At 61.2% G+C, this 50,736-nt stretch carries 42 protein-coding genes, 1 pseudogene and 1 riboswitch; of the genes and pseudogenes, 27 read left to right on the top strand and 16 right to left on the bottom strand.

Features of this window, described 5'->3' with window-relative positions; genetic code table 11:
* A pseudogene (locus PHAMO_RS20465) lies at positions 1-205 on the top strand (IS91 family transposase); the annotation flags it as partial.
* Positions 206-676: 471 nt separating this feature from the next.
* Here PHAMO_RS20465 and PHAMO_RS19715 read toward each other — a convergent pair.
* Positions 677-1,060 (bottom strand): hypothetical protein, encoded by a 384-nt coding sequence (locus PHAMO_RS19715; protein WP_002729579.1) that lies wholly within the window; start codon positions 1,058-1,060, stop codon positions 677-679.
* Positions 1,061-1,141: 81 nt separating this feature from the next.
* Positions 1,142-3,286, bottom strand: a complete 2,145-nt coding sequence (locus PHAMO_RS18545) for a L,D-transpeptidase family protein (protein ID WP_002729574.1) — start codon at positions 3,284-3,286, stop codon at positions 1,142-1,144.
* Positions 3,287-3,545: 259 nt separating this feature from the next.
* On the opposite strand from PHAMO_RS18545, the gene PHAMO_RS11550 reads away from it, so the two are divergent.
* Positions 3,546-4,334, top strand: coding sequence for a lysozyme family protein (locus PHAMO_RS11550; RefSeq protein WP_002729570.1), 789 nt, complete (start codon positions 3,546-3,548; stop codon positions 4,332-4,334).
* A 6-nt stretch (positions 4,335-4,340) separates the two neighbouring features.
* On the opposite strand, the gene PHAMO_RS11545 is transcribed toward PHAMO_RS11550, so the two are convergent.
* Complete coding sequence (locus PHAMO_RS11545; protein ID WP_155801730.1) at positions 4,341-4,829, bottom strand: hypothetical protein; 489 nt, start codon at positions 4,827-4,829, stop codon at positions 4,341-4,343.
* A gap of 624 nt (positions 4,830-5,453) precedes the next feature.
* On the opposite strand from PHAMO_RS11545, the gene PHAMO_RS18540 reads away from it, so the two are divergent.
* Positions 5,454-5,909, top strand: coding sequence for a hypothetical protein (locus PHAMO_RS18540; protein ID WP_002729565.1), 456 nt, complete (start codon positions 5,454-5,456; stop codon positions 5,907-5,909).
* A gap of 39 nt (positions 5,910-5,948) precedes the next feature.
* Here the strand turns inward: PHAMO_RS18540 and PHAMO_RS11535 are convergent, their stop codons facing one another.
* The 6 genes from PHAMO_RS11535 to PHAMO_RS11510 form a co-directional block, all read right to left on the bottom strand.
* Positions 5,949-7,094 carry an MFS transporter gene (locus PHAMO_RS11535; RefSeq protein WP_002729564.1) on the bottom strand — a complete coding sequence of 382 codons (1,146 nt, stop codon included), beginning with the start codon at positions 7,092-7,094 and terminating at the stop codon, positions 5,949-5,951.
* Between the two features lie 211 nt (positions 7,095-7,305).
* Positions 7,306-8,217 carry a 1,4-dihydroxy-2-naphthoate octaprenyltransferase gene (menA, locus tag PHAMO_RS11530; RefSeq protein ID WP_002729562.1) on the bottom strand — a complete coding sequence of 304 codons (912 nt, stop codon included), beginning with the start codon at positions 8,215-8,217 and terminating at the stop codon, positions 7,306-7,308.
* A 17-nt stretch (positions 8,218-8,234) separates the two neighbouring features.
* A complete protein-coding gene (locus PHAMO_RS19455) occupies positions 8,235-9,782 on the bottom strand; it encodes a DHA2 family efflux MFS transporter permease subunit (protein WP_002729561.1) in 1,548 nt (515 codons plus the stop codon).
* A gap of 31 nt (positions 9,783-9,813) precedes the next feature.
* Entirely contained in the window at positions 9,814-11,016 is a 1,203-nt protein-coding gene (locus PHAMO_RS19450; protein WP_002729559.1) for an HlyD family secretion protein, read from the bottom strand.
* 21 nt (positions 11,017-11,037) lie between these two features.
* Positions 11,038-12,471, bottom strand: coding sequence for an efflux transporter outer membrane subunit (locus tag PHAMO_RS11515; protein ID WP_002729557.1), 1,434 nt, complete (start codon positions 12,469-12,471; stop codon positions 11,038-11,040).
* Positions 12,472-12,538: 67 nt separating this feature from the next.
* Entirely contained in the window at positions 12,539-13,012 is a 474-nt protein-coding gene (locus tag PHAMO_RS11510; protein ID WP_002729556.1) for a MarR family winged helix-turn-helix transcriptional regulator, read from the bottom strand.
* A 224-nt stretch (positions 13,013-13,236) separates the two neighbouring features.
* Here PHAMO_RS11510 and PHAMO_RS11505 point away from each other — a divergent pair, with 224 nt between their 5' ends.
* From PHAMO_RS11505 to PHAMO_RS11460, 10 genes are all read left to right on the top strand, one after another.
* On the top strand, positions 13,237-13,773 hold the full coding sequence (locus tag PHAMO_RS11505) for a sugar O-acetyltransferase (protein WP_456085338.1): 537 nt from the start codon (positions 13,237-13,239) through the stop codon (positions 13,771-13,773).
* A gap of 610 nt (positions 13,774-14,383) precedes the next feature.
* A complete protein-coding gene (locus PHAMO_RS11500) occupies positions 14,384-16,459 on the top strand; it encodes an ATP-binding protein (RefSeq protein WP_040566893.1) in 2,076 nt (691 codons plus the stop codon).
* Positions 16,460-16,662: 203 nt separating this feature from the next.
* A riboswitch (cobalamin riboswitch) is annotated at positions 16,663-16,844 on the top strand.
* Between the two features lie 279 nt (positions 16,845-17,123).
* Positions 17,124-19,085 (top strand): TonB-dependent receptor plug domain-containing protein, encoded by a 1,962-nt coding sequence (locus tag PHAMO_RS11495; RefSeq protein ID WP_002729544.1) that lies wholly within the window; start codon positions 17,124-17,126, stop codon positions 19,083-19,085.
* Positions 19,082-19,906: an energy transducer TonB gene (locus PHAMO_RS18535; RefSeq protein WP_002729543.1), complete on the top strand. Its 825-nt coding sequence runs from the start codon at positions 19,082-19,084 to the stop codon at positions 19,904-19,906. Before PHAMO_RS11495 ends, PHAMO_RS18535 begins: the two co-directional genes overlap by 4 nt.
* 11 nt (positions 19,907-19,917) lie before the next feature.
* Positions 19,918-20,766 carry an ABC transporter substrate-binding protein gene (locus PHAMO_RS11485; RefSeq protein ID WP_040566888.1) on the top strand — a complete coding sequence of 283 codons (849 nt, stop codon included), beginning with the start codon at positions 19,918-19,920 and terminating at the stop codon, positions 20,764-20,766.
* The gene (locus tag PHAMO_RS11480) at positions 20,763-21,788 is read left to right on the top strand and encodes a FecCD family ABC transporter permease (RefSeq protein ID WP_002729539.1); all 1,026 of its coding nucleotides are present in this window, start codon (positions 20,763-20,765) and stop codon (positions 21,786-21,788) included. Before PHAMO_RS11485 ends, PHAMO_RS11480 begins: the two co-directional genes overlap by 4 nt.
* A complete protein-coding gene (locus tag PHAMO_RS11475; RefSeq protein ID WP_002729538.1) occupies positions 21,785-22,600 on the top strand; it encodes an ABC transporter ATP-binding protein in 816 nt (271 codons plus the stop codon). The genes PHAMO_RS11480 and PHAMO_RS11475 overlap by 4 nt, the downstream gene beginning before the upstream one ends.
* Positions 22,587-26,369: a cobaltochelatase subunit CobN gene (cobN, locus tag PHAMO_RS11470; RefSeq protein ID WP_002729537.1), complete on the top strand. Its 3,783-nt coding sequence runs from the start codon at positions 22,587-22,589 to the stop codon at positions 26,367-26,369. Before PHAMO_RS11475 ends, cobN begins: the two co-directional genes overlap by 14 nt.
* On the top strand, positions 26,366-28,255 hold the full coding sequence (locus tag PHAMO_RS11465; RefSeq protein ID WP_002729536.1) for a VWA domain-containing protein: 1,890 nt from the start codon (positions 26,366-26,368) through the stop codon (positions 28,253-28,255). Before cobN ends, PHAMO_RS11465 begins: the two co-directional genes overlap by 4 nt.
* Positions 28,252-29,310 (top strand): ATP-binding protein, encoded by a 1,059-nt coding sequence (locus PHAMO_RS11460; protein WP_002729535.1) that lies wholly within the window; start codon positions 28,252-28,254, stop codon positions 29,308-29,310. Before PHAMO_RS11465 ends, PHAMO_RS11460 begins: the two co-directional genes overlap by 4 nt.
* On the opposite strand, the gene ybaL is transcribed toward PHAMO_RS11460, so the two are convergent.
* The 5 genes from ybaL to PHAMO_RS11435 all read right to left on the bottom strand — a co-directional run bounded on the left by ybaL (position 29,264) and on the right by PHAMO_RS11435 (position 37,050).
* The gene (gene ybaL, locus PHAMO_RS11455) at positions 29,264-30,997 is read right to left on the bottom strand and encodes a YbaL family putative K(+) efflux transporter (protein ID WP_002729534.1); all 1,734 of its coding nucleotides are present in this window, start codon (positions 30,995-30,997) and stop codon (positions 29,264-29,266) included. The two genes, PHAMO_RS11460 and ybaL, sit on opposite strands and share 47 nt — an antisense overlap.
* Before the next feature lie 69 nt (positions 30,998-31,066).
* Entirely contained in the window at positions 31,067-33,586 is a 2,520-nt protein-coding gene (gene secD / locus PHAMO_RS11450) for a protein translocase subunit SecD (RefSeq protein WP_002729533.1), read from the bottom strand.
* Positions 33,587-33,709: 123 nt separating this feature from the next.
* Positions 33,710-34,153, bottom strand: coding sequence for a hypothetical protein (locus PHAMO_RS11445; RefSeq protein WP_002729532.1), 444 nt, complete (start codon positions 34,151-34,153; stop codon positions 33,710-33,712).
* Between the two features lie 145 nt (positions 34,154-34,298).
* Positions 34,299-36,017 (bottom strand): methyl-accepting chemotaxis protein, encoded by a 1,719-nt coding sequence (locus tag PHAMO_RS11440; protein ID WP_081504509.1) that lies wholly within the window; start codon positions 36,015-36,017, stop codon positions 34,299-34,301.
* Between the two features lie 397 nt (positions 36,018-36,414).
* The gene (locus PHAMO_RS11435; RefSeq protein ID WP_002729530.1) at positions 36,415-37,050 is read right to left on the bottom strand and encodes a S24 family peptidase; all 636 of its coding nucleotides are present in this window, start codon (positions 37,048-37,050) and stop codon (positions 36,415-36,417) included.
* A gap of 120 nt (positions 37,051-37,170) precedes the next feature.
* Between PHAMO_RS11435 and PHAMO_RS11430 the strand changes: the two genes are divergently transcribed.
* The 6 genes from PHAMO_RS11430 to PHAMO_RS11405 are packed head-to-tail and all read left to right on the top strand — an operon-like array spanning position 37,171 to position 40,828.
* Positions 37,171-37,536: a hypothetical protein gene (locus PHAMO_RS11430; RefSeq protein ID WP_002729528.1), complete on the top strand. Its 366-nt coding sequence runs from the start codon at positions 37,171-37,173 to the stop codon at positions 37,534-37,536.
* A gap of 26 nt (positions 37,537-37,562) precedes the next feature.
* Positions 37,563-38,042, top strand: a complete 480-nt coding sequence (locus PHAMO_RS11425; RefSeq protein ID WP_002729527.1) for a hypothetical protein — start codon at positions 37,563-37,565, stop codon at positions 38,040-38,042.
* Between the two features lie 36 nt (positions 38,043-38,078).
* Complete coding sequence (locus tag PHAMO_RS11420) at positions 38,079-38,285, top strand: hypothetical protein (protein WP_002729526.1); 207 nt, start codon at positions 38,079-38,081, stop codon at positions 38,283-38,285.
* 2 nt (positions 38,286-38,287) lie between these two features.
* Complete coding sequence (locus tag PHAMO_RS11415) at positions 38,288-39,832, top strand: portal protein (protein WP_040566884.1); 1,545 nt, start codon at positions 38,288-38,290, stop codon at positions 39,830-39,832.
* Positions 39,819-40,085, top strand: coding sequence for a Bbp19 family protein (locus PHAMO_RS11410; protein WP_002729522.1), 267 nt, complete (start codon positions 39,819-39,821; stop codon positions 40,083-40,085). Before PHAMO_RS11415 ends, PHAMO_RS11410 begins: the two co-directional genes overlap by 14 nt.
* A gap of 29 nt (positions 40,086-40,114) precedes the next feature.
* Positions 40,115-40,828, top strand: coding sequence for a capsid assembly protein (locus PHAMO_RS11405; RefSeq protein ID WP_002729521.1), 714 nt, complete (start codon positions 40,115-40,117; stop codon positions 40,826-40,828).
* Between the two features lie 48 nt (positions 40,829-40,876).
* On the opposite strand, the gene PHAMO_RS11400 is transcribed toward PHAMO_RS11405, so the two are convergent.
* The gene (locus tag PHAMO_RS11400) at positions 40,877-41,635 is read right to left on the bottom strand and encodes an oxygen-binding di-iron domain-containing protein (RefSeq protein WP_002729520.1); all 759 of its coding nucleotides are present in this window, start codon (positions 41,633-41,635) and stop codon (positions 40,877-40,879) included.
* A 17-nt stretch (positions 41,636-41,652) separates the two neighbouring features.
* Positions 41,653-42,387, bottom strand: coding sequence for a methyl-accepting chemotaxis domain-containing protein (locus PHAMO_RS11395; RefSeq protein ID WP_002729519.1), 735 nt, complete (start codon positions 42,385-42,387; stop codon positions 41,653-41,655).
* A gap of 375 nt (positions 42,388-42,762) precedes the next feature.
* Between PHAMO_RS11395 and PHAMO_RS11390 the strand changes: the two genes are divergently transcribed.
* The 8 genes from PHAMO_RS11390 (at position 42,763) to terL (ending at position 50,728) form a co-directional block, all read left to right on the top strand.
* On the top strand, positions 42,763-43,581 hold the full coding sequence (locus tag PHAMO_RS11390; RefSeq protein WP_002729518.1) for a phage capsid protein: 819 nt from the start codon (positions 42,763-42,765) through the stop codon (positions 43,579-43,581).
* 11 nt (positions 43,582-43,592) lie between these two features.
* Positions 43,593-43,862 carry a hypothetical protein gene (locus tag PHAMO_RS11385; RefSeq protein ID WP_002729517.1) on the top strand — a complete coding sequence of 90 codons (270 nt, stop codon included), beginning with the start codon at positions 43,593-43,595 and terminating at the stop codon, positions 43,860-43,862.
* Between the two features lie 74 nt (positions 43,863-43,936).
* Positions 43,937-44,506, top strand: coding sequence for a hypothetical protein (locus PHAMO_RS11380; protein WP_002729516.1), 570 nt, complete (start codon positions 43,937-43,939; stop codon positions 44,504-44,506).
* The gene (locus PHAMO_RS11375; RefSeq protein ID WP_002729515.1) at positions 44,503-46,404 is read left to right on the top strand and encodes a hypothetical protein; all 1,902 of its coding nucleotides are present in this window, start codon (positions 44,503-44,505) and stop codon (positions 46,402-46,404) included. The genes PHAMO_RS11380 and PHAMO_RS11375 overlap by 4 nt, the downstream gene beginning before the upstream one ends.
* Before the next feature lie 49 nt (positions 46,405-46,453).
* Positions 46,454-48,658 carry a phage head spike fiber domain-containing protein gene (locus PHAMO_RS11370; protein ID WP_002729514.1) on the top strand — a complete coding sequence of 735 codons (2,205 nt, stop codon included), beginning with the start codon at positions 46,454-46,456 and terminating at the stop codon, positions 48,656-48,658.
* A gap of 5 nt (positions 48,659-48,663) precedes the next feature.
* Positions 48,664-48,903, top strand: a complete 240-nt coding sequence (locus PHAMO_RS11365) for a hypothetical protein (RefSeq protein ID WP_040566881.1) — start codon at positions 48,664-48,666, stop codon at positions 48,901-48,903.
* Positions 48,904-48,929: 26 nt separating this feature from the next.
* Positions 48,930-49,244: a hypothetical protein gene (locus PHAMO_RS11360; RefSeq protein WP_002729507.1), complete on the top strand. Its 315-nt coding sequence runs from the start codon at positions 48,930-48,932 to the stop codon at positions 49,242-49,244.
* Positions 49,241-50,728: a phage terminase large subunit gene (gene terL, locus PHAMO_RS11355; protein ID WP_040566879.1), complete on the top strand. Its 1,488-nt coding sequence runs from the start codon at positions 49,241-49,243 to the stop codon at positions 50,726-50,728. Before PHAMO_RS11360 ends, terL begins: the two co-directional genes overlap by 4 nt.
* The last annotated feature ends 8 nt before the right edge of the window (positions 50,729-50,736 follow it).

The following is a 50,736-nucleotide window of genomic DNA, read 5'->3' as shown; positions in this document are numbered from 1 at the left end:
CCGCAAGGCCAGCCTCGAACGCATCCGCACGCTTCTGGCCGTCGCCCCGCCGACCGTCGCCGATATTGCGGAAGCCCCCGTCGATGCCGTTCCGCCATGCCCCTGCTGCGGCGGGCGCATGGTGATCGTCGAGGTTTTCGAACGGGGGCACCAGCCCCGCGCGCCCCCTGTCGGCGCACTGCCGAACCGGGAGAACCCGCCATGATCCGGCATGGCTTGACCGTCCCAGGCACTCGAACCGCCGCGCTTCGGGTGACGATCCCGCATGGGCCATTCTCTGGAATCCCCGCCGAAAGAAGGGGTTTCGGCTCCTCTTTCCACCAGAATCGTGGCATGACAGACGGACGTTGCGGCCTCTTCGCGCCAACCCGACCTCTTCCGGTGGCCCGTCGCGACACCCCCAGGATCAGCCGCAAAACGAAATCCCCATAGGCCTGTGCTCGAACCTCGCGGGTTCGTTCCTCGGGGACTTTCGTACGCCTCACGGCGCCCGAAACTCTTCACGGAAGGGGAAGGGCGGATATCTGATGTGAAACAGGGAAACCGGACGTTGCCGCAGAAACGTGTTTCGGCAAAGTCTGCCCCATGGCGCTTGTTGGTGGTAGGGCGGGTGGGTGCGGGTGCCCTACGGTGTTCCCCCCCCAATCAGCAGCCAGACAATCCGCGACGATTGCACCTAACAAGGCGCACCGCAATGAGAACCCGTTGCCAATGCCATGGAATTGAGATTTGCAGACACCCCTATCTCATGCAGAGCCGGATAATGCAAAAAAACCAGATAGACCACAGCGGGAAGTAGCGCCAGTCCTAGAAACACAAATCGCCGCGATCTGGAACGCCACATGATACCAGAAGACACTAACAAGAGCGCGCCAGGAACTGCGAATGTTAAAAAATAGGTCAATTTTGTTTCATAATACCAACCGCAAGGTTCGCACGGAAAACGAAAATCCTTCAGACTCCCCAAATAGGGGTCAACCGACATGCTGAGCAATGCCAGCCCCACTGCCGCATGGATCGCGACCCCGGCATATCGAGCTATTCCTTTCAGCCATCTCATTTTGTTCTCAGTCGTTTGTGGTGCGGTCAGCAGCAGAGATTAAGTGACCGCACCACACCCGTTCAATTCGAATCTGGGCGTCTATTCTCGATGATAATCGACGCGGACCTTTACGTCCTTTCCCATGCCCTTGAAGTAGTTTGCAAAATCCTCCATCTGATCGGTGAGGTCGATACAGCCAGCAGAACCTGGCGTTTTGCCGCCGTGTACAGAGAAACCGCCACGCCCCTTGGTATCAGCCCCCTCTCCTGGCTCAAGCCAAATACGAGTCTTGCCCCAGGAATCCTCCAGGCCCGGCCAACTGCTGCCTCCAAAGCGCCCCTTCAAGCGCTCCCACTCGGACAGCTTGTCGATGTTCTGCAACTGGTCCTGCCTCAAAACCCACTCACCTTCGGGCAGAGGACCTTTGTTCTTTTCTCCCTGATGTTCCGCTCCCTGATATCCCGGACGACCTGAAACCGCCGGCCAACTCTTGACCACCTTGCCGTCTTCAATGGCCTTGAATTCCTTTCCATCGAATTCAATGGTCACCGACGGATGAAGGTCGGGGGCTGGTTTCAGTCCGCCCGGAGCACCCGGCGGCGGGATCGGGCTGGGCTTCGCCACAGGGGGGATTGGCTGTGTGATGATCGGCCCGCCCTTTCCAGGCTCGGGTTTCCCTTGAACAGGCGGGGTGGTTTCCGGCGGAACCGGAGCCGGCTTGCTCTTTGTAGGCTGCGTGGCAGGCAGCGTCGGAGGAATTGGTTGCGGCTGAGGCGCCGGTTCGGGTTTCGGCAGCTCTGGGGCTGGAATCGGCGCCGGCGTGGGTGTCGGGACCGGTTTTGGCGCGGTCTCCGGCTTTTTCTCCGCCTCCGTCGCCAACCCCGCCTTCTGCATCTGGGTGGCGAATTTGGCCGCCAACCCAGGATTTTTTTCGCCCATGATCTCGTGCACGGCGGCGAGATAGGGCATGGCCTCGGCACGGTTGCGGCCGATCTCGCCCTGGAAGTGGGTGATGGCGTCGGCGTAATCGCCCCGACCCAGCAGTACCTCTGCCATGTTGCCCGCCGCCCAGCGGTTGGCGCCTTGGGCGGAACCGAACGGGGTCTTGGGCGCGGCGGCGATCTTCTCCTCTTCGGTGGGTTCGCGGAAACCCTCGCCCAAAGGGGCAAGGCGATAGGGCAGTACCTCGCCGGTGGCCTTGTGCAGTTCACGGCGCAGGGTCTCGGCCTTGGCGCCGTCGATCTTTTGGAACCGCGCCAGCAGGTCCGCCACGTCGCCGCGTCCCTGGTCGCCATAATCGTCGATGGCCCGCTTCAGCGTGCGCGCGGTCTGGCTGGGATCGGAATCACGCACCAGCATCTCGGCATAGCCCTGGTTGGCGTCGATACCTTCCTGGTTGATGGTGTGGCCTCGCAACAGGCGATCCCAGTCACGGGGACGCGGCAAGATGCCAGTGATGCCGCCCTGCTCTGGCAAGTCGTTGCCGATGGGCGGCAAGCGCGGCGGCGTGGATTGCGGACGCTCTTCGATGACGGGTGGCTGTGGATGCGGATCGGGCGTCTTACCGCCGTTCATGATCCGGATCAGCGCCTCCAGTTGCTGTTGCGGCGTCAGTTCGCCGCCGGGCAGGTTGGAACCATTGGATGGTGGCTGGGGTTTCGGCATGGGAAAGGTGCCCGGCGGGTCGAACGACCCAGGATCACGGCCTCCAGGGCGGCGGGGGGATTGGGGGTCGTCGCCGGGGAGAAGGACCCCTGGCGAGTCGCCCTTGGGGCCGCCCCAGAAACCCTGGGTCTGCGCGCTCGGATTGCTCGCGTTTTGTCCTTGCGCCTCGCCGCCGCCCAGCAGGCTGCCGATCTTGCCGATGGTGGGGCCACCCGGCTTGAGGAAGCCATCCACCTCCAGCCCCTTGTCCTTCTGGAAGGTGCGGATGGCCTGATCCAGGTTGGCATTGTGCCAGCCGCTGGGGCCGTCGCTGGTCAGCGGCTTGTAATAGCCGGCATCACCCAGGAAGGTTTCCACCTTGGCGACGTCGGGGCGGAAATTGTCGGCACCGCTGCGGCCGACGCTGCCGTGCAGGGTGAACGGGCTGGGGCCGAACATATCCTCGACCAGGGCACCGTCTTTCCACGCCTTCTGGAAGGCGGGCACGGCCGGGTCGTCCTCGGCCGAGGCGCCGGCCCCCAGCGACGAAGCGGGCCGTTTCGGCCGCATGGTAAAGAACGATTGAATGTCCTCGAACATCGGGTTTGCACCTTTCGGTGCAGGCACGAAAAAGCCCGGAGCCGTTGGCGCCGGGCGGATTGCGGCCAAGAAAAAGCCCGGAAGGCGGAAACCGTCCGGGCGTAGCTGTGGTATTAATACCGCTCAGCGTAGCAAAACCTCTGCATGCCAGTCAATCACGTTTTGTTCTTGCGTAGGCGTTGCGCCTCAGCCCCGGTAGCCCGGAGGAGCGGGGAAGGTCCGCTAATAGGAATGGGTGCCGATCAACGGGGTGGCTGGCATGAGGCGCAGAACGGTCGCCTTGGAACAGGGCAAGGACTCTCCCGGCGATCAGGCGGATGTGATGTGGCGCGTCATATCCAGTTATCCTCCGAATCTGTGGATAGACCTCTGGGCGGGTTTGAAACGAACCGTCGAAAAGTCGGTCGCTTGCTTGATCAGTTTTTGCGTGCCAAGGCTTTCAGTGCATAAGGGCAGCATTTTCTTGCCCCGATCAGAGCCCGCAGCATGTCCGACCACCCCCGTTAGCACCGCCGAGAGCCGCTCGGCGGCCCGCCCGGCCCAGGTTGGCGCTGGCTGTTCGTGCAGTGGGGCGTCGAGGGGGGATTACCGGTCCGCCGTCGCCGGCATTTTGCAGAAGACCCTGGACGATGCCCGTGGGCGGGTACCGGGGCTCGGTCGTTCTAGGACACCCGGCGACCTAACGCCCGATCAGCAGGCTGCCCTCTACCGTGACTACCTGAACCAAGCCCTGGCGCGGGCGGGTGGCTATCAGGCCCTGAATGGCATCGGGAACGACTATGCCGCCGCCGTTCTCGCCGACACCTTGTTCCGCTTCGGCCCCGGTGGTGGTGCCAGAATCATTCAGGCAGCGATCAACGCGGTTGTGCCGGACTCGGTGAACATTGACGGTGTCATGAGGCCGCAGACCCTTGCGATCTTTTCCCGGCTGGCATCCGATCCGGCGATGCTACGGCAACTGCTTGATGCCGTTGCAAATATAAGGGATCGCCGACTGGACGGCAAGGAAGCGGACAGAACAGATCACTTCCGCTTTCTGAGAGAGTAGGCCCCGCTACCAGCGTGGGGTTTCCCAGGTCAGGACGACCCATCTGCCATCCATCGGGCGGATCAGATAGGTGGTGGGTGGGCCGTCCGGGGTCTCGCAGACCTTTTGGCAAAACAGACTCTGGATCCCCAGGCTCACGTCACCCGCCTTGGTGGGCTCTTCATTAAGAAAGGGCTGTTTCTTGGGATTGATGCGTTTGGCAACCGCGACCCTGTAGCGCTCCCACACCCCGATACCTGGGCGGCCGCGAAAGAGGCCCGGTGGCCGATCAAGTCCCTTGCCGATACGGCACAGTTCATCGCTGCCGCGAACGAAGCACGCTATCACCGTCTCCACCGCACAGAGCGGGGTCACCGGATTGCCGATGCACTTGCTTTCCGTCGTGGCGTCATCCTGGGTGAGCGCGTGCCAGACCCCCGGCGGGTCAATGGGCGGCAGAGCGGACGGCTCGGCGACCACGGCTTGTCCTCCCCCGGCCACAGAGACCGGAAGCACCAGCACTCCCCAAAGCATCCATTGCTTGAACATGGCAGAATATTATGCACACGCCCGAGCGGGGTCAATGCCGCCCCGCACCCACTCCGCCCGATTAAGCCTTATTAAACCGGAACCCTGCCGCCATTGGTGCAGGGAGGTTGTCTGCCTAGGTAATTGTTTTTAAATATAAAAATGGCGCGTCAGGAAAGACTCGAACGTCTAGCCATGAGATTGGTAGTTTGACGCCCTGAGATGTTTCTCGTTGTCCGCTATCGAGTAACGAAAAAATCATAATTTTCGGCGGCCATGGCCGCAGAACGGTCGCCTTGGAACAGGGCAAGGACTCTCCCGGCGATCAGGCGGATGTGATGTGGCGCGTCATATCCAGTTATCCTCCGAATCTGTGGATAGACCTGTGGGCGGGTTGAGGGTAACGCCGGGGATTCCTGGCGGACTGGGCCTGTTGTGGTCGCTGCTGATTTTTGAGGCAAGTCGGACGGCCCGCTGACATCTTCGGCGGCATCGCCCCTGAACGCGGTAAAGGGTTGCACGTCCTCCGGGGCTAAGTTGATACTGCGTCCCACACCCGGCGAGTCGGCAGCCGCGCTGGGGGCAAGGGGGGGGCTGCCAAAGGAATCGATCATGCACATAGCCGAACTTTTACATCCGCTTGCCGCGCGTGTGACGCTGGGCCTGTTCGTCCTGATCTGGGGCTCCGCAGTTACGGCCGGGTTGTTTGCCGACCGTGAACTTCTTGCCTTCATCAAGGAAGTGGTGGTCTGGTCGTTATTCCCGCTTGTCCCAATCGCGATGATCACCGCCATTACCGGCCTGCAATTGACCCGTGTCCGGCCCAGCCAGATTTCCGAACGCAAACGTCGGCGTCTGCGGTTGATCGCCGCGATTTCTATTGTGGTCTTGCTGCCTGCGACCCTCTGGCTCGACGCTCAGGCACAACAAGATAGCGTTGACGGGACTCTTTTCTTCATCGTGCAGGGGATCGAACTGGCCGCCGGACTCGTTACCCTGGTGCTGATGGGGATCAGCGTTCGTGACGGGATCTTGGCGAAGCGGGAAGCAGCGTCTGCTGGTCGTTAGTCCGTTTGTTCATCGGTGCCGGATTTTGCCATTTGCAGGTTATCGCTCCAGGTGAGGAGCCAAGGCGAAAACAAACGGGAAAATCGCCAGCGCCACCATTGCGGTGGCGGTAACGGCCCAACCGGCACCGACGGCATCGCCAAGGATGCCATAAAGAACGGGGGAGATCGCCCCGGACCCGATGGTTCCAGTATAGAACAGGGCAAATGCCCGTTCTTCGCTTTGGTGGGGAAGCCTCAATTCGGGAACAGATCCATACAATACGGATGAGGTTCCGTTCAGCACCAGACCAAGAATCGGCAACAGACAGAGAGACGGGAAGAGAGGCGATGCCAGGACCGCAAGGATTAAGGCAGCCGTCCCTCCCTCGGTTGCCAGTACCGTTCGCAGCGTTCCAAAACGGCCGCCCAGCCATCCACAGACGAATTTTCCGGCGGCTCCTCCCATGAAAACAAGAGCAAGACCGAGACCGACTGTAGGTAAAGAGGCCCCTTTTTCCCGAAGAAGGAACGGTAAGAAGGTCAGCAGCCCCATGCGGACTCCAGAATCGAGCACGCCGATGGTCAGAAGCAGACCGAACCCGCCCCGTCCCTTGCCGATGGTTGGTGTCTTTTCCGCCGCCGCCGGTGGTGGGGCAAGCGGCGGCATTGCGATGGCGATCCCTGCCGCCACCACGACGGCCAGTACGGCAATAAGCCCCAGTGAAAGCTGCCAGGACATCACCATCAGGAGTCCTGACGCTAATGCCGGAATCGCTGCTTTCCCAATGTCGCCGCTGAAATTGTAAACACCGAGTGGCCCGCGTGCGCTCCCGCCATAAGCGCGGGACACCGCCGCCGAAGCGATCGGGTGCTGGGTGCTTGATCCGATACCGGCAAGCGTCAGACCGGCGCACAGTCCTAGAACCCCACCAGAGCTTCCGGCGACGACAAAACCCAGCCCGGTGACGATGGTGCCACAGACGAGAATGAACCGCCCACCCCAGCGTTCGGCCAGCCGCCCGGATGGAACCTGCAACGCAGCCATGGCCCCCGAATAAAGCCCCCTTAATAACGCCAGTGCGCCATAGCTGAGGCCAAACTCAGCCTGCCAGAGTGGCAGAAGGACATAGATAAGATCAGCGCAGCCATCGTGCAGCGCATGCGCTGCACTGGCGGTCGTAAGGGTCCGCTTTGAACGCACCATCTCTATGTCATTCTTAAGGTCTTATCCGATCTCTGGTTATCATGCGGATCATTGTATTCACAATAGTCCGAGCGATAAGAGGCCGTGCGATATCGATGTCTCGGGATGTGCGGAATGTGAAGGAACCCGGTTCCATCGCCGTCTTCCCATCGGTATGGGAAGGCTTGGCTATCGGCAATGGCAACCGGGGAGGCCTTTACGGTCTCTGCCTTCATAAGCCCAGATTGATCCCAACGGCGAACAGAACGGCGACAATCAACTGCAACCGTGCGGTTTTGCCCAGAATGGGGTTAAAGGCGCTCCCTCGGGGCAAGGTGACGAAGCGGTGGATCAGGTCGATTGCGAGTGGCAGTCCCGCCAACGTCACCCAGCCGCCATTGGGTCCCATCGGTCCGGCGAGCAAGCCGAAGGACACCAGGAGGAACAGGCTGTAAAGAACCCGGCTGGCGGGTATGCCGGCCTGGATTGCCAGGGTGTTGCGGCCCGCGATGCGGTCGGCCTCGATATCGCGGTAATTATTGACCATTAGCACGGCGGCGGCGAACAGGCCAATCGCCACCCCAGTCTCCAGGGCCAAGAGCGATAGTGTGCCGGTCTGGAGGTAATAGCTGCCGCCGACGGCGCCTATCCCAAAAAAGGCGACGACGAACAACTCGCCATAGGGGCCGTAGGAGATCGGGCGCGGTCCACCCGAATAGCACCAGCCGCCGATCAGAGAGGCGATGCCCAGGATTAGGATTGGAAGTCCCCCGCAGGCGATCAGATACAGCCCAACCACGGCGGCGAGGGCAAGGCAGATCTGCGCGGCGGCGATCACTCGCCGCGCCGGAATCCAGCCCCGAGCGGTAACCCGAGCTGGCCCCTGACGTGTCGGCAGGTCGCCACCGCGCAGGGCGTCAACGGCGTCGTTGTGCAAATTGGCACCAGCCTGAATCAGCAGGGCACCAATCAGCGCCCCAAAGCCGGGACCAGGGTCGAACCGGCCGGTCTCAGACCAGGCCAGCGCGGTTCCGGCGATCACCGGGGCGACGGAGATGGTTAAGGTGTGGGGTCGTGCCGCCAGCATCCACAGCCGCCAACCGGACGGTGGCTGTGCGCTCATCGGGATATGGCCGATTTGCATTTATCTCTCCTCTCTCTTTAGTGATTGCCGCCGTCCTTGGCGGGAGGTGCTCCCTGGCGAACCGGACGCGATAGCCAGATCAGGCCCATCAGAGCCAGGAACAGCACGCCGGACACCCAGAACAGGTCGTTGACGGACAGGATCAGGGATTGGCGGGTGACCTCCGCATCAATCGCCCGATAGATTTGTTGGGAATTCAGTCCAAGGCTGCGCACGCTTTCTTCGAATCGGGCGGTCGGTTCGGAATAAGCGGTGATGTTTTCGTTCAGATAGGAATGGTGCCGGATCGCGCCGTTTTCCCACAGAGTGGTCCAGACCGACGCCGCGAACGATCCGGCCATGATCCGCATGAAATTGTAGAGGCCCGAGGCGGCGGGAATCCGCTGCTGCTCCAGGCCAGACAGGATCACCGTGGTCAAGGCGATGAAGAAGGTCGCCATGGCGAACCCTTGCAGCAAATGGGTGGCAACGATGTCCCACATCGCGACGTCGGGGCTGAAGGTCGAGCGCCAGAAACTGCACACCGCGAAAATGAAGAAGGCAAAGGTGGCGAACAGTCGGGGATCGACCTTGTGGATGGTGCGTCCGATCAGAGGCGACAGGATGATCGAGAAAAATCCGATCGGCGCGGTGACCAGACCGGCCCAGGTCGCGGTATAGCCCATGACGCTTTGCAGCCACATCGGGATCACCACCAGATTTCCAAAGAAAACCGCATAGCCCAGGGTAATGGCGATGGTTCCGGTGGTGAAGTTGCGGCCCTTGAATAAGGTGAGATCGACGATCGGGTGCTTTTCGGTCAGCTCCCAGATGATGAAGAAGGTGAAGGCGACGATTGCGATGATCGCCAAAGCCACAATGGTCGAGGAGTTGAACCAGTCGAGTTCCTTGCCTTTGTCGAGCATGATCTGTGTCGCGCCGACCCAAAGCACCAGAAGAGACAGGCCGATAGTATCGATGGGCAGTTTTCTTGGTTCGGTTTCACGGCCCTTCAGGGTAACGAAGGTTAGCCACGCCGCGAGCAGGCCGATGGGAACATTGATGTAGAAAATCCACGGCCAGGACACGTTGTCGGTCAGCCAGCCGCCGAGAACCGGGCCCATAACCGGCGCAACTGTCGTTGTCATCGACCACAGGGCAATCGCCATCCCGGCCTTGGCCTTGGGATAGCATTGCAGCAGCAGGGCTTGGGACAGCGGAACCATCGGTCCCGCGACCAGTCCCTGGAGGCAGCGGAAGAGCAGAAGAGTTTCAAGGTTGGTGGCAAGGCCACAGAGCAGCGACAGGAGGACGAACAGAACAACCGCCGACAGAAACAGCCGTAATTGTCCGATCCGCCCGACCAGCCAGCCGGTCAACGGCACGGCGATGGCGTTGGAGACACCGAACGAGGTGATGATCCAGGTTCCCTGGCTGACGCTGACGCCAAGATCCCCGGCAATGGTGGTCAGCGCCACATTGGCGATGGTGGTATCGAGCACGTTCATAAAGGTGGCTAGCGACAAGGCCACGGTGGCGAGCACCAGCCGGTTTCCGGTTAGGGGGGGAAATGAGGGTGGGGGCATATTTCGTCTCCCGTGCGGCGGGTGTCGCCGATCAGCGACCGCCGGTGCCGGTGGGGGTCGGTTCTGCCCGCGCATTCCGGGCGATCAGGGTCTCGATCAGCGCATCGGCGTCGTGGTCGAGATCGGCGAACACGCCGGTCTGCGCCACGACCTCCTTTTGCAGCCCGGAGGAGATTTGCGGCCCGGTTTGGTCCTTGACCGAGACATGGACTTCCATCGACAGCCCGATCAGCAGCGGATGTAGCGTGAGGTCAAGGGGATCAATGGCGATTCGCACCGGCACCCGCTGGACCACCTTGATCCAATTGCCGGTCGCGTTCTGGGCGGGCAACAACGAGAAGGCCGATCCGGTCCCCGCCGCCAGTCCAACCACCGTGCCGCGATACTGAACCTTGTCGCCGTAGATATCGGCGGTCAGCAATGCAGGCTGGCCGATCCGCATATCCCCCAACTGGCCCTCTTTAAAATTGGCGTCAACCCAGACATCGTTCAAAGGGACAATCGCCATCAGCGGCGTGCCGGGAGTGGTGCGCTGCCCGACCTGAACGGCGCGGCGTGCGACTTGGCCGGATATCGGCGCGGGGACCGAGGTGCGCCGCCACGCCAGATAGGATTCGCGCACCTGGGCGGCAGCCCGCGCGACCCGAGGATGGTTGGTCAGGCTGGTCATATCGATCAGAACCCGGTTGGTTTCCTGCTGCTTGCGGGCACTGGCCAACTGAGCCGATGCTTGCAGCACCGCATCGCGGGCATGCTTCAGTTCTTCGGACGAAACCGCGCCGGTATCGGCCAGTCTCTGGCGGCGGGCCAGATCTTCCTGCAACCGAGCCAAGGTGGTTTCCTGTACCGAGACCGTCGCGGCCAAGGCTCCGTCCTGGCTGAACAGAGCGCGCACTTGGCGCACCGTTTCAGCCAGATTCGCTTCGGCCTGATCGAGAGCCAACCGGGTGTCGGCCGGGTCGATGGTGACCAGAGTCTGTCCGACTTCGACGAAATCGGTATCGTCGGCGTGGACCGATGTAACCGTGCCGGCGATCTGGGGCGAGACTTGGATGATGTTGCCGGCGACGTAAGCATCGTCGGTGGACATGTCGAAACGGCCGCTGGTCCACCAATAGAGGCCATAGGCGACACCAAGGCCGGTGAAGCCCAAGGCTGCGGCAGACATCAACAACTTGCGGCGGAGCCGGTTGCGAAGATCGTTCGGCGTGGGAGGGGGTGGGGTGTCGGTCATTGCTGGGCGTCCTGGGGAGGGTTACGACGGAGGCAGAGCCTGGGGGGCAAAGCCTCCCCCCAGGGCGTGGGCCAATCCGATCGAGATGCTGTATTGACGATTGCGCGATCCGGCTTCTTGGCGGCGCTCGCTGATCAGGTCGCCTTCGGCCGACAGCACGGTCAGGTAGTTGGTCAGTCCTTCGCGGTAACGGAGGACGGCCAGTCGATACGCTTCTTCCAGGTGGACCACCGCGAGTCGCTCTTGGGCCAGCCGGGCCTGATTGGCTCGCCAGGACGTGAGTTGACTCACGACGTCGCGCAGAGCGTCGAGAATGGCCCCGTTGTAGAGTTCGACGGTGATGTCGAGATTGGCGTTCGCCTCGGCCAGATTGCTCCGCAGCCGTCCGGCGTCGAAGACCGGCAAGGAGATCGCGGGGCCTGCCCCGGCCATGAAGCTGCTGGCCGCGAGGAACTGGGACAGTCCGATCGACTTGAAGCCGAGGAACGCCGACAGGTCGATATTGGGGTAGAACTGGGCCTTGGCGGCATCGATGCTCCGGGTTGCCGCTTCGATCCGCCAGCGCCGGGCGACGATATCGGGGCGGCGGCCGATCAGATCGGCGGGCAGGGTCGAGGGCAGTCCGATCGGTGTCGTTACGGTCAGATTGGGGCGCTCGATGGTCATGCCTCGGTCGGGACCGCTGCCGACCAAAACCGCCAGATCGTACCGCAACAGGGCGATGCGTTCTTCGTTCGCGCTGATCTCCGCCAGTGTCGCGGCGATGGCGGCATCGGCCTGACGGGTTTCGACCTCGGTGACCAGTCCGGCCCGAACCAATTTGGCGGTCAGGGACTGGATCTCCTGCTTTTGTCGCAACAGATCCCGGCTGATGTCGAGTTGGTCGAATTCTCCGGCCAGTCGGACGTAGGTCCGGGCGATCGAGGCGGCGAGGTCGAGCCGCGCCGCCTGGGCATCGATCTCGCTGGCGCGAAGATTTCCCAAGGCGGACCGGTATTCCGCCTCGCGACCGCCCCATAGATCGAGGCTGTAGGAGCCTTCTAGCGCGATTTTGTTCTCGGTTCGCACCCGGCCTGCCAGGGAGTCGGGGTACTGGCCATTTTCATTGAAACGCTGATCAATGATCGATGCGCCTGCGTCGAGGTGGGGGTAAAGCGCGGAATCCGCCAGCCCGGCCAGGGCTTCGGCCCGGCGGATGCGGGCCTCGGCGACCTTGATCGATGGGTTGCCGGACAATGCCTCGCGAATCAGCCGGTTCAGTTGTTCGTCGCGATAACCGTTCCACCAATCTTCGGCTGGCCAGGGGGCGGCCTCGGTGCTGGGACCGGCGGTCCCGGCAATGGCCAGGGTGTTGGCGTCGGTCATCGCCGATTGGCGGTCGATCTCGTCCCAACTGGCGCAGCCGGTCACGATCAGCGCGATGAGCGACGTCGTGGCCACGGATGCCTTCTTCATCGGTTCGGTCCCTTAAAAGGTTGCCATAACTGTCACTGCCTAGGCAGGTATATGGTTAAAAGGGGGATCACTCGGTGTTGCTGTTTGCCTGGATACGGTCGAGATAGCCCATCAAAGCGTATGCTTCCTCGGGGGTGAAGCCCTTGAGGAAGCAGTTCAAAGTCTCGATGGCGATAGGGGCGAGTTGCCGATACAACGTCTTGCCAAGGTCGGTCAGATAAAGCTCGACCACTCGCCGGTCCTCGATGCTGCGACGGCGATAGATCAGACCTCTTTTTTCCAATCGATCCAGCATCCGGGTCATCGATCCGCTGTCATAGCCGATTGCACGGCATAATTCCGCCGCACTGGCATCGACGCCGCTGGCGATACGGACCAGTACAACCCATTGTGGCCCGCTAATGCCAAGGGCGCTCGCCTGACGATCAACCGAAGCTCTCAACTCGGTCGCGATATCGATCAGTTGGCGGGCGATATTGCGGGCCGGGGTATAATTCTCCTCAGTATAGAGGGGGGAGGAGGGGACGTTTGCCGGTGCCATGAATCTCTCTTATAGCTGCCTAAGCAGAGATTGCCTAAGCAGGTAATTTTTGTCAAGATGCCGGCTCAAGCGGCGGACGGGGCACCTTCGCACCCCTTGTCTTCCATGCCATGAGGCGGGGGTTGTCGGGCCTAACCAAGCTGGCATGAGTTTCATTTAATGCAGCTTGGTACTATATTGCATATGCGTTGAATTTTGTTCGAGGTCGAGTGATGCGGACAGAAATGGAGAAGATGTTGGCTGGCGATCTGTACAGCGCCAGCGATCCTGAAATTCAGAGAGAAGTCAGCGCTACCCATTCGTGGCTTGTGCGTTACAACGCAGCTCTTGGTCTTCCCCCCTCTGAGCGGCTTGATTTGCTGAGAGAACGTCTCGGTTCTGTCGGCGACGATGTTGTTATCAGACCGCCATTCCATTGCGATTATGGGTTTAACATCTCTATCGGAAAGGGTGTCTTCCTGAACTTTAACTGCGTCATTTTGGATGTTGTGAAAGTGACGATCGGTGATCTGACGCAGATTGGTCCAGGGGTCCAGATTTTGACAGCCGATCACCCTCGCGATGCCGCGACGCGGGCTTCCGGTCTAGAATTTGGCCGTCCGATCCATATTGGACGCAACGTCTGGATTGGAGGCGGGGCGCTCTTGTTGCCGGGTGTTTCCATCGGTGACGATGCATTGATCGGTGCGGGCAGCGTGGTCACGCGCGACGTTGCCGCCGGGGCTACGGTCTTTGGCAATCCGGCCCGTGTCCGGGGCTGAGTGGTGGCTGCATGATTTTCTGCCTTCGATGCGCATCTGTGCAGGAGAAAATAGATGCGATATGGACTTTCCATTTCCACCCTGTGTCTTGGGCTGGCTTGGGGCCTGTCTGCTGCGAAAGCGGAAACACTGCCACCGGATATCGAGGCGCTAACTGATCGTTGGGCCGTCGTTTACGGTGAATGCCGTTCTTTGCCTATGCCTGATAGGTCAAACGAGGCTGAAATAGAGCGGTCCTGCAATGAACGGAATGATATCCAAAATAATTTACGCAAAAAGGGGTGGTGCTACGGTCCGGAAAATGTAGCGAATGTCTATAAATCGTGGATAAGATGTAAGAAATAAATTATAAATTCTATTTAGTAATATTATTCATATCAGAACAATTCCGTTGTGCATCGTAGCTATTTTTTCTCCGATGTGAGCGGAAATGACGTTTTTTTCAGATACGCCCTCGTGGGCGACATCTCCTATTGTCTGCGAGTGTGGCGGAGTGGAGCCGCCACGATCAATCTCACCACAGGGGGTTTTGAAAAGCATACAATCTGGCAGGGCATGACGTGCGGACGTTCATAGCTGTATTGATGTGTTTCGCCAGGATTTTGACCCGATGACGAATCGTCTTTTGGTGAAGCAAGTCGCCTTCCAGATGGGCCGCGCTTGGCCTCTGGCGCTCTGGGGCGGGGCCGTTATCGTTGTTGGGGTTTGGTTCTCGGTCAGCACTATCCGAGACCGTAACGATGAACTGCGCGAGGCCGAAATCCGTTCCCAGATTTTAGCCGAATTAGCAGCGGTCCAAACCGCGCGGATATTTGAAGGCGCCGAAATGGCGATCAGAAATGCCGTCGCTGTCCTGGGCGAGGCGGGCGAATGGGAGCGTCACGCCCGCGATCCCGTTACTTGGCGTATTATCAACGATATCGGTAAGACGCTCGCATTACGGCCTCGTCTCATTGCGATTGATGCGGATGGTAATGTCCTTATAAATGGGGATAACATTAAATCAAATAAATTTTCAGTTTCAGATCGAGAGTATTTTCAATATCACATGGATAATAATTCTGTTGAGCCATATGCTGGTAATCCTATTGTTGGTCGTTTCAGCAACATATTTGGTTTGACGCTTTCTCTTCGGATGAATAATCCGAATGGTTCTTTTGGAGGGGTTATCGTCGCCCACCTCTCTCTTAATAATATTATTGGATATTTCGAGGCTCTGGCCGAACAACAAGGCGTTATTTTTTCGGTATTCCGCGAGGATGGAACCCTACTGCTCCGGCACCCAGAATCTTCGGTTGGAATTGGGATGCGGTTCCCCTCTTCTATTCTTTCTCCCGGCGAAGATATTCGAGAGGGAACAGTTTTGCGGGTGTCTCCGATTGATGGCGTCGAGCGTATTACAAGCTTCAAGCGGCTCGATCATTTTGGCGTGGTGCTGGTCGCGGCGGTGCCGGTCGAATCCGCGTTGGCCTCCTGGCGCCAACGTACTCTCCAAATGGCGGTTCTAATCGCCTTGGGCGGCGTTGTTCTCACCATTCTTTATGCTGTTCTGCTTCGGCGCAGCAGAGAACGCCAGCGTTCCGCGGCTATTATTAGTGAAAGCCGTAGTCTTCTGCTTGAAGTCCAGGCCGTCGCCCACCTTGGCTATTATGTTTACGATATGGTGGCCGACCGCTGGGATAGTTCGGAAATTCTGGACATGATTTTCGGTATCGATTCCGGGTATCGACGTGATGCCTTGGGTTGGCTCGATCTTGTTGCCCCTGATCAGAAGGCCGAAATGACGCTCTATCTCGAAGAGATTGTGGTGGGCCTGCATGATTTCGACAAAGAATATCGCATCTGTCGCAATGCAGACGGTGTTGAGCGTTGGGTGGCGGGGCTGGGAAAGGTCGAACGTGACGAGAAAGGGCGGGCAATCCGAATGATAGGAACTGTCCGCGATGTCACAGAAAAAATCAGATCTCAGGATGAACTGTCCAAGAAAGCAGAAGAACTAGCGCGTTCCAACGCTGACCTCGAACAATTCGCTTATGTCGCCTCGCACGATCTGCGCGAACCCCTGCGCATGGTCGCTTCCTACATGCGCCTGCTTGAACTGCGCTATGGTGGTGGTCTTAATGCGGAAGCTCACGAGTTCATTGCGTTCGCCCGAGAGGGGGCGTTCCGGATGGACAAGCTGGTACTCGATTTGCTCGCTTATTCTCGTATCGGCCGTATTCCCGATGAGCCGGGACAGGTCCAACTGACCGATGTCATCGACTATGTGCGGCATCAACTCGCCAACAGAATCAGTGAGACTGGTGCCGAACTCCTTGTTGATTCCGCCTTGCCGACCGTCAGTGGGCACGTCGAGGAACTGATCCGGCTGTTCCAGAATTTGATCGATAACGCGATCAAGTACCGTTCCCCGGATCGGTCGCCGGTTATTCGGGTCTCTGCCTGTTCCACGGAAGGGGGCTCGATCATTCGTGTTGCGGATAACGGTATTGGCATCGACCCTGAATATTTCGAACGCATCTTCGTGATTTTCCAACGTCTGCACCGTCACCCCGGTTACGAGGGCACCGGGATCGGTCTTGCCATTTGTAAAAAAATTGCAGAGCAGCATGGCGGGCGAATTTGGGTCGAATCCGTTCCCGGCGAGGGAACAACCTTTAACGTCGCTTTGAAATCCGTGAAATAGACGGAGGTTTGGGGTAATGGTGTCGGGTTTTTTTATTTATTATTTAATAATATTAATGAATTATTTTTATATTTGATGAAATTAATAGTCCAAACTCAGGAAGTTTAATTCGTTTTTGATTTTGTAGAATATTAAGGCTTTAGTCGTCCATGCGATGGCCCCATCGGGTGGGGTGTCGATTGACAGCCATGGCGGTGCGGGGTAAATCAATCGTCAGCAGCGGTCCCCGGAGACGGGGCGCAAAAGGGAACACGGTGAAAATCCGTGGCTGTTCCCGCAACTGTAAGGGGGGAGGTCCATCCCACGACGCCACTGGGTAACCGGGAAGGCGGGATAGGGCCAGCGATCCCCGAGTCAGGAGACCTGCCGTTGCCAGTATCACCCATCCGTCGGGCGGGATACCCGGTCGGAGCGACTCTGTCGCCTTGTGGTGGTGCGCTGTTGCGTCGCTGCGGGGGTGTTATGATTTTTGGTCCGAACAGACTCTGACAAATGAACCGGCGGGAGTAATCCCTGTCCGGGCTGACTTCGTGCGCATTGCACAAAATGAGTGTCTGTTTCGACCTGATTACAAATCCATCCGCACGACGCGCGAATCTGGCGTTTCACCCCACGGGGCGAGGCGTCGTTGCCAACGCATGGGTCGTAAGGTTGTGAACGCATAATGAGGATAAAACAGAACGGGCGGAGCGGAAGTCTGCTGGCATTGGGAACATTGTTGGCCGCTTTTCCCGCTTGGGCCGAGGAAACGGCCGACGAGATGGTGGTTACCGCTACCCGCGTCGCGACGCCGGTCGATCAGATCGGTGGTTCGGTGACGGTGATTACCCGCGACGAACTGGATGCCCGTCAGACGCCCAAGGTCGAGGAGGTTCTGAAAAGCGTCCCCGGCTTGTCGGTGACCCGTTCGGGCGGCATGGGAACGACGTCCCAGGTCAGGATCCGGGGGACCGATGCCAACCATACGCTGGTGCTGATCGATGGTCAGCGGGTCAATTACCAAGACACGATGTACAATTTCGACTTCGACTGGATGGTCACGGACGACATCGAGCGAATCGAGGTTCTGCGCGGTCCCGCCGCAGGTCAGTGGGGATCGGACGCGGTCGGTGGTGTCATTAATATTGTCACCCGCAAGGGCAAAGGCCCGATGACGGTGACGGCACAGGGGGAACTGGGCAGCTATTCCACCAACCGCGAGAACGTCGCGGTGCGCGGTGGCGGCGATGCGTTCGACTATTCCTTCGGCTGGTCGCGCTATCGGACCGCTGGCTGGTCGATCGCGTCGAAGAACCGGGGGATGGGAAGCGAGCACGACGGTGCTCAGAATAATACCGTCAACGGTAAGGTCGGATTCTCTCCCACCGATAATTCCGAGATCGAGTTTCGCGGCTCGCACACTGATCTCTGGGCCGATTTGGATGGGACCAAGAGCGGCGGTGGCACACTCGATACCAACCGTTCGAAGGCCAAACACACTGACACCGGCGCGGTCAAAGGTTCGCTGGCTCTGTTGGACGGGATCTGGACCCAGACCGTCAATGCCAGCGCCATCCGCAATGATCAGTGGAACATGGGCGGGACGACCAAGGGCTGCACCGTGGGCGCGCCGCTGTGCGCGGCCTATCTTGGCACCACCGTCAACGCCTCGTGGCAGAACGACCTGCGGTTCGATAAGGATCATGTGACGACGGTCGGCTATGAAGATACCCGCGACTATTACTGGCAGCGGCAGTATCAGCAAAAAAGCAAGATCACCAGTGCGTCGATGCAGACGGTTGCGCCGTTCTTTCAGCATCAGGCCCATCTGTTCGATCAACTCGACCTGGGGGGCGGCTGGCGCGGCAACGATCATACCGTGTTCGGCTGGAATCCGACCTGGTTCACCACTCTGGCGTGGCATCTGCCGACCGATACGACACTGAAAGGTTCGTATGGGACGACGTTCAAAGCGCCGATGCTCTTTCAGATCAACTACCCGTCGGGGCTGGCCAATCCCGGTCTGAAGGCGGAGCAGGGGCGCGGCTGGGATGTCGGGGTCGAGCAGAAAGTGCTGAACGGCGCGGGCAAGGCCGGGGTGACCTGGTTCCGTAACGACATCGATAATCTGATTAATTATGTCGCGATCGGGAATACCGGCCAGTACCAAAACGTCGCCAAGGCGACGACCTATGGCGTCGAGACCTTCTTTGCCTGGACGGTCTTCGACGATGACGATGGATCGCTGGAGGTGTCGCCCAGTTATACCTACACCCAGGCCTATGATCGGGCGACTTGGGCCGAACTGCCGCGTCGTCTGCGTCACAAGTTCGCCAACGATCTGTCCTGGCGTTTTCTTGAGAAGAAAGCCCGCCTGACGTTCAGCACGATTTTCGCGTCCGACTTCCAGGAAAACCGTTCGACCCTGGCGACGGTTCCGAACCGGATGGGGGAGTATGCGCAGTTCGATCTTTCGGGCAGCTATGACCTGACCGAGAGAATTCAGGTCTATGGCCGGGTCGAGAACCTGGGCGATGCGTATCACGAATCCTCGTATGGCTATGCCGAAACCGGCGGGCGCGCTTTCTTCTCTGGAATCAAGGTTGCGTTCGAGCCGATTACGATGGCTCGCGAGGCGATGAAATGAAGCCGGTTCTCGCCGTCAGTTCCCGCCAGGGTGCCGTCGGCGGTGGGCTTTCGTTGATTCTCCATGCCGGACTTCTGGCGGCTGGGTTGTGGGGCATGCGGCAGGTCGCCGTGCCGTCTTCGGAATTGGCGGTCGAGGTTGCGCTGGTGAGCGTGGCCGATACTGGAACGGCGACGCCGACCTTGACCTCTGCCCCCACGCCTGCACCAGCGTCAGTTCCGGTACCCGCGCTTACGCAGCCGAGTCCGCCCAAGGCTGTTCATCCCATCCGGCCGCCCGCTCCCCAGCGGGCGGTTCCGTCCCCGGTTCCGGTGAAGATGAAGAGTGCGCCACGCGTGCCAGATGCCTCGCCGCCGTCCGAGGAGGGACCGTCTGAGCCAGTATCCGAGCCGATGGCGACGGAGACCGGAGAGGTGGGCGGAGAACCGCACTCCGTTCCCGTCGGGACTACGGTTGGAGCCGCAACCGCAACCGGAGCCGCAACCGGAGCCCGAGGTGGTGCCGCTGCCGGTGGACGGGAAGACGCCGACCTTCGGGCCGAGCCGTTGGATACGCCGCCGCCGTCCTATCCGTTGGCGGCGCGGCGGCGCGGCCTTGAAGGACGGGTTCTGTTACGGATCGGGATCGATGAACGCGGTCAGGTCGCAGCGATCGATCTGGCGGCGTCCAGCGGGTCCGAGACCCTTGACGATGCGGCAGTGGCGGCGGTGCGGCAGTGGCGGTTCCGTCCCGAACGGCGCGACAGAAAATCGGTGGCGGCGACGATCCTGGTTCCGATCCGGTTTCAACTGGGCGGCGTTGTCGTGGCTCGTTCCGAATGAAAGAGGGCCGTATGTTCCGCCTTGCCATCCTGTCCGTGCTGATTCTGACCTGGGGCGTTCCGGCCTGGGCCGGGGCAAAGGTGCGGGTGATGTCGATCGACAATTGCGCCAACCAACTGATTCTGGTTTTGGCCGATCGCGACCAGATCGTTTCGTTGGCCAAGGGAGGCGACGTTTCCACCTTACCCGCGATCAAGGCTCTGGCCGAAGGTTTGCCCCGCAACGATCGTACCGCCGAAGAGATTATTCGGGCTCGTCCCGACCTGCTGTTCTATGGCACCTGGACCGGATCGACCGCGATGACCGTCAAGCGGCTGGGGATTCGCGCAATCCGGCTGGAACCGCCCCGTGATGTCGCGCAGGCGCAGCGTCAGATCATCGAGGTTGCAACGCTTCTTGGACAAGAAGAGCGTGGTCGCGCCCTGGCTGCCCGTGTCGCGCGCGGGCAAGACGAGGCCGTCGCCCGCCAATCCGGGACGCGGTTGCAAGGTCTGGTCTATCGCAGCGGCGGCTATGCCTATGGGGCCGATACCTTGGTCGATTCGATCATGGACAGCGCCGGAATCGACAATGTTGCGGCCCGGCTGGGGCAAAAGCTGGCCGGGACCATCGACATGGAAACCGTGCTGATGGCCGCGCCCCAGGTCCTGCTCGACGATCAACTTCGTGATCGTGCCGACCCGCGCATCGCTACTGATTTTCTTGCTCACCCGGCGCTGCGGCGCGGTCTGCCCGATGTTGCCCGCATTCAGTTCCCGATGGCGTTCTGGCTGTGCGGCGGTGCCGCGACACCGATTGCGATCGACGCGTTGTCGGCCTTGGCCGATGCCCATCGCGCCACCTTGGAAGGAAAACAATGAGGTCGTTTTTGCCCCCCGGCCCGTCGGGGCTTGCCGCCTTTACCGCCCGTGACGGTCGCCTGCTCCTCTTGCTCGGGCTGCTGGTCGTCCTCCTTTCCCTGTTGTCGATGGTGATCGGTCCGGCCGACGTGCCGTTATCGGCTCTGTTTTCCTCCGGTGATGCGCCCGCCACGATCATCATGCAGGAATTGCGTCTGCCGCGTGTTCTGTTGGCGATCTGCGTTGGCGGTACGCTGGGCCTGTCGGGGGCGGCGCTGCAAGGTCTGCTGCGCAATCCGCTGGCCGAGCCTGGACTGGTCGGAGCGTCCTCCGCCGCGGCCCTGGGGGCGGTTCTCGTCCTATATTTCGGGCTTTATACCGCTTTCCCGCTGGCTCTGCCGGTTGCGGCGATTCTGGGGGCGCTGCTTGCCGTTGCTCTGGTCTATCTGCTGGCGGGGAAAGATCCTGGTATTCTAACCCTGATTCTGGCCGGAACGGCGGTCAGTTCGTTGGCAGGGTCGGTGATCTCGCTGGCGATCAACCTGTCGCCCAACCCACATTCAGCCTCGGAAATCGTCTTTTGGCTGATGGGATCGCTGAAGGACCGCAGTCTCGATCACTTTACCTTGTCATTGCCGTTCATGGCGGTGGGAACGGTGTTGTTGTTGTCCTCGGGTCGGGCACTTGACGCCCTGGCGCTGGGCGAGGATACCGCCCGCACCCTGGGCTTTTCGCTGGGGCGGGTACGATTTTTTCTGGTCGCGGGAACGGGTCTCGCTGTCGGAGCCGGGGTGGCGGTGACTGGCGCAATCGGCTTCATCGGTCTCGTGGTGCCGCATCTGCTGCGCCCGTTCGTCGGTCATCAGCCGCGCCGGTTGCTGCCCGCCAGTCTGCTGGGGGGGATGGCGTTACTGCTGGCCGCCGATATTGGGGTGCGGCTGATTCCAACCCAGCTTGAACTGAAGCTGGGGGTGCTGACCGCGCTGGTTGGCGCTCCCTTCTTTCTCGCGCTGGTGCTGAAGACTCGCAAGGTGATGTCATGATCCTCGAAGCCGCCGGTTTGTCGTTCGTTCGTGGCGTGGCCAAGGTTCTGCACGATGTCGATTTTCGTCTCGATCCGGGCGAGGTCGTTGGGTTGATCGGTCCGAACGGCGCGGGAAAAACCACTCTGCTGCGCTGTCTGATCGGTCTGGCCCCGCCGTCGCAAGGCGACATCCGCCTGAATGGACGGCCGTTGGCGGATTGGCCGTCGCGTGCCCGCGCTGGGGCGATGGCCTATCTGGCGCAGTCTCCCGATTGCCACTGGCCGATGAGCGTCGAGCGGGTGGTGGCGTTGGGGCGTCTGCCCCATCTCGACCCCTGGCAGGCGATTGCTCCCGGCGATATCGGGGCGATTGAGCGAGCGATCGACGCAACCGATATCGGCCATTTGCGTCACCGTCCGGTGACCGCCCTGTCGGGAGGAGAGCGGGCACGGGTGTTGCTGGCCCGCTCGCTCGCGGTCGAGGCACCGTTTCTGTTCGCCGACGAGCCGGTGGCCGGACTCGATCCCGGCCACCAAATGCAGGTGATGGAGTTGTTGCGCGGTTCGGCGAACAGCGAACGGGCGACGGTGGTGGTGCTGCACGATCTGACCCTGGCGGCACGGTATTGCACCCGGCTGGTGCTGCTGGCCGAGGGGCGGGTGGTGGCCGATGGCCCGCCGGGTGTGGTGCTGACCGCCTCTAATTTGGCTCGCATTTATGGCATTGCCGCCCGAATCGAGACCCACGACGGAGCTTTGATGGTGGTGCCGGAAGGGTTGGTCGCGGCTCGTCGCCCTTTGGCTTCGGAGACGATTCATGTCCCGGCCTGAAACCATGATCGTCGTCATCGATTCGACCGGCTCCTCCCTTGGTAATCTGGGGCTGGCGGCACGCGCCGTTGGTCCGAGGTTGGGAGTCACGGTGGCGGCGCGGTCGCGTGACGATCTGTTCGACCGTGCCGCGATTGGCCGTGCCGCCGCGTTGGTGGCGTCCGCCCGTGCCCTGATTGTCCTGCCGCATGGCGGCACCGAATCGATCCCTGGCTTTGAAGATCTGATCTCAGCGGCGGCCGGGCGATTGATCCATGTCCAGCCTGCGCCCGCCTCGCCCGAAGGGATGGCGATCGCAAAAGATCATTCCAGCGATTTCGGCTCGCCCGCCTATCGACGCCGCACGGCCTATCTGGCCCAGGGCGGGCCGGAGAATCTGGCCAACCTGCTGCGCTTCGTGATGGGAGACGAAGACGCGCCGTCGCCGTCGCCGGTGCCGATCGACGGGGTTTATCACCCTGCTTATTCCGGCCCCTCCGACCCGGATACCTATCTTGCCTGGGCGCGCGGGCGCTTTGCCGACGGAGAGACCCGCCCGGTGATCGGGCTGTGGTTCTATCGCCCGCATTGGTTGTCGGGCGATCTGGCGACTTATGACGCCTTGATCGCCGAAATCGAAGGGCAGGGGGGGATTGCGCTGGCTCTGTTCCACGTCCGGGCTGGAGGAGCGACCCAGGGCGGTCTGTCGGTGCCCGATTTGGTGGCGCGCTGGTTTGCCGGGCGGATCGAGGCATTGTTATCGCCGCTCAGTTTTTCTCTGGCGCAATTGGGCGCGGACACCGCACGGGTGCTGGCGGATCTCGATGTTCCCGTTCTGCAACTGATCCTGACCGCCAATCCACGCGCCGAATGGGAGGAAAGCCTTCAGGCAGTAACTCCGCTTGATGTCTCGGCCAATGTCGCCCAGCCGGAATTCGACGGCTGCCTGATCGGAAGCGTCGTCGCCACCCGCGAGCACGCCGAGGCGGATATGACGACCGGAACCCGGCTGATCCGCCGCCACCCCGTGGCGGAACGCTGCTCTCACGCCGTTTCGCTGGCGCTGAACTGGGCCAGACTGCGCCGCACTCCGCCCGCCGAGCGCAAGGTGGCGATTCTGTTCCACCATTACCCGCCTCGGAACGATTGCCTGGGGTCGGCGGTGGGGTTGGACAGTTTCGAGAGCGTCCGAGCGATTCTCGACCGTCTCACCGCCGAAGGTTACCGGATTGACCGTCCTTATCCCGATGGCGAGGCGTTAGCCCGAGATCTGCTGTCGCGGCTGACCAATGACCGGCGCTATCTGCCGCCCGCCCAGATGTCGGTGCAGGCGGCGGCACGGATCGATAGCGAAACCGCGATCCGCTGGCATGGCGAGCGAAGCGACAAACTGCGGGCCGAGATCGCCGCCAAATGGGGCGAGCCGCCGGGCCGCACTTTCGTTCATGACGGCGAGATCCTGGTCGGCGGGTTGATCAACGGCAACGTCTTCATCGGCATGCAGCCGCCGCGCGCCCGGATGGAGGATGGTGACGAGGCGGTGGCGCAGTCGGATGGCAAGGCGGTGCACGATCCCTTCCTGCCCGCAACTCATCATTACCTGGCCTATTACCGCTGGCTACGCGACGATTTCGGTGCTCAGGCGGTCTTCCACATCGGTACTCACGGGACGCTGGAGTGGATGCCGGGGAAGAGTGTCGGCTTGTCGGATTCCTGTCATCCCGATGCGGCGATTCGCGCTCTGCCGAACCTGTATCCCTACAATGTTGGTATCATCGGCGAAGGAACCCAGGCCAAGCGGCGGTCTTATGCCTGCATGCTGGATCACATGATTCCGGCTCAGACTCATGCCGATTTGTCCGAGCCGTTGGCGCAGGTCGAGACCCAGATCGAAACCGCCTATTTCACTGCTCAGGAAGACCCGGCCAAGCTTCCCTTGGTGTTCGACCGGCTGTGGGAGGCGATCGAAGCCGCTCATCTCGACCGCGACCTGGGGCTGATGCGGGCCGATTTCGACGATGACGCGACCGGAGCGCTGGGGCGGTTGCACGGCTATTTAAGCGAAATCGAAGTGACCGCGATCAATGACGGGCTGCACGTCTTCGGTCGTCCACCCGAGGGCGCCCGGCTGCGATCAACCCTCGTGCACCTGACCCGGCTGCCCAATGGCGCGGGCGGGTCGTTGTGGGAGGCGATTGCCGCCGCCCGTGGCCTCGATCTGCTCGATCTCGCCGACGATCCGGGCGGGGCATTGTCGGGCGGTGGCACCAAGGGGCAGGCGGTCGCTCAAATTATTGCGGATGCCGAGGCGGCTCTTGACACAATCGAGGTGGCGGGATGGAGCGATGAGGCGCTCGATGCTGCCGTTGCCGAGCGCTTTAACGAGTCGATTCGGGTGGCTCGGGCGTTGCGCTTTATTCGCGACGATGTTCGCCCCCGTGTTCTCGCCACCACCGATGAACTCGACTTTGCCGCACGCGGTCTGTCCGGGCGGTTCGTTCCCCCCGGTCCGGGCGGTGCGCCGACGCGGGGTGCGATCGATGTTCTGCCCACGGGCCGCAACTTCTATTCCCTCGACCCGCTGAAGATTCCCTCGCCCGAGGCATGGGTCTCCGGGCAGTCGATGGGCGATGCCCTGGTCGAACGCTATCGCGCCGATCATGGAAACTGGCCGGAACAGATCGGTATGGTGCTGTGGTCGAGTCCAACGATGCGGACTCGCGGTGATGACGTCGCCCAGATCCTCTATCTGATTGGGGCGCGGCCGGTGTGGGAGGCGGGCAGCAATCGGGTTTCTGGGGTTGAGCCTATTTCGTTGGAGGAGCGCCGTTTCCCCCGGCTTGACGTCACGGTGCGGGCCAGCGGTCTGTTCCGCGACACCTTCCCCAATGTGATGGACCTGATCGACACGGCAACGCGGATGATCGCCGCTTTGGCCGAGCCTTCGACTCTAAATTTTCTGGCCCGTAATGTCGCGATTGAAGCCGCCGAACTGCGTGTTGCCGGGCTGGGCGAGGACGAGATTGCGCGGCGCGCCGCCTTTCGCGTTTTCAGCGACCGGCCGGGATGCTATGGCACCGGAGTCAATGCGCTGCTGCTTGATGGCGGTTGGGACAGCGTTGCCGATCTGGGCGAGATCTACCTTCATTGGGGCGGACACGCTTATGGTGCCGGAGCCTATGGCGAGGACCGCCGCGAGTCTTTCCGCCGCCGCATGGCCAGCCTCGACCTGACGGTACAAAATTCCGACACCCGCGAGCACGATATTTTCGGCTGCGACGATTACAACGCCTATCATGGCGGTATGAATGCGGCGGTGCGGGCGGCGGGGGGTGGTTCCGTCGCCAGCTATACCGGCGATTCCAACGATCCACGCCGCCCTCGCGTGCGCTCGACCGCCGAAGAGGGACGCTTCATCTTCCGCACGCGGGTGCTGAACCCGAAATGGATCGAAGGGATGATGCGCCACGGCTACAAGGGCGCCGGCGACCTCGCCAAGATGGTCGAATATTGTTTCCAATGGGATTCTACCAGCAAGATTCTCGAAGACTGGCAATATGCCGAGATGGCGCGGACCTACGCCTTCGATCCGAAGATGCGCGATTTTTTCGCCCGCCATAATCCCCATGCCCTTCACACCATCGCCGAACGCCTGCTCGAAGCGATTGGGCGCGACCTGTGGGCCGAGCCGGGAGCTGACCGCGATCGTTTGGAAGCTTTGTTTCTCGACGCCGAAGGGCTGGTTGAGGATACGATGCCGTCGCACGGAGAGGCGGGGAGAGGGTTGTGACGATCCGAAGCGGGACCGTCTACCCCTTCGCCGCTTTGTGCGGCCAGGAACGGATGAAGCTGGCGCTGTTGTTGACGGCAATCGATCCCATGATCGGTGGAGTGCTGATTCGGGGCGAGAAAGGGACGGCGAAATCGACCGCCGCGCGCGGATTGGCCGCCTTGCTGCCTCCACTCGCCGAGGGGAAGGCGGCACCGTTTGTCGATCTGCCGCTGGGAGCCACCGAGGATCGGGTGATCGGTTCAATCGATCTCGAAGCGGCCCTGGCCGAGGGGCGGGCCAGTTTCCAGCCGGGGCTGCTGGCGCGGGCCGATCAGGGGATACTCTATATCGACGAGCTTAATCTGCTCGACGATCATCTGGTCGAAGCGATCCTTGATGCTGCCGCAAGCGGGGTCAACCGGGTCGAACGCGAAGGGCGAAGTCTAACCCATCTGGCCCGCTTCACCCTGATCGGCACGATGAACCCAGAGGAAGGCGATTTGCGTCCGCAATTGCTCGACCGCTTCGGGTTGGCCGTTGCGGTGAGTGGGGAGGGCGATCCCGTCACCCGTGTCGCTCTGATGCGGGCGTGCGAGTCGTTCGAGCGTGACAGAGACGCCTTTGCGGGCGTTTGGGCCGAGGCTCAGGCAGCTCTGGCCGGGCGGATCGTCCACGCTCGGAATGCTCTGCCTCATATTGCCCTGTCGCGACCTATGCAGGGATTTATCGCCGAGATTTGCCGCCGCAACCATGTCGCGGGGCATCGCGCCGATCTGGCGATTGCACGAGCCGCTCGTGCTCATGCCGCCTGGGATGGGCGTGACACCGTGACCGCCGAGGATGTGACCGAGGTCGCGCCGTTTGCGTTGCTGCACCGGATGCGTGGTGCTACGCCCGATATGTCGCCACCACCGCCACCGCCGCCGCCCAACCAATCGCCGGAATCAGACCAACCTGATGAGGACGGAGGGGAGGTAGGCTCTACTTTGTCGCCGCCGCCTCTTGCCGAACCCACAGGGGATTCGGCAAGAGGCGGTGCGGAGGATAAGGACGAGGTTCAGGCGATTGGTGCCGCCTTCACGCCGCGCCCGCTGGGACCGACTCCGCGCGATTCCGTGCTGCGTACCGGATCGGGGCGGCGTGCCCGTTCGCTGTCGGCCAGCCGCCAGGGACGCATGGTTTCCAGCACACCACGGCGCGAGCGCGACGACATCGCCTTCGATGCGACGTTACGCGCCGCCGCGCCGTATCAACTGAGTCGTCGCGCCGAGGGGCCGGGGCTGGCCATCCGCATTCGTCCCGAGGATATCCGCGAGAAACGGCGCGAGCGTCGGGTTGGCTCCTTCCTGCTGTTCGTTGTCGATGGCTCTGGTTCTATGGGGGCGCATCGGCGGATGGTCGAAACCAAGGCGGCGATTCTCAGCCTGCTGCTCGACGCCTACCAAAAGCGCGATCAGGTGGCGATGGTGGTGTTTCGCGGTACCGGGGCGGAAACGGTGCTGCCGCCCACTGGGTCGGTCGAACGCGCCGCCCGCTTGCTGGCCGATCTGCCGGTGGGAGGACGGACCCCGCTCTCGGCCGGTCTGGTCGAAGCCGCTCGTCTGCTCGATCGGGTTGAACGCCGCGACCCCGCCACCCGACCGCTGGTTCTGATCCTGACTGATGGCCGCGCTAATGCCGGTCTGGGCGGAGGCCCGCCACATGAAGAGGCGCTGCGTCTGGCCGCTGCGCTGGGTCATCGTTTTGCCGCCGCACGCTTCATCGTCATCGACACCGAACCGCCCGGCCTGATCCGGCTTGATCTGGCGGGGCGGTTGGCCGCCGCGTTGGCCGCCCCCTGCCTGCGCACCGAAGATCTTCGAGCCGAGGATCTGGTTCATTTCGCCAAGGAGTTTCAATCGTGAGCCTTATCGACCCCGTCCGTCCGCTCTATCCCTTCGCGGCCATCGTCGGCCAGGAGCGACTGAAGACGGCGTTGATCCTCAACGTGATCGATCCCAGCCTGTCCGGCGTGCTGATCCGGGGCGAGAAAGGCACCGCCAAATCGACGGCGGTTCGTGCGCTGGCCGCGCTGCTGCCCGATATTGCGGTGGTCGAGGGCTGTCCGTTCCAGAGCGATCCCGACGATCTCAAGGCGATGAGTTCCGAGGTGCGGGCGCGTGCTGCCGCCGGGGAGCGTCTCCCCATTGTTACCCGACGGGTGCGGGTGGTGGAATTGCCGATCAGCGCCACCGAAGACCGGGTGGTGGGAACCCTTGACCTTGAACACGCCCTGACCGAGGGCAAAAAACGGATTGAGCCGGGTCTGCTCGCCGCCGCTCATCGCGGCATTCTGTATGTTGACGAGGTTAATCTGCTCGACGATCACGTCGTCGATGTGCTGCTGGATTCGGCGGCGATGGGAATCAACGTCATTGAGCGCGAGGGGATCAGCGTCAGCCATCCGGCCCGCTTTACCCTGATTGGCACGATGAACCCTGAAGAAGGCGAGTTACGCCCCCAATTGCTCGACCGCTTTGGCTTGTGCGTGCAGGTCGAGGGGTTGACCGTGCCGGAACAGCGGGTCGAGGTGATCAGACGCCGCGCCGCTTTTGAAGCCGATCCCGATGCGTTTAGACTCAGCTGGGCCGAACCGACCGAAGCCTTGCGCGCACGTATCGTCTCAGCAACCGCCCTGCGGTCCCAGGTTGTGGCGGAGGACGAGATTTTGCTCGATATCGCCAATCGCTGTCTCGCCACCGGAGTCGATGGACACCGCGCCGACATCGTGATGCTGAAAACCGCCAAAGTCCTGGCCGCCTGGGCCGGTCGTGACAAGGTTGTCGCCACCGACCTGGACGAGGCGCAGACCATGGTTTTACCGCACCGCCTGCGCCGCCGCCCGTTCGAGGATGTGTTCCGTCCCGATGCGTCTACCGCGACGTTCCGGGCTGGCTTGGATCATGGGAAGATGATTTGAACCCGTCCAGAGCATAATCCGTCATCGCCAGAGCCAACTGATGTTCTCCCATTACGGCCATGCCGACACCCTGGCGCTGGAGGTAGTCGCGTTCGTGCTCGCTGTGGGTCCGGGCGACGATATCGATCAACGGAGCCGATGTTTGGGCGATATCGACGACCTGCCGCACCTGGAATCCATCGGGGATCGCGACGACCAGCAATCGCGCCTGGTTGATATCGGCTTTGTCCAGAACGCCCGGTACACTGGCGTCTCCGTACAGAACCGACCGTCCTTCCTTGCGCACGGCGACAACTTTTTGGCGGTTCTGCTCGATCACGATATAGGGAATCTTGGCGGCGTCGAAAGCCTCTGCCACGGTGCGCCCGACCCGGCCGAACCCGACGATGACGGCATGATCGTGCAGACCGCTCTCTTCCTGTGCCGCGGGCAGATCGGACAGCCGGTCATGCCCCGACCGCTCGATCAGAGACAGCAGGCGCGGATGGGCGCGTAGCCAGCGTTCGAGCGGACCCATCGCCCAGAATACTGCTGGGTTCAGCGCAATCGACATCAAGGCTCCGGCCAGGATGTAGGTTTGTCCCTCGGGCGGTAACAGCCCCAACGACAGCCCCAATGCGGCGAGGATAAACGAGAACTCGCCGATCTGGGCTAGGCTGGCCGAGACGATCAGCGCGGTCGAGATCGGATAGCGGAACAGCAACACGATGGCGAAGGCAGCCAACGACTTGCCGACAATGATGACGGCGAGAACCGCCAGGACCGCCAGCGGCTCCCGGATCAGGATGCTCGGATCGAACAGCATTCCCACCGAGACGAAAAACAGGACGGCAAAGGCTTCCTTCAGCGGCATCGAATCGGCGGTGGCCTGATGGCTGAGGTCGGATTCGCTCATCACCACACCGGCGAAGAACGCCCCCAGGGCGAACGACACCCCGAACAGCGCCGACGACAGATAAGCGATGCCGAGCGCCAGAGCGAGGACGGCCAGGGTGAACATCTCCCGCGATCCCTGCCGGGCGACCTGCTCCAAAATCCATGGCACCACCCGCCGCCCACCGATCAGAACAATGGCGATGAACAGCGCGACTTTGGCCAATGTCAGCCCTAGCGCGGGCAGGATATCGGCCAGTCCCGCCGCTCCGGCAGCGTGGGGGCTGTTCATCGCTGTCGCCAGGGCGGGCAACAGGACCAGGGCAATCACTGTCGCCAGATCCTCGACGATCAGCCATCCCACGGCGATTCTGCCGTTCAGAGTCTGTACCGCGTTGCGCTCTTCCAGAGCGCGGAGCAGCACCACGGTGCTGGCAACCGACAGAGCCAGACCGAAGACCAGACCGGCCGGCAGACTCCATCCCCAAATGGTCGCAAGGACCGCGCCGATGGTGGTTGCCACCGCGATCTGAGCGACGGCACCGGGAAGGGCGATCCAGCGAACCGCCCACAATTCCCTGACCGAGAAATGTAGCCCGACTCCGAACATCAGCAAAATGACGCCGATTTCAGCCAACTGTTGGGCCAGCCCGGAATCGGCGACAAAGCCGGGTGTGAACGGTCCGACCGCGATCCCTGCCAGCAGATAGCCAACGAGGGGGGGGAGACGAAGTTTCGAGGCGATCCAGCCGCCGCCGAAGGCAAACAAGAGACTCATGGCGATCGTGGCGATCAGGGATGCCTCGTGATGCATTGTGTTCCTTATTCTGTTTGAATTTTAAAAAATTTATATTGTGATTGATCGTCTTTTTATCAAGTCATGCTATGAGGTTTCTTCGGAACTGGATTGCTTCACATCGATATTCTCCGATTCCGGTGAGCGGCGGAGCCGATGTTCGCCGAGGAACAGCAGGATCGGCGCGGCGATGAAGATCGAGGACGAGGTTGCCAGAACGACGCCGAACAACAGCACCAGGGCAAATTCCCGAATCGCCTCGCCACCGAACAAAGCCAGCGGCACGGTGGCAAGGAACAGGGCGACCGAGGTTCCGACCGTCCGGCTCATCGTCTCGTTGATGCTGAGGTCGATCAGTTCGCGCAGGGGCATCCGGCGATAGCGGCGCAGATTCTCGCGTACCCGGTCATAGACCACGACCTTGTCGTTGATCGAATAGCCCATGATCGTCAGTATCGCGGCGATCGCGGTCAGGTTGAACTGCATCCCGGTCAGGGCAAAAAAGCCGACCGTTTTGGTGACGTCGAGGATCATGGTGACGACGGCCCCCACCCCGAACTGCCATTCGAAGCGGATCGTGATGTAGATCAGCATCGCCATCGCAGCCAGAGCCAGGGCCAGCATCCCGCTTTGGAACAGTTCGGCGCTGACCGAAGCCCCCACCGATTCGACGCGTCGGATTGAGGCGTCGGGGAAATCCGCCGCCAATTTCTGTTCGATCAGGCTGACCGCCCGTTGCTGGGCCGGATCCCCGCCGGGTTGGCGTTCGAACCGGATTAAAAGGTCGGTCGGCGCGCCAAATTGTTGCAGCGACACCTGTCCCAGCCCCAATTGCCCCATCGAGTTGCGTAGCGCTGGGAAGTCGGCTGGTCCTTCGGTGCGGATTTCAACGACGGTTCCACCGGCGAAATCGACGCCGTAATTCAGGCCGGGAGAGAAGACCAGTCCGACCGAGGCCAGACTGAGGATCAGCGAAACAATCAGCCCGACGTTGCGGCCCTTCATGAACGGGATGCGGGTTTCGTCGGGGACCAGCCGCAGCAGCCGCGACAGCAGTAGAACCTTTGGCCGCTTGGCACGAAACCACGCGACCATCAGCCAACGGGCGACAATTGTCGCGGTAAACATCGAGGTGATGATGCCAAGGCTGATCGTGACAGCGAATCCCTTCACCGTCCCGGTTCCGACCGCATAGAGCAGCAGCATCTTGATCAACGTTGTCAGATTGCTATCGACGATGGTGGAGAAGGCGCGACGGAATCCAGCCTCCATCGCCGCCGACGGAGATGCTCCCTTGCGCGCCTCTTCCCGTATCCGTTCGTTGATCAGGATGTTGGCGTCAACCGACATGCCCAGCGTCAGCAAAATTCCGGCGATGCCGGGCAGGGTCAGGGTTGCCCCCAGGGCTGACAGCGCCGCCAGAGTCAGCGCCAGATTGAACAGCAGGGCGATATTGGCGAACAGACCGAACAGGCCATAGCTGACCGCCATGAAGCCCACCACCAGGACGAAACCGACGACACAGGCGATCAGACCAGCGCGAATCGCATCGGCTCCCAGATCGGGACCGACCGTTCTCTCCTCGACCACGGTGAGCGGAGCGGGCAGGGCGCCCGCACGCAGCAGAACAGCAAGATCGTGGGCCGATTGGGCCGAGAAATTGCCGCTGATCTGGCCCTGTCCGCCGGTGATCGGCTCGCGGATTACCGGGGCGCTGATGACCTTGCCGTCCAGGACGATGGCGAAGGGACGGCCGACATTGCGCGAGGTGATGTCCGCGAAGCGCTTGGCTCCGACACTATCGAAGGCGAAGGTAACAACCCATTCTCCCGCTCGCGAATCCATCGTCGCGGCGGCATCGCGCAGACGGGCCCCATCGACTTCGATCTTGGTGCGGACCGGCATCTTTTGCGCGGCCAGGGCCGGATCTGCCGAGGGCAGCAGCCGCGAGCCGGGCGTGCCCGGTTCTTCGGCCAGCAGATGAAAGCTCATCTTCGCGGTCTGTCCCAACAGCCGCTTGATCCGTCCCGGATCGTCGATACCGGGAAGTTGGACCAGGATACGGTTCTGTCCCTGGCGGGCGACGACCGGCTCGTTCACCCCGGTCTCGTCGATTCTGCGCCGGACGATCTCGACCGATTGCTCAACCGCGCGCGACTGGGCGGCCCGGATCGCGCCCTCGGATAGGGTGAGGCGAACCTGATGCTCCGGGGTGATTTCCAGGTCGAAATCGCGAACTCCCGGCGTGGCGCCGTCCAGGAGCGGACGCAATGCGCCCCGCATCGCCGATTCTCGGCCCCGGTCGATCAAGAAGAAGGAAACATCGGTCTGACCAGCGCCAAGATTGCGATACCCGATCCCCGCCTCGCGAAGGGCGGAGCGGACACCATCGACGGTGCCGTCAAGCCGCTCTTTGGTGACGGAAGCGCTGTCAACTTCCAGTAACAGATAGGCGCCGCCCTGAAGATCGAGGCCGAGATGAGTCCGTGGCAGCGGCAGCCAGCTGGGCATGGCCTCTGGCTTGACGAAATTCGGAATGCTCATGAGGACGCCCAGGGCGCAGATCGCCCAGATCAGCGTCGTTTTCACTTTGGAAAAATACAGCATGGTTCAATCCCAGGCGCTCGCCGTTGGGCGGGCGCAGTCTCGCAGGGGGAGCTTGACGGCGCAGGGGAACCCGGACTCAAAGCCCAAGTTCGGTTAATCAAGCGTCGTAAAGAGAGGAAACGCCTAAAAGGCGCGAGACTCGGGTGCAGGCGGCCCGGTGGGAGACCGCCCCGTCAGGTGACCGTTGGCGGCGGGATGAAAGACATCGCGATCGAGGCTGTGGACGACCGGGCGGTCAGTAAAACCGCGATTCCCATCGACGGGCAAGAGCGCCAGTGCGAGCGGGGATGTATCCTGCGGCGGCCCATCGGTGGCTGAAATCTGTCGGGGCAGTTTGGTGGAAACGACTGGTCGGACCCAGGCGGAAGACGTGTCGGTTTCATCGACCGTCATGTCCAGGGCGCGGTCGCTGGTGGCTAAGGTGACCAGAGCCGCGCGCGCCGTGGGCGCCAGCGAGACCGAGAGTCCCACCACCATCGCCAGAACCAACATCAACGTAGCCAGCGCTGCCGTCATCGGACGGTCGGGGCTGGGACGCTGCGATTGGATCGGAAGCCAGGGCTGCACGGGAGTCTCCGGTGTCAAGGGTCTATTTGACCATAACCGGGGCTGTGTTGAGAAGTATTTTCAACGCAAAAATCGGTCAATTTAAGATGTCGTGATGATCAAAACAGAAGGGAGGCGAAACCACCTCCCTTCCGATCGCTGCGGATCAACTGGCCTTGACCACTTGACGCACCGTGTTGCGCATGTCGTCGAGAAATTTGAGCAGTTCCGCCCGGAGCGTGCCGCTGGACGCGGCCAGGGTCCGGGTGCTGTTCAGAACCTCCGACGAAGCGGTCCCCGTATCGGTGGCGGCAAGGCTGACCCCGGTGATCGCCGAAGCGACTTCGTTGGTTCCCTGCGCTGCCTGCTGAACATTGCGGGCGATTTCGGCGGTCGCGGCCGATTGCTGCTCGACTGCCGAGGCGATACCTGCGGCAATCGAATTGATTTCGTCGATACGGGTGACGATCCCGCCGATTGCCGTGACCGCCTGCTGCGTCGAGGCTTGGACCGCACTGATCTGGTTGCCGATTTCATCGGTGGCCTTGGCGGTCTGGTTGGCGAGGTTTTTTACTTCATTGGCAACAACGGCGAAGCCCTTGCCCGATTCGCCGGCCCGTGCCGCTTCGATCGTTGCATTCAGGGCCAGCAGGTTTGTCTGCGACGCGATGTCGTTGATGAGGTTGATGACCTCGCCGATGCGGCCCGATGCCTCAGCCAGCCCGCGAACGGTGGCGTTGGTCTCCTTGGCCTCCTCTGCCGCGGTCGAGGACAGGCGGCTGGATTGTTCGACCTGTCGGCCGATTTCGCGGATCGAAGTCGATAATTCCTCGGCGGCGCTGGCGACGCTTTCGACGTTGCTGGTCGCCTGCTGGGTCGCCGAGGCGACGGTGGTGACGCGCTCCTGCGATTGTTCGGCGGTTTCGGCAAGGGTGCGGGCGGTGTGTTCAAGTTCGGTTTGCGCGGCCTCGACTTCCGACAGGACAGTATTGGCGCGATTCTGGAACGCGGACATCAACTCGCCCACTGCCTTGCTGCGATAATCGCTGGTGGCAATGCGGTCGCGTTCGCTTTGCGCGATCTCCATGCGCTCGATCGTGTTCTGGCGGAAGACCAGCAACGCCTTGGCAATATGGCCGATCTCGTCTCTCCGATCGGAATCGGTGACGTCGATATCAGTGTCGCCCTTGGTCAACTGATCGACTGTGACGCTAAGGCGTGACAAGGGAGAGGTTACCAGCCGCGAGACGATCAGGTAGAGAACGAGCAGCGCAATAGCGGTCAATCCCGTCGCCAGCAAAATCAGCTCAAGTGTGATCGTGCTCATCAACGCATGCATGCCGTCCTCGGAATGCTCCATCGCCTTGATGTTGAAATTGACCCGTTGCTCGACGGCGTCGGCAAAGGCCAGCCGGGCCGCGCGGGCGTCGGTCATGAACATTCGCGCGGCCCCGTCACGGTCTCCCGCCTGGATCATTTTCATCGCGGCGCGCGTGGCCGCATCGTATGTCTCGAATTTGGTTTTCAGATCCGCGGCGGCGGCGCGTCGTTCCGGGGTGGTTGCCAGCGTCGTCCCCGTTTCCAGAGACTTTGCCACCAGGCCGATGCTGGCTTCGTACCGCGTCTGAACAATCTTCTGTTCCTCTTCGGTGTTCTGAATGAGAGAGGACAGTGCCGCGACCGTAGCGTTATTGACTTCGGCCTTCATGTCCATGGTGATGAGAGAGCGTTTGACGTCGATGTCAATGATGTCTGAGGCGCTCTGACTTAGAGACTTCAATCCTATGTAGCTAATCGTGATTGTAACGATAATCGTCGCAATCACGAGAATTACCGGGAGAAGGATTTTTATAAAGACGCTCGCGTTCAGGAACCATCGTTTCATCATTCATTTCTCACGTCATGGGCGTCAAAGAAATCGGCAAACAGAGCATGCCCTAATTAGTTGTAGACATGGATGGGGGCTGTTTGCCAAGACAGGGCGCAAGCAAACGACGCTCTTCAGGTGGGAGAGCCAAGTGCCAGATCCGGTCTGGTGGCAGAAACCCGTAAGGGGTTCATTGTATTTCAGGAAATTCTCGCAGAGAGACTGTGGCGGTTCGTTTGAAAACGCAAGATGCCACATAAGCATAGCGGGCATGCGCCATGCGCAACCGTAGGTGTTTACGCTTACGGTCGGTAATTCAGAAAATTTACAATTGCACTGTAATTTTAATAATAGATAAAAATCAATAAAAATCTATTTAAAGGCGGTGCTGATGCGCCGCTTGTGTGAGTTCTGATTACTGGCTGGCCCAGAGAATCCGCGCCAGCCATGCGACCTCTTCGGCCGCCAGGATGCGGCCTGGGTGAGCGGGGTTGATTGATGTCAGTTCGACCCGGCGAGCTGTCAGTCGCGCCAGCTGTTTGACCATCACTTCGCCTTCGTTGGTCCTGACCACCACCCGATCGCCTCGGCGGACGCTGGCCGAAGGCGAGACAATGACCACATCGCCGTCACGGAATAGCGGCTCCATCGAATCGCCGCTGATTTCAAGGGCATAGGCATGGGGGTCGCCAATTTCCGGGAACGGAATTTCATCCCATCCGCCGCCGAGCGGATAGCCAGCATCATCGAAAAATCCCCGATCCCCCGCCTGGGCGAAGCCGATCAGCGGAATTGTCGGGGCCGGGCGGGTGGTTTGTCCGTCATTTTCGATGTAGCCGAGAAAACGGCTGAGATTTGCCCCTGTTGCATCAAGGACTTTGGCAACGCTTTCGGTCGAGGGCCAGCGCGCTTTCCCCTCACGGGTGATCCGCTTGCTCTTATTAAAGGTAGTGGGGTCCAGTCCCGCTTTGCGCGCAAGAGCGGATGCGGTCAACCCGTTGTCGCGGGCCAGAGCATCAATTGCCGCCCAGATGTCGCTGTGTTTAAGCATGGGAAGATTGTCTCTCAGTTCCGATGATTTCGCACCAGGAATAAATACCCGAAAGGCCTTGACGTGTGCTTGCTTTGGTGCCACACGGTATATGTTTTGTTCCAAAGGCGGGGGAGTCATATGGCACGAGAGAGGTATGCCGGTTGCGTTCTGAGCGATCAACCAACTGAGTCGTTCGCAACCGCTGAGGATGCGTGGCTCTGGTTTATCCGTTGCCGTCTGGCGCGGGAAGAGGGAGCGCGATTTGGGGCGGGGCGCGGCGATGTGGCCCGTCCCTGCGAGCCGGACGATATCGCGCGTGAGGTCGGGCGGCTGTATCGCGGTCGCATTCTGCGGCCGGCGCACCTGAAGGTTCTGGATATTTTCGGTCGTCGGTTGACCCCGCCCGATCCCTGGTCTGGCGACAGCCCTGTCGATGCTCGTTTGTGGGACGAGGCGCTGGATCGCCTGTCCACACCGTTAAAACGGAAGGGGATTGTATCGTGACGACCGAAAAAAATGATGGAAATCCAATGTGTTGGACTAAGGCCCTGGTGGTGTTCTCCGGTCAGGCGGAACTGCACTGGTTGCGGCTGTTGCGGCCGGGCTTTCGTCATTGCTTCGTCGTTTTGGGGGCGGCGGAAGGTTGGATCAGCATGAACCCGATGGCGCACCGGACCGATCTGACCGTTTTGCCGGTCCCGGCGGATTTTGATCTTGTGGGATGGTACCGCGCACGCGGTTTGACTGTGCTGGAGACGGTGTTGCGCCAACCGCCTCGGCGTCAGGCCCCCTGGCGACCCTATAGCTGTGTCGAGGCGGTCAAGCGGATATTGGGAATTCATGACGGGTTTGTGCTTACGCCGTGGCAATTGTTCCGTTTTATCGAAGATGAAGGAAAAAAATCATTGACAGGCTGTCCGAATCTGACTGATGATCTTCCCATCAACACCACATTTGCGTCTGAAGCCGACCGGAGCCCCGCTCCGGCGGTCTTTTTGCGCGCAGATTAGAACAAAACAAGATCATAGTTCAGAAAGGAGTGCGCCATGGGTGGATTCTTCGCCCCTTCGTCCCCGTCAATCCCGGCTCCGGTGGTCGTCGCCTCGCCAGCCACCACCACCGACGATGAAGCCAAAACGCGGCAGGAAACGATCGATCGCAATCGGCGCGGTCTCTACGGAACCATCGCGACCTCGGATACTGGGCTGTTGTCGTCCCGGAGACAGGGCGGCAAATCCCTGTTGGGAGAGTGAGCATGGCTGTTCGTTCTCCCAAATCCGAGGACGAGGCCGCACGGGGCGAGCAACTGCTCGGCCCCGATGCGGATGATCCCTCGGTTCTTCTTGGCCGTTTTCGTAAGGCCAAGCAACGCCGCGCCGTGTGGGAAACGCATTGGCAGGAATGCTACGATTATGCTCTGCCGCTGCGTGACGCCATTTTGACCGCATCGGTTCCGGGCGAGAAGAAAGCCGACCGTCTGTTCGACGGCACCGCGCCGGATGCCGTCGATCAACTGGCCGCCTCGCTGCTATCCGAACTGACGCCTCCCTGGGCGCAATGGTTCGGCCTGACCGCTAGCGACCGACTCGACCCGGCCGAGCGTGAGCGGGTCGCTCCGGTGTTGGATCGAATCGGCTCCGTACTGCAATCGCATTTCGACCGCTCGAACTTCGCGATCGAAATGCACCAGTGCTACCTTGATGTTGTCACTGGCGGCACCGCCTCTCTGCTGTTCGAGGAAGCGGCCCCCGGCGAGCCCTCCGCCTTTCGCTTCACGGCGGTACCGCTCGGTCAGGTCGTGTTGGAGGAAGGGCCGGACGGACGGCTTGACGTCACCTTCCGCCGCTGCGAATTGACCGTCGCCGCGCTCAGAACCCGCTTTCCCGCCGCCCGGTTGCCCGATGCGATCCTGCGCGCCGCCGCTGACGATCCCGATCTGCGTGTCGGGATCGTCGAGGCGGTGGTGCCATTGCGCGGCTCGTATGCTTATGCCGCCGTGTTGGAAGCGGAGTCGGACGACACCGTGCTGGCACGAGGGCGGTTCGAGATGACTCCGTTCATCAATTTCCGCTGGCTGAAGGCTCCAGGCGAGGTCTACGGCCGATCGCCGGTGATGAAGGCGTTGCCCGACATCAAGACCGCGAACAAGGTGGTCGAACTGGTGCTGAAGAACGCCACCATCGCCGTCACCGGCATCTGGCAGGCCGATGATGATGGGGTGTTGAATCCTGCCAACATCAAACTGGTGCCGGGCACGATCATCCCCAAGGCGGTTGGTTCTCAAGGGCTTCAGCCGCTGGTTGCGCCGGGGCGGTTCGACACCTCGCAATTGGTACTCGAAGATTTGCGCGGGCGTATTCGCCATGCCTTGCTGGCCGACAAGTTAGGGCAGACCAACAGCCCCAAAATGACCGCGACCGAAGTGCTGGAGCGCTCCAGCGAGATGGCCCGGCTGCTCGGGGCTACCTATGGGCGGCTGCAAAGCGAGTTGCTGACCCCCCTGGTGATGCGTGCCATCCATATCCTTCGTCGTCGGGGCGAAATCCCCGATCTTGTCGTCGATGGACGCGAGGTCGATCTGCAATACCGCTCGCCGTTAGCCCAGAATCAGGCGCAGCGCGATGCCCGCAACATGCTGACCTGGCTGTCGTCCCTCTCCCAACTGGGGCCGGAGGCTCTGGCGGCGATCGATCCTGCCGCCACGGCCCGCTGGCTGGGGCGCAGTTTCAATGTGCCTGCCGACATCATCCGTCCCGCCGCCGCTTCCAATCCGACGGGGGAGGCCAATGGACAAAGCTGAATCCGGTTGGGAAGGGCTGGCGGTGTCGCCGTCTCTTCCTGGCGGAGCCGACGCCGCTCTGTTGGCCCGTCAGACGGCACGGCTGTTCGCCTCGCCCGAGGGGGAGGCGCTGCTTGCCCACTTACGCAAGATCACGCTGGACCGGTGCCTTGGACCCGAATCCAGCAAGTCCGCGCTGCGCCATCTCGAAGGCCAGCGCCACCTTGTCCTCCATCTGCTGTCCCTGGCCGCGCGTGGCCGGGCCGGACAGTGAGGACCAGTCTTTAACCGAAGGAAAATCCTATGTTCGAAGACGATTCCCGTGACAGCTTTGCCGATCTCAATCCGTCACCGTCCCGCCAGTCAGCCCCCCGGCCAACCGGAATTCCGGCCAAGTTCTGGGACCAGGCCAAAGGTGAATTGAGGACCGAGGCGTTGCTTCAGGCCTACCTTGAGCTTGAGCGCCGCGCTTCCGCCCGTGGTGGCGTCGATATCCCCGATAGTGCCGAAAANTACGCGATTTCGGCTCGCCATCCCGCCGTGACGTCTGATCCCGAGGTCAATAAGCGGCTGCACGAGGCCGGTTTCACTCAACAGCAGGCCCAGTTGGTCTATGATCTGGCGTTCGAGCGGCTGGTCCCGTTGCTGGTTGCCGCTGGGGCCGATGCCGGTGGTGGCAATGAGCGCGACAACGAGATCGAGCACCTGTGCGACCATTTCGGCGGCGAGGCGCGGTGGCGGCAGATCGCTCCGCAATTGGCCGCTTGGGGCCGTAAATCCCTGCCGTCCGAGGCGTTCGACGCCCTGGCCTCAAGTGTCGAGGGGGTGAAGACTCTGCACCGCCTGATGGGGTCGGGTGAGCCTAGCCTGGGGCGCGCGCCCGCGCCTCGCGACGAGGGCCAGTCCGAAGATCAGCTGAAGAAGATGATCCAAGATCCCCGCTACTGGAAGACCCGCGATCCGGCTTTCATCTCGAAGGTTACCGACGGTTTCCGTCGTCTCTACGGCGAGGGGTGAGCTTATCCCGTTCGCCGGGGAGAGCGATCCCCCCGGCGGGCGGGAGTTTTAGCGGTTTATCGCCGCGACACCCGAGCCGATTTCCAGAGCGGCGAACCAGTCGAGGAAGCGTTTCACGTCGTCGCCTCTGAAGATCAGCCCGTGCTGTGGGGCCAGGATGTCGATGTCGAGTTTCGACACCTGCGCGATCCAGGCGTCGCGTGCCAGAGTGGATGGCATCCAGCGGCGGTGGAAACCCTCCATATAACCGATGTGGCGGTTGAAATCGGTAACGAACATCCCTTCCGCCGGATGGTCGCGTGGGATCAGCGCCGCCCCGATGTCGCCCGAGAACAAGATGCGAGCGTGTGGGTCGTAGACGTTGAAATTTCCCGATGAATGCAGGTAATGCGCCGGCAGGAAGCGCAGGCGCAGCGATGGCGACAGCGCAATCTCCATCCCTTCGTCCGGGATGGTGGTGAAAGCGGCATCGCGGTCGAAATGCGAGGCAAAGCTTTCCCACAGCCAGGAAATATAGATGTCGATGTCACGTTGACAGACCCGACGCCACAGCGGCAACGACGAGCCGATGTCGGGATCCTGGTGCGAGATGAACAGTGCCTTGATGTGCTCGACCGGGATCTCACGGGTCACCGCCGCCAGCATCGCCGGAAACACTTCGATTCCACCCGGATCGAGCAGGATCGCCGCATCTCCGGAGCGGACGATGTATTGATTGGTGTCGATGATGCGGTTGGGCTTTTCCGGATCCTGGCCGAAAGCCTGCCAGCAATGATCGTCCTGGCGGAACAGGGTGACGCATTTCATCCGAGATCTTCTCCGCTCTAAACGTCGGCGGTCAGCCGAAATCCCTTTAATTCGTCCAGACTGTCCAGGCCGAGACGTCGTAGAGCCTCGCCCCGATCGGCGGCGCGGCGGACCGCATCCGAGGCTTCCTCGATCATCAGTCGGAGATCATCGACATAGCGGCGCATGGTGTCGGCGACGGTGCGGAATTCCTTTTCGTGAATGCCTGCCGCCGCGGCCTCGATCGCAATGTTGGTCGCAATCGAATCCGACTGGCTGACGACTTCCTCGACCGCGTGGGCGCGGTGCGACAGTTCGGAGACCGCCGCCGCCATTCCGTCCAGCGTATCAACCATTCGCTCCATCGCCGCGGCGAATGCGCGTTCGGCCACCCGTGCCCCCGGACCGGTTCCGCCGACCAGATCGACCGCTCGTTCGAACATCGTCATGTGTTGAAGGCCGAGCAGAATCGTCGAGGAAAAGGCGAAGGTCCGGCCGCGCAATGCGTCCATCTCGCTTTGAATCTGAGCCAGACGGTTGACTAACTCGCGGGTGTATTGGGTCAACGCTCGCACGGCCCGGCCCTTGTCTCCCGCCCGGCCAGCCGCCAGTTCGGCATTCAGCGACAGGATGCGTAGATTTTCGGCCAGTTCGTCTAATTCGCTGAACGCGTGAAAAGCACGACGGCAATCGCCGAGCAACCCGCCCGCGCGCGCTTCAATTTTGTTGGTGCGCGGAGTCGCGGTTCTGGCCGGAGCCAACGCCACGTTCATTGACCGTCTTCTCCCCGACTGGTCGCCAGAGTGCGACAGACAAAAGGATCATAGTGATTTTTATCGACGGAAACAGAGGGAATCTTGATCTGTGGCCGAGGTGGAAAATTCGCCGCGCCATTAAAGGAATATATTGACATTATAGGAATGTCGGTCTATAAACGCTTCATCAACACCCGAACTGCGTCTGGCGTCAGGCCGATCGGTTCCAGTTGTTTTACCCTTCGACAGATTTCGCTCCGGAGAACCGTCAGTTCAGGCGGCCCGGTGCTTTCGTGCGTCTTCAACGGCCGTCGGATGCTTTCATCGACATCGCGGTGACAACCGGATGGGGATGCGCCATGCCCATAAACCAATTACGACAAGGAACAAAACATGTCCACGAGTATCGTTAACGCCTATTCCGTCCAGTATGGACACGAGGTGCATGCCGCCTATCAGCGGATGGGGACCAAGCTGCGCAACACCGTTCGTGCGCGCAACAACGTCAAGGGGGCTGTCGCGGTGTTCCAGAAGGTCGGCAAGGGCACGGCCAGCACCAAGGCGCGCCATGGCAAGGTGCCGGTGATGAACATCGACCACACGGCCGTCGAATGCCAGTTGTACGATTATTATGCTGGCGACTGGATCGACAAGCTGGACGAACTGAAGGTCGAGCATGACGAACGTGCCGTGCTGACCAATGCCGGAGCCTATGCGCTGGGCCGCAAAAGCGACGAGTTGATCATCGCCGAATTGGACAAATCGACCAATTTCGCCGCTGACGGCACCACCGGACTGACCAAGGACAAGGTGCTGACCGCGTTCGAGATGTTGGGCACCGCCGACGTCCCCGACGATGGCGAGCGTACCGCGATTGTCGGATGGAAACAGTGGTCCGAACTGATGGCGCTGGAAGAATTCGCCAGCGCCGATTATGTCGGCGAGGACGACCTGCCCTGGAAGGGCACCCAGGCCAAGAAGTGGCTGGGGACGTTGTGGATGCCCCATTCGGGCCTGACCAAGGCCAATAACGTCCGTTATTGCTACTGGTACCACAAGACGGCGGTCGGTCATGCCTGCGGGGCCGAGGTCAAGACCGAGATCACCTATCACGGTGAGCGCGCCGCTTGGTTCGTCAACAACTTCATGTCGCAGGGTGCGGCGCTGGTCGATCAGGCCGGTGTGGTCGCGCTGCGCTGCCACGAAGCCTAAAGGAGGAACGGATGGCTTATCTATCGAAGGATCTGTCGGTCCTGGCCTACGCCAACGGCTTCACGCTGTGGCACTACACCACCGCCGATGCTGCCGCCACCGTCGATGCGACCGGCTATTTCAACGCCGCCGCTCAGATGCTGCGGATCGGCGATATCGTCGTCGCCAATGTCGAGACCGCCGGTGCGATGAAAGCCGGGCTGTTCCTGGTCTCGGCCAACGCGAACGGTGTGGTTGACGTCAATGATCTGACTCAGATCGGCGCCGCCGACAGCCGGTAGGGGAAGCGGCGCGGGGTGCTTTGCGCGCCCCGCGCCCAACCTGAACCATATGATTTTCAAGAGGGGGTTTCTCCATGGCTCTGTCCGCCATCGGGCTGTGCTCGCGCGCGCTGTTGCGCCTGGGTGCAACGACCATCGCCAGTTTCGAGGAATGCACCGCCGAGTCCGAGGTGGCGGCCAACCTGTATCCGCCAATCCGCGACGCCGTTCTGTCGTCGCACCCGTGGAGTTTCGCCACCGCTCAAATGACCTTGCCGCGGCTTGCCGCCGATCCGGTGGCCGATTGGGCGGCTGCGTTCCAGCTTCCTTCCGATTTCCTGCGGGTTTTATCGGCTGGCCCGGAGGGAGCGGGGCGGGGGCTGTCTTATCGTCTGGCCGAGAAGCGGCTGTTTTGCAATTCCGACGACGTAACCTTGACGTATGTTTTTCGTCCGGAGGAAGCGGCTTTTCCGCCGTTCTTCGATCAGATGCTGATTGCTCGTCTGACCGCCGAATTTTGTATCCCGATCACCGAGAGCACCAGCCGCGCCCAGTTTCTGTTCCGTCTGGCCGAGGATGAATTCCGCCGTGCCAAGTTGATCGACGCCCAGCAGCACACTCCCGTCGCCATTTCGGATTTCCCATTGGTCGAGGTGCGCTCATGAGCCTGCTGACTCTCAACAAGACCAGCTTTACCGCCGGAGAACTGGACGTCGATATGATGGGGCGCGGCGATCTGTCCGCTTTCGCCAATGGCGCGCGCTGGCTGCGCAATGTGGTCATCGCTCCGACCGGCGGAGTGTCGCGCCGCCCCGGCCTGCGCTTCGTCGATCGGGCGCGGGGGATGGGGCGGCTGATTCCGTTCGAATTCAACACCGAGCAGACCTATCTGTTCGTCGTCACCGCCAATCGCATCGATATCTATGCCGGGGACAGTTTGGTGGGAGGGCTAGACACGCCGTGGGGGGCGGCGGAAATCCCGCGCCTCAACTGGACCCAGAGCGCTGACACCCTGTTGATGGTTCATCCCGACATCCCGCCCAGAAAGATTACCCGCACCGGCGAGACCAGTTGGAGCATTGCCGAGTGGTCGTTTCATGAGAAGGACGGGCTGCTGTTCGTTCCTCATCATAAATTTGCCGCTGACGAGGTAACGCTGACCCCCAGCGCTACCAGTGGAAGCATCACCGTTACGGCGTCGGCTCCGGTATTTCAGGCGGGTCATGTCGGTCAGCGTCTGTGGATCGGCGGCAAGCAACTGTTGGTCACCGCCGTTCAGTCGACCACTCAGGTGACTGCCGAAGTCCGCAAGACTCTGGCTGGGACTGCGGCGACGCGCGACTGGGAGGAACAGTCATTCTCGTCCCTGCGGGGCTGGCCGGTGTCGGTGTGCTTCCATCAGGGGCGGCTGGTGATCGGAGGAAGCCGCGATCTGCCGAATCGGCTGTGGCTGTCGAAATCGATGGATCTGTACAATTTCGATCTTGGCACCGGGCTGGACGACGAATCGATTGAGTTCTCGATGCTGTCCGATCAGGTCAACGCCATCCGCGCCGTGTTTTCCGGCCGCCATCTCCAGGTGTTTACCTCGGGGGCGGAATACATGGTGACAGGCGCGCCGCTGACTCCCTCGAATATTCAGGTCACTCGTCAGACCCGGATCGGGTCGCCGGTCGATCGTACCGTGCCGCCTCGCGATGTCGATGGAGCCACTCATTTCGTCTCCCGCGATGGCCGAGACCTGCGTGAGTTTCTGTTTACCGATGTCGAGCAGGCCTATCAGGCCAACGATTTGGCGATGCTGGCCAAGCATGTGATGGTTCGCCCCGTCGATCAGGATTACGATTCCCGCAACCGTCTGTTCTACGTCACCATGGACGACGGCACGCTGGCGACTCTGACGATCTATCGCGCCGAAAAGGTCACGGCCTGGACGGTACAGCAGACTGACGGCAAATTCCGCTCGGTCGCGGTGGTTGATGGGGATGTCTTCGCCCTTATCGAGCGCGGGACGGCCTTTTTCATCGAAAGGTTCGATCCTGCACTGGCTCTCGATTGTGCTCTGTCCGGGACTCGCAATACCCCGACACTATACTGGAGCGGACTATCCCATCTGGAGGGGCGCACGGTGCAGGTGCTGGCCGACGGCGGCACCCTGGCCGATCGTGTTGTCGGCGACGGGCGGATCGTTTTGTCCGAACCGGCTGGCGCGATTCAGGCTGGGCTACCCTTTACCCATTTGATCGAACCGTTGCCGCCGGTTGCATCCTCGGGGCAGGCGTTGCCGCCGGGATGTGTCGTGCGTCTGGTTCAGGCCCATTTCCGGGTGTTGGAGACTCAGGCGCTCCATATCGATACCGGACGAGGGGCAACGGCGATTCCGTTCCGTCGCTTCGGCAAGGCCCGGTTCGGCGATACCCCGCCTGGTTTTTCCGGCGACGTGCGGGTGCGTTCGGTCGGCTGGTCGCGTGACGTGATGCAGCCGCTCTGGCGGATCAGTCAGAACGTGCCGATGCCCTGTACCGTTTTGTCGGTCTCCACCGAAATCAAAATCGCCGAATAAGGCGTTTCTCCCGTTCCGGGATTCTCTATTCGCCAAGGATTCAAACGCCATGACTGGACATATCCAGGTCGGCGATGCCTCGCCGCGCGCGCAATACGTGGCTAATGGCAGCCAGACCGTTTTTCCCTATCCCTTTCCGATCTTTGCCGCCGCCGATATCGAGGTGTGGGTCGGCGCGGCCCGTCAGGGCGCGTCGGCTTATTCCGTTTCCGGCGCTGGTACATCCGAGGGCGGCTCCGTCGCTTTTGTCGCCGCTCCATCCGCAGGGACCATTGTTACCCTGCGCCGCCGCCTGACATTGCGGCGTACCAGCGATTTCCACGATGACGGCATCATCCGCGCCAAAGTAGTCAACGACGAGTTCGACTACCAAACGATGTCAGTCCAACAAGTGGCCGAGGATGTCGGTCGCGCCGTCAAACGCGCCCATACCAGCAGTTCGACCGCTGATCTGACCCTGCCCGAGCCGATGCCTGGGCGCGCCATCAAATGGAATTCCGCCGCTACCGGTCTGGAAAATTCCGTCACCGATGTCGATCAGATGCTGACCCAGGCTACGCTTCGGGCCACGGAAGCGTGTGCCAGCGCTCAGACAGCTTCCGCCTCGGCGGCGACGGCGACGGCTCGGGCCTCCGAGGCGATAAATGCCGCCGTCACGGCAACCGCTGCTGCGGCCAGTGCTGTCTCTGCCGTGGGATTTTCGCTTGATGCCGATCCGGTCATGGCGGCAGCCAGCGACAAGCGTGTGGCGACGCAGCGGGCGGTAAAAGCCTACGCCGACAGTGCCGCCACCATCGCCGGTGTCGCGGCGAAGAGCTATGCCGATGCCAGCACCGCCTGGGCCATGGAGGTGGCCGCAACGTCTCTTTCGGCGGCGATGACGCCGGTTCTAGGGCAGATCGCGCTGTCTAACCTGCGTCAGTTGCTGAATACGGGGGTGAGCACCGGCGCTCTGGTTCAGGGCAAGCAATGGGAACTTTCCACCGATGAGTGGGCCAGCGGATCAAGCGGATATAGCTTTGCGCCGGGTGCTATTCCTTATTACAGCGCAGGCGTCGAGTCTTATGGACCGAATATTTGTTCTGGTGGGGTCGCGATTTCCAGTGGCGATTACAGCGGAACGTCCGCGTCGTGTGCTTTCGACGGCAACGCTTCGTCATGGTGGGGCAGTGCTCAGGGTGCCCCTGCTGGTGTTGCGTATATCGGCTATAATTTCGGTGCCACGGCGCGACGCATTGGAAAGATCATGCTCACGCAGCCGCCTTCTAACAACAACATCTCAAGCGTGATCGTGCAGAAATGGGACGGTTTTTCTTGGGTTGATGTGTCAACGATCGCTCTTGAACCTAAGGTCTCAACCCCTCAGACACTCCGCCTTCCTCCTGGACTGGCCTCTACGCAGTGGAGAGTTCTGGCTAATTCGAATGCCTCGGTCGCCAATTCTCCCTGGGCTGTCTATGAAATCCAGATGATGGAAGCGCTTACGCTGTCAAATGCCACGTTAGTCTCGTCTGCCCCGATCCCTGTCTCCACCCCTCCGGCTTATGCATCGCTCTATGCGCTGTATAAGGACGACAGCATTGTTACCAACCTGCTGACCTATTCAGAGCAGTTTGAAGATCCGTCCTACATAAAATACGGAACCTGCACGGTGACGTCGAATGTGGACGGTACGTTGGCTGATAGACTTTCTAATATATCTTCTTATTCGAACAGAATGTTGAAGTTGTCAGCAATCCCAGGAAACGGCATGTACACGCTGTCTTTCTGGGCAAAATCAAATGGAGGTGGGGTTAATATCGCCGCCACTCTGATCGACAACACTGGAGGTAATAATGTAAATTTCTACACTCTGACGCCGGATTGGCAGAGATATACGGTGAGTATATTTGTCGTTGGCAATACCGCACCCTTCGAGATTTGGGGCGAAGCCGGAACAACGTCGTTTGATCTCTGGGGGGCACAACTCAACGCCGGAACGGTTGCCCCTTATATTTATACCGGACCCTCCCCCGTGTCTGGACCGGCCTCTCTGCTCGGTACCGACCTGACCGTCGAGTTGTCACGCGACGGCGGCACGACGTGGAGTCCGGCGACGATCACACCGATGGTGAGTTTTGACGGCACCTATACGGTGTTGCGTGCCCGCGCCAAGCTGAGTGATCAGCCTAGCGGCACCGCACTGATGGCTCGCGTCAAAATCCTCAATTCCAAGGCCCAGCGCATCGCCGCTCCGGCCCTCTATGCGGAGTGACCGATATGGCCCCATGGATTGCCGATTTAATTGCGTCTGTCGAGACCGCGCTGACCGCGCAGCAGCTTGATCCGTCTGACGTGGCGTATGTCACGAAGCGCCGCATCGCCTATGAACTCCGTTGGCCGGTTCGCCGTCAGATGGAGGCCCATCTCGACGCCGCCAATGGCAGCGATGCGACAATCGAGACGATGAAGGCCGAGTTCGCCGAGATCAAGGCGCACCCCTTCTTCGCAAAGCCCTAGGCTTCAAGAGCATTAAGGAGAGAGCGATGGCCGAGGATCTTGCCGGTTTGCGCCGGCGGCTCGCGCTGGTTCTGCCCGATCGCATCGCGGCGGCGGTCACTGGATACGAGACCTTCGTTATGACGCCGCCTCCCGATGACGCCAAGGGATTTGCCGCATGGCACGCCGCCGCCAAGGCCGCGTTGGCCCATGTCGATTCGCTGGTCAAGCTGGCCCGCTGGGCCGAAGGGGGGACCGTCTCCATCGGGGAAACCGATGGAATCGAAGGATTGTTGGCTCGTGCCCGTGCCGCTTTGGCCGGGCTGGAGGATGAGGACGACGAATGTGGGGACGGGGAATGAGTGCCGTCGATTTTCCTGAATTCGTTTTGATGTGGAACGAGCGTCAGGGACTGGGAACGCCGCGTCATCAGATCAGGATGGCGCGGTGGCTGGCTGAACGCCGCTACTGGAAGGACCGCGATCTGTTGCTGATGGCGTTCCGCTCCAGCGGCAAATCAACGGTGGTCGGCCTTTATTGCGCCTGGCTGCTGTGGACCGACCCTAACCTCAGGATCATGGTGCTGGCCGCCGACCTTGCCTTGGCGAAAAAGATGGTGCGCAACGTCAAGCGAATCGTAGAGCGCCATCCGCTGACCCAGGGATTAAAGCCGAAGCGGCGCGATCAGTGGGCGGCCGATCAATTCACCGTCAACCGGCCGGGCGAGTTGCGCGACCCGTCGATGGTGGCGCGGGGTATCGGTGCCAACATCACCGGGTCGCGTGCTGAAATCGTGATTTGTGACGACGTTGAGGTGCCAAACACTTGCGATACCGCACCCAAGCGGGCCGATTTGCGCGAGCGGTTGGCCGAGATCGATTACGTGATGGTGCCGGGGGGAACCCAGCTTTATGTCGGGACGCCGCATAGTTTCTATACGATCTATGCCGACACCGCCCGGTTGGAGGCCGGGGAATCGCGGCCGTTCCTCGACTCGTTTCATCGTCTGGAAATACCGCTGATCGACAGCGCCGGGCGTAGCGCTTGGCCCGAGCGCTTTCCTCTCGACCGGATTGCCCAATTGCGCAAGCGGTCGGGTCCGAACAAGTTCGACAGCCAGATGATGTTGCGCCCGGTCAACATCGCCGACGGCAGACTCGATCCAGACCGACTCCGGCTGTACGAGTCCGAGTTGGTTTATGCCGAGGGGAATGGGGTTCCGCTGCTGACTCTGGGCGGCAAGCGGATGGTCTCGGCCTCGTGTTGGTGGGACCCGGCCTATGGCGCTCCCGGCAAGGGCGATGCCTCGGTGGTGGCGGCGATCTTCACTGACGAAGAGGGCGGCTATTGGCTGCATCGCGTCCGCTATCTCGAACATGACCCGGCGCGGTGCGACGACACCGACGAAGCCAGCCAGCTTTGTCGTCAGGTTGCCAACTTCGCCGCCGAATTGCATCTCCCCGCGGTTCAGTTGGAGACCAATGGATTGGGTCGCTTTCTGCCCGGTTTGCTGCGGCGCGAGATCGCCCGGTCGGGGTTGTCCTGCGCCGTGGTCGAGACAGCCTCGAAGCGGGCCAAGGACCAGCGGATCGTCGATGCTTTTGACGCTGTTCTCGCTGCCGGGGCACTCCACGCCCACCGCAGTGTGTGGGACACCCCCTTTATCGCCGAAATGCGGGAATGGTTGCCGGGTGGCAAGGGACGGGACGACGGACTCGATGCCGTTGCCGGATGCTTGCTGTCTCAGCCGGTGCGGCTGGGACGGCGGCGGTCGGCCGCGCCTCCCCGCGCCGATTGGCGTCCTGGCGGGGGTGCTCTGCAAGCTCACACCGATTTCGAACTCTGAGGCCCGAA

This window comes from Magnetospirillum molischianum DSM 120, from assembly GCF_000294655.1.
Taxonomy (GTDB): Bacteria; Pseudomonadota; Alphaproteobacteria; order Rhodospirillales; family Magnetospirillaceae; genus Phaeospirillum; species Phaeospirillum molischianum.
Note: the sequence above shows the minus strand (reverse complement) of the source record. Positions and strands in the feature narration are given on the sequence as shown.

Excerpts from the sequence above, each read along its gene's own strand:
- PHAMO_RS18545 (WP_002729574.1), bottom strand. The coding sequence starts at position 3,286 with ATGTTCGAGGACATTCAATCGTTCTTTACCATGCGGCCGAAACGGCCC.
- cobN (WP_002729537.1), top strand. The coding sequence starts at position 22,587 with ATGTCCCGGCCTGAAACCATGATCGTCGTCATCGATTCGACCGGCTCC.
- PHAMO_RS11425 (WP_002729527.1), top strand. The coding sequence starts at position 37,563 with ATGTGTTGGACTAAGGCCCTGGTGGTGTTCTCCGGTCAGGCGGAACTG.
- PHAMO_RS11430 (WP_002729528.1), top strand. The coding sequence starts at position 37,171 with ATGGCACGAGAGAGGTATGCCGGTTGCGTTCTGAGCGATCAACCAACT.
- PHAMO_RS11375 (WP_002729515.1), top strand. The coding sequence starts at position 44,503 with ATGAGCCTGCTGACTCTCAACAAGACCAGCTTTACCGCCGGAGAACTG.
- PHAMO_RS11390 (WP_002729518.1), top strand. The coding sequence starts at position 42,763 with ATGTCCACGAGTATCGTTAACGCCTATTCCGTCCAGTATGGACACGAG.
- menA (WP_002729562.1), bottom strand. The coding sequence starts at position 8,217 with ATGCAAATCGGCCATATCCCGATGAGCGCACAGCCACCGTCCGGTTGG.
- PHAMO_RS11495 (WP_002729544.1), top strand. The coding sequence starts at position 17,124 with ATGAGGATAAAACAGAACGGGCGGAGCGGAAGTCTGCTGGCATTGGGA.
- PHAMO_RS11420 (WP_002729526.1), top strand. The coding sequence starts at position 38,079 with ATGGGTGGATTCTTCGCCCCTTCGTCCCCGTCAATCCCGGCTCCGGTG.
- PHAMO_RS11480 (WP_002729539.1), top strand. The coding sequence starts at position 20,763 with ATGAGGTCGTTTTTGCCCCCCGGCCCGTCGGGGCTTGCCGCCTTTACC.
- PHAMO_RS19455 (WP_002729561.1), bottom strand. The coding sequence starts at position 9,782 with ATGCCCCCACCCTCATTTCCCCCCCTAACCGGAAACCGGCTGGTGCTC.
- PHAMO_RS11435 (WP_002729530.1), bottom strand. The coding sequence starts at position 37,050 with ATGCTTAAACACAGCGACATCTGGGCGGCAATTGATGCTCTGGCCCGC.
- PHAMO_RS11385 (WP_002729517.1), top strand. The coding sequence starts at position 43,593 with ATGGCTTATCTATCGAAGGATCTGTCGGTCCTGGCCTACGCCAACGGC.
- PHAMO_RS11400 (WP_002729520.1), bottom strand. The coding sequence starts at position 41,635 with ATGAAATGCGTCACCCTGTTCCGCCAGGACGATCATTGCTGGCAGGCT.
- PHAMO_RS19715 (WP_002729579.1), bottom strand. The coding sequence starts at position 1,060 with ATGAGATGGCTGAAAGGAATAGCTCGATATGCCGGGGTCGCGATCCAT.
- secD (WP_002729533.1), bottom strand. The coding sequence starts at position 33,586 with ATGCTGTATTTTTCCAAAGTGAAAACGACGCTGATCTGGGCGATCTGC.
- ybaL (WP_002729534.1), bottom strand. The coding sequence starts at position 30,997 with ATGCATCACGAGGCATCCCTGATCGCCACGATCGCCATGAGTCTCTTG.
- PHAMO_RS11370 (WP_002729514.1), top strand. The coding sequence starts at position 46,454 with ATGACTGGACATATCCAGGTCGGCGATGCCTCGCCGCGCGCGCAATAC.
- PHAMO_RS11440 (WP_081504509.1), bottom strand. The coding sequence starts at position 36,017 with ATGAAACGATGGTTCCTGAACGCGAGCGTCTTTATAAAAATCCTTCTC.
- PHAMO_RS18540 (WP_002729565.1), top strand. The coding sequence starts at position 5,454 with ATGCACATAGCCGAACTTTTACATCCGCTTGCCGCGCGTGTGACGCTG.
- PHAMO_RS11535 (WP_002729564.1), bottom strand. The coding sequence starts at position 7,094 with ATGGTGCGTTCAAAGCGGACCCTTACGACCGCCAGTGCAGCGCATGCG.
- PHAMO_RS11360 (WP_002729507.1), top strand. The coding sequence starts at position 48,930 with ATGGCCGAGGATCTTGCCGGTTTGCGCCGGCGGCTCGCGCTGGTTCTG.
- PHAMO_RS11410 (WP_002729522.1), top strand. The coding sequence starts at position 39,819 with ATGGACAAAGCTGAATCCGGTTGGGAAGGGCTGGCGGTGTCGCCGTCT.
- PHAMO_RS11510 (WP_002729556.1), bottom strand. The coding sequence starts at position 13,012 with ATGGCACCGGCAAACGTCCCCTCCTCCCCCCTCTATACTGAGGAGAAT.
- terL (WP_040566879.1), top strand. The coding sequence starts at position 49,241 with ATGAGTGCCGTCGATTTTCCTGAATTCGTTTTGATGTGGAACGAGCGT.
- PHAMO_RS11515 (WP_002729557.1), bottom strand. The coding sequence starts at position 12,471 with ATGAAGAAGGCATCCGTGGCCACGACGTCGCTCATCGCGCTGATCGTG.
- PHAMO_RS11475 (WP_002729538.1), top strand. The coding sequence starts at position 21,785 with ATGATCCTCGAAGCCGCCGGTTTGTCGTTCGTTCGTGGCGTGGCCAAG.
- PHAMO_RS11505 (WP_456085338.1), top strand. The coding sequence starts at position 13,237 with ATGGAGAAGATGTTGGCTGGCGATCTGTACAGCGCCAGCGATCCTGAA.
- PHAMO_RS11395 (WP_002729519.1), bottom strand. The coding sequence starts at position 42,387 with ATGAACGTGGCGTTGGCTCCGGCCAGAACCGCGACTCCGCGCACCAAC.
- PHAMO_RS18535 (WP_002729543.1), top strand. The coding sequence starts at position 19,082 with ATGAAGCCGGTTCTCGCCGTCAGTTCCCGCCAGGGTGCCGTCGGCGGT.
- PHAMO_RS11485 (WP_040566888.1), top strand. The coding sequence starts at position 19,918 with ATGTTCCGCCTTGCCATCCTGTCCGTGCTGATTCTGACCTGGGGCGTT.
- PHAMO_RS11500 (WP_040566893.1), top strand. The coding sequence starts at position 14,384 with ATGACGAATCGTCTTTTGGTGAAGCAAGTCGCCTTCCAGATGGGCCGC.
- PHAMO_RS19450 (WP_002729559.1), bottom strand. The coding sequence starts at position 11,016 with ATGACCGACACCCCACCCCCTCCCACGCCGAACGATCTTCGCAACCGG.
- PHAMO_RS11380 (WP_002729516.1), top strand. The coding sequence starts at position 43,937 with ATGGCTCTGTCCGCCATCGGGCTGTGCTCGCGCGCGCTGTTGCGCCTG.
- PHAMO_RS11415 (WP_040566884.1), top strand. The coding sequence starts at position 38,288 with ATGGCTGTTCGTTCTCCCAAATCCGAGGACGAGGCCGCACGGGGCGAG.
- PHAMO_RS11550 (WP_002729570.1), top strand. The coding sequence starts at position 3,546 with ATGAGGCGCAGAACGGTCGCCTTGGAACAGGGCAAGGACTCTCCCGGC.
- PHAMO_RS11365 (WP_040566881.1), top strand. The coding sequence starts at position 48,664 with ATGGCCCCATGGATTGCCGATTTAATTGCGTCTGTCGAGACCGCGCTG.